We start from the raw sequence: 55238 nt of genomic DNA on the forward strand, positions 1-55238 counted from the left end.
GCTTTCGCCTGGACCCTCCGCGAGACCCCGCTGCGGTACCGCGGGCTGCGCTGGCTCATGGGCGGCGTGCTGGGGATTTCGGTCCTGGTCTTCATGTTCTCGCCCAAGACCATCGGTACGGCGCTGGGCGCGGAGAACCTCGACATCCAGACGCCCGGCCTCTGGATCATGGCCTCCAGCGCCGGCGTATTCTGCGCACTTGCCATTCTGGCCTGCTGGTTCCTGGTGCTCCGGCGCGGCTCGTTGGGCCCGGCGTTCGACGTCGGCCCGGCGGTTACGGCTGCCAAGGGCTAAAGTTCCCGCGGCAGGGCGGGCGCTAGTCTGGTGCCCATGGACGCCACTTCTCACGGAACTCCGCCCGGGCCGCCCGCAGCGCCGCACCGGAAGACGGTCCTCGTGACCGGCGTCGGCCGGCTGGCCGGAATCGGGGCCGGCATCGCGCGCCGGCTGGCGGCCGACGGCTGGGACCTCGTGCTGACGTACTGGCAGGACTATGACGCCCGGATGCCCTGGGGTGTCCAGCCCAACGACGTGGAACTCCTCACCGCGGAACTGCAGGCCACGGGCGCCGCCGTCGTGGCCCGGCCGGCAGACTTCCAGGACCCGCAGGCCGTGGACCGGCTCATGGAGGACATCGCAGGGGAGGCCGGGCCGTTGCAGGGACTCGTGCTGAGCCACGCCGAGTCCGTGGACTCGGGCATCCTGGACACGACGTTGGAGAGCTTCGAGCGGCATTTCGCCGTCAACGCCCGTGCCAGCTGGCAGCTGATTGCGGCGTTCGCGCGGCAGGCCCCGGCCGAGGGCGGCGCTGTAGTGGCACTGACAAGCGACCACACCGCCTTCAACCTGCCTTACGGCGCGTCCAAGGGCGCCCTCGACCGGATCGTGATCGCGGCGGCCCGCGAGCTCGGCCAGCAGGGAATCAGCGCCAACGTCCTCAACCCGGGGCCGGTGGACACCGGCTGGATGGACGGGGAGCTGCGCGGAGCCCTGGCCCGGCGCCAACCCGGCGGGCGGCTCGGAACCCCGGCGGACGTGGCCGGAACGGTCGCGTTCCTGCTTTCGCCCGAAGGCCGCTGGGTGTCGGGCCAGCTGGTCAAGGCCGACGGCGGCTTCTCCGCCTGACGAGCCCACGGACTCCGCCGAGTCGGCATTTCGCGGCAATGTTCGCGCTCAACATTGCCGTTAAATGCCAACTCGTGGCTAGCGGAAAGCGCCGAGCCCGGTGATGTGCTGGCCCAGGACCAGGGTATGGACCTCGTCGGTGCCCTCGTAGGTGCGCACCGACTCAAGGTTGGCGGCGTGCCGGAGCGGTGAATAGTCCAGGGTGATCCCGTTCCCGCCCAGGATGGTCCGGGCCTCGCGGGCGATCGCGATGGCTTCACGCACGTTGTTGAGCTTGCCCAGTGAGATCTGCTCGGGACGGAGCTTTCCGGCATCTTTGAGCCGGCCCAGCTGCAATGCCAGCAGGGTGCCCTTCTGGATCTCAAGCAGCATGTTCACGAGCTTTTCCTGGGTCAGCTGGTACCCGGCCAGCGGCCTGCCGAACTGCAGCCGGTCCTGGGCGTACTTCAGCGCGGCCTCGTAGGAGTCCCGGGCGGCGCCCATGGCACCCCACGCGATCCCGTACCGGGCCTCGTTCAGGCAGCTGAACGGTCCGCGCAGGCCACGGGCGGCCGGCAGCAGGGCCTCGGGACCCAGCCGGACGCCGTCGAACGTGACATCACACTGGATCGAGGCGCGCATGGAGAGCTTCTGTCCGATCGGCGTTGCGGTGACGCCCGGGGTGCCGGCCGGAACCACAAAACCGCGGACACCGTCGTCCGTCATCGCCCACACCACCAGCACGTCGGCCACCGAGGCGAGCCCGATCCAGCGTTTGGCGCCGTCCAGGATCCAGCCGGAGTCGTCGCCGGTGCCGTCGCGGCGGGCGAAGGTCGTCATCGAGGCAGGGTCCGAGCCGGCGGTGGGCTCGGTCAGTGCGAAGCAGCCGATCAGTTCGCCGGCGGCCATCCGGGGGAGCCACTCCTGTTTCTGTTCCTCGGAGCCCCACTTGTGGATGGCCGTCATGGCCAGCGAGCCCTGGACGGAGACGAACGTGCGGATGCCGGAATCGCCGGCTTCCAGCTCCATCGCCGCCAGGCCGTACTCGACCGCGGACCGGCCGGGGCAGCCGTAGCCCTCCAGGTGCATGCCGAGGACTCCGAGTTCGCCCAGCTCCGGGGCCAGCTCGAGCGGGAACACGCCGTCGTCGTACCAGCCCGCGATGCCCGGCCGGATCCGCTGCTGCGTGAAGTCGCGGACCCGCTCACGGACCGCCAGTTCCCCGGCGCTCAGCAGGGAATCGATCGCCAGGATGTCGGACACGTCGGATCCAACAGATCCGTTGGGGAAGCCAGCCTCGTTGCTCATTCCAGCATCCTACGGTCTTGTCCCGGCGTCGGCCCGGCGTTCCTGCCCGGTTACTTCCGGACCGGCTTGCGGATCCCGGCCGACTCGCCGGTGTCGCCGGGCATTTGCGGTGTGAGCGGGAAAGTAACTGGGCAGGAGCGTCGCAGGCCTACACTGAAGCCATGGACACCGCCTCTGTTCTCGCCGTCTGCCGCGTGCACCAGTTGCTGAGCGACCCCGGAAGCGTCGGCGTGACGGCGATCGACAAGCGGTCCGTGGCCGGACCGGTCAAGGTGCACAGGCTCGGACTGCACGGTGACATCCAGGCCAGCCGCGTCCACCACGGCGGCGAGGACCAGGCGCTCTACGCCTACTCCCAAGACGACGCCGACTACTGGGCAGCGGAGCTTGGCCACGAACTGCCGCCAGGGATCTTCGGTGAAAACCTGCGCGTCGCCGGCATCAGCGCCACCAACGCCGTCATCGGCGAACGCTGGAAGATCGGGCTCGACGTCGAAGTCGAAGTGACCTCACCCCGCACCCCCTGCGCCACTTTCCAGCGCCGGATGCACGAGCCGCACTGGGTCAAGCGGTTCAGCGACGCCGGGCGAGTGGGGACCTATCTGCGGGTGGTCCGGGTGGGCAGCATCCAGGCGGGGGACCACATCCACCGGATCTTCGTCCCAACCCACGGCGTCACCATCGGCAAATGGTTCAGTGATCCCACAGTTGAGGACATGGAGGCCCTGCGGGACGCCGACGCCGACGGGCAGGTCCGCCTCCAGCCCGAGTACCATCAGGAGTTCGAGAAGCTGCGGCGCCGCCTCGGCGTGTAGCGGGGCGGACGGCCGTGTGCGCAAGCTCACCGCCGCCAGCGGCCCCTGAGTTACCCATGGGCGGGATCAATGCCCTACACTTGAAATATCCCCCACTCCGGAAATCCCTTATTCCTGCCCAATTCTTGAGGCAGGACTGGTAAGTGTTGGGGCCCGCAGATTGTGATGCGGGCATTTTCATAGGGAGAGCCGGCTAAAGAAAACGCTGTACAGACTGCTGGGATAGCAGCCAAGAGATGCAGCGGGAAGTCCTGCCACGGGATTGCGAAAGCGCCGGACTTCTATGTGACCCGCCGGTCAACCGTACGCCCGGCAATTCGTGTCACGCGTACTGCGGCTCCGCTCACCTCGGGTTGTGCCGCTTGGCCCCTATGGATGAGGATATTTCACCTATGCCCGAAAATCAGAACAACTCCGTCGTTACCGAACTCGCCACCGAGAACAGCCAGGCCGACGTCGAGACTTCTGAAACGGCTGCCCCCGCGGCCGGCTCCGCCCCGGAATTCACCGAGGCTCCTGCGAACGTTGAGGCTTCGGCTGCTGCCGAAGCCGCGCCGCAGGCTGACACCAAGACCGAGGCCAAGGCCGCCCCGGCCAAGGAAGAAGACGCTGAAGAAGAAGGCGTCAAGTTCGCTGACCTCGGCATCGATGGCCGCGTCCTTGCTGCCCTGCAGGATGTCGGCTACGAGAAGCCCTCCCCGATCCAGGCAGCAACCATCCCGTTGCTGCTCGAAGGCCGCGACGTCGTGGGCCTGGCCCAGACCGGTACCGGTAAGACTGCAGCATTCGCAGTACCGGCGCTGTCCCGCCTGGCCGAGCTCCACGACCTCAACGGCCCGTCCCGCAAGACGCAGGCCCTGGTGCTTGCTCCGACCCGCGAGCTCGCCCTCCAGGTCGCCGAGGCGTTCACGTCCTACGCCAAGCACATCGACGATTTCACCGTCCTCCCGGTGTACGGCGGCTCGGCCTACGGCCCCCAGCTCGCCGGTCTGCGCCGCGGCGCCCAGGTTGTTGTCGGTACCCCCGGCCGCGTGATCGACCACATCTCCAAGGGTTCCCTGGACCTTTCCGAACTCCAGTACCTCGTGCTGGACGAGGCCGACGAGATGCTCCGCATGGGCTTCGCCGAAGATGTTGAGCAGATCTTCCAGCAGACCCCCTCGGACCGCCAGGTTGCGCTGTTCTCCGCCACGATGCCGAGCCAGATCCGCCGGATGTCCAAGCAGTACCTGAACAACCCGGCCGAGGTCCAGGTCAAGTCCAAGACCACCACCGGCGCCAACACCCGCCAGCGTTACCTGCAGGTCATGGGCCCGCACAAGCTGGACGCGCTGACCCGCATCCTCGAGGTCGAAGAGTTCGAAGGCGTCATTGCCTTCGTCCGCACTAAGATGGCCACTGAGGACCTCGCGGACAAGCTGCGCTCCCGCGGTTTCCAGGCTGCCGCCATCAACGGCGACATCCCGCAGCAGCAGCGTGAGCGGACGGTCGAGGCCCTGCGCGACGGCAAGATCGACATCCTCGTCGCCACCGACGTCGCCGCCCGCGGCCTGGACGTTGAACGTGTCAGCCACGTGGTCAACTACGACATCCCGCACGACACCGAGTCCTACGTCCACCGCATCGGCCGCACCGGCCGCGCGGGACGTTCCGGCGACGCGATCCTGTTCATGACGCCGCGGGAGAAGTACCTGCTGCGTTCCATCGAGAAGGCAACCCGCCAGCCGGTGGAGCAGATGCACCTGCCCACGGCCGAGACCGTCAACACGCTGCGCCTGGGCAAGTTCGCGGAGAAGATCACCGAGACCCTTGCCTCCGAGGATGTTTCGTCGTTCCGCGACCTCATCGCCTCCTACGAGGAAGAGCACAACGTCCCGGCAGCGGAAATCGCCGCCGCACTGGCCGTCATGGCCCAGGGCGGCCAGCCGCTGCTGGTCAAGGAACTGCCCGCCGCACCGGAATTCCAGAAGCGCGAGCGCTCCAAGGACGGCTTCGGCTCCCGCGGCCCGACCCGCACCCTGACCGAGGGCAACGCCACCTACCGGATCGCCGTCGGACGCCGCCAGCGCGTCATGCCGGGTTCCATCGTTGGCGCCATTGCCAACGAAGGCGGCATCTCCTCGGCCCAGATCGGCGGCATCGACATCCGCGCGGACCACTCCCTCGTGGAGCTCCCGGCGGACCTGAGCGCCGACCAGCTGAAGGCCCTGTCCCGCACCCGGATCGGCGGCGAGCTGATCCACCTCGAGCTGGACAACGGCCGCAAGCCTTCCGGCGACCGTGGCAGCTACCAGGGCAGCCGCGGCGGCGACCGTGGCGGGTACTCCGGCGGCGGCGACCGTGGCGGCAACTTCAAGGGCAACGGCGGCTTCAAGCGCGAGTTCCGCAAGAACGACGGCGAGCGGTCCTCCGCTGACCGCGGCGGCCGCTCCTTCAGCGACCGCAACGAGCGCGGCGTCGGCACCGACGCTGCCCGCAAGCCGCGCACCGAAGGCGGCTTCAAGCCCCGCAACAAGTGGTAACCGTCAGCTGCTAAGCACTGATTCACCGTGAGAACGGGCCGGCTGCAGAGCCGGCCCGTTCTTGTTTAAAGTACCCTTGGTCACATCGGCGAGTCCGGCGGTGCCGCCGGGCAGCACACAGGCCATCAAATGGCGCCAGGCACCCCGGATTTCCGCCGTTTTTGACGCTTTCAGGGACCTCCCGATACCGATTTGTTGGGAGCGGAATCTTCCGGTAGAGTATTTACTCGTTGCCCCCCTAGCTCAGTGGTAGAGCGCGTTCTTGGTAAGAACGAGGTCACCGGATCGATTCCGGTGGGGGGCTCTGAATGAGGGCCTGTGTCAAGGCGGTTTTTGACCGGCTTAGCGCAGGTTTTCCTCATTTATGGCGGCGTAGCTCAGTTGGTTAGAGCGCACGACTCATAATCGTGAGGTCGGGAGATCGAGCCTCCCCGCCGCTACAGAAAGACCCTGCAGGCCCAACCTGTGGGGTCCTTTTGTTTAACCGGGTTGCTCTGTCACATTGAGTGCTTTTGGCAGCCCCAAAGCAACCAGGAGTGACAGCGCAACGGATGCGTCTGCGGGGCGCGTGGGACAGAATGGGTCCATGACGCGAATCGCAATCATTGGCGGCCACGGCAAAGTGGCTCTGGAACTGTCCCGCATCCTGGCCGGCGAGGGCTTGGACGTTACGTCATTCGTCCGCAACCCGGACCACGGGCCGGACGTCGTGGCAACCGGCGCCACACCTGTCGTCCTGGATATTGAACATTCGACGACGGCGGAGATCGCCGAGGCGCTTCGGAACCACGACGCCGTGGTTTGGTCGGCCGGTGCCGGCGGTGGAAGCCCGGACCGCACCTACGCCGTGGACAGGGACGCCGCCATCCGGTCGATGGACGCGGCGGTGGAGGCCGGCGTCGCGCGCTACATCATGGTGTCCTACTTCGGAGCCGGCCCCGATCACGGAGTCCCGGCGGACAACGGCTTCTTCGCGTACGCCGAGGCCAAGGCGGCCGCGGACGCTTATCTGCGCGGCACGGACCTGGCCTGGACCATCCTCGGCCCCGGGGCCCTCACTGACGGTCCCGGCAACGGCCTGATCGACGTCGACCCCGCGGACGACTCGGGAAACAGGGAAACGGCCCGCGCCAACGTTGCCCTCGTTGCGGCGGCGGTGCTGGGCCTGCCCTCGACGGCCGGGCGCACCATCGAGTTCCGGGACGGGGACCTGCCTATCGCTGCTGCCCTGGAACCCGTGAACTAACCCCGCGTGAGCTCCAGCTCCAGCGCGTTCGCCTCGACGTAGTCCAAGGCGTGCCGGATCGCGCCGACCGTGACAATCGAGTCGCCCAGCGGCGAGACGGTCACGCGCGGGGGCGTCGCCGTATAACGGGGGAGCAGGGCAGTGATCCCGGGCAGCAGCGCCCCCGCCGATTCAGCCACGGCGCCCCCGACCACTACCTGCTCGGGGTTGATGAAGCTCGCCACGGTGGCAATGACCCGGGCCATCCGGTCCGAAATCCTGTCCAGGATGGCCAGCGCCGCGGGATCCCCGGCGGCGGCATCCTCAAAGACGCGCCGCGCGCTTGCCACGCCGCCCCCGGCGGGACCACCGCCGGCCGCGGACCACTGCCGGGCCAGGCTGGCGATGCCGTCGCTGGAGCCGACGCCCTCCACGAGGTCCAGGTACCCCATTTCACCGGCAGCGCCGCCGCGGCCGTGCAGCAGCCGCCCGGACTCCAGCACCCCGGCTCCCAGGCGTTCGCCGGCCAGCAGCACCACCAGGTCATCGACGCCGGCGCCGGACCCCCGCCAGCGTTCGCCGAGGGCGGCAAGGTTCGCATCGTTTTCCAGCAGCACATCCCAGCCGTGCAGGTCCTTCAGCGCCGCGCGGAGCCCGACGTCGAACAGACTCCAGAAGTGCTGCGTCCCCAGCACGTTGCCGTCACGGTCCACCGGCGCTGCGATGCCCGCCCCCACGGCCAGGACCGTGCCTGGGCCGGTCCCGGCAGCTGCCAGCGCCTGCCGGCAGGCGCGGTCAACGACGTCGATCCGCTCCGCCGCGGGGATGTCCACGGCCCGGAAGCTTTCGCTGGAGCGCCCGACGACGGTGCCGCGGAGGTCCGCGACTGCCGCGGTCGTGGTGGCGGCGCCGATGTCGATGCCCAGCACGAAGCCGGCCGTCGCATTGAGCTCAAACCGCCGGGCGGGACGCCCCTTGCGCGGTCCCAGGGTCTGTTCCTCGCCGCGGGGGTCCAGTTCACGGATCCAGCCGCGCCGGATCAGGTCCTCACAGACGGCGATCACCGACGCCCGCGTCAGCCCGGTCCGGGTCATCAGCTCGGTCCCGGTGGCCACCTCCGTGGTCCGGATGGCGCCGAGCACCGACTGGGCATTCACCCGGCGCAGCAGCTGGGGTGTGGCGGCGGCTGCCGTCGGCTTCAAATGTTGACCTCTCCCGGATCCGGACCCATAATTGTTCAGGCAATATATTTACCTTGTATCTAAATTACCAGAGCCCCAGTTCCGAGCCCGGAGGATCCCCCTTTGTCCAACACCGCCACGCTGGCCACCCTGTCCGGTTCCGACCTCGCCGCCGACCCCAACTGGTGGCGCCAGGCGTCCGTGTATCAGATCTACCCGCGCAGCTTCTCCGATTCCAACGGTGACGGCCTCGGCGACATCAAGGGCATCACGGCGAAGGTCCCCTACCTGAAGGAACTCGGGATCGACGCCGTCTGGCTCAGCCCGTTCTACCCTTCGGCCCTCGCGGACGGCGGCTACGACGTCGACGACTACCGCGACGTGGACCCGAAGCTCGGCACGTTGGAGGACTTCGATGAGATGTCCGCTGCGCTGCACGAGGCCGGCATCAAGCTGATCGCCGACATCGTTCCGAACCACTCCTCGAACCGCCACGTCTGGTTCAAGGAAGCCCTCGCGTCACCGCGCGGCTCGGACGCGCGTGAGCGCTACATCTTCCGGGACGGCCAGGGCGAGAACGGCGAGATCCCGCCGTCGGACTGGGAATCCGTCTTCGGCGGCCCGGCCTGGGAGCGCATCACCGAACCGGACGGCACCCCCGGCCAGTGGTACATGCATATCTTCGCCAAGGAGCAGCCGGACCTGAACTGGTCCAACCGCGAAATCCGCGACGACTTCCTCAAGACCCTGCGCTTCTGGTCCGACCGCGGCGTGGACGGCTTCCGCGTGGACGTCGCGCACGCCCTCACCAAGGACCTCACCGAACCGCTGCTGTCCAAGGTCGAGCTGAGCGAGGCCAACAGCGGCACCGACGGCTTCGACGACGGCTCGCACCCGTTCTGGGACCGCGACGAGGTCCACGAGATCTACGTCGAATGGCGCGAGGTCTTCAACGAGTACAACCCGCCGCGCACCGCCGTCGCCGAGGCCTGGGTCCACGCCAGCCGCCGCGGCCGCTACGCGAGCCCGGAGGGCCTGGGCCAGGCTTTCAACTTCGACCTCCTGCAGGCCGACTTCGACGCCGCGGAATTCCACGAAATCATCACCCGCAACCTCGCCGAGGCCACCGAGTCCGGCGCCTCCTCCACCTGGGTGTTCTCCAACCACGACGTCGTCCGGCACGCCACGCGCTACGGCCTGCCCAAGGGCGGCGGCAAGCACGCCAAGGGCCAGGACGGCAAGGGCTGGCTGCTGGCCGGCGCCCCGGCTGAGGAGCTCGACGTCGAACTCGGCCTGCGCCGTGCCCGCGCGGCCACCCAGCTGATGCTGGCGCTGCCGGGCTCCGCGTACCTGTACCAGGGCGAGGAGCTCGGACTGCAGGAAGTCGCGGACATCCCGGATGCCGAGCGGCAGGACCCGACCTTCTTCCGCAACAAGGGCGTGGAGATCGGCCGGGACGGCTGCCGGGTTCCGCTGCCCTGGGCCGCCGAGGGCAGCTCTTTCGGATTCGGCGACGGCGGCGCGCACCTGCCGCAGCCGGCCTGGTTCAGCCGCTACGCCGTCGCAGCCGAGGACGGCGTCGACGGTTCCACCCTCGAGTTCTACCGCCACGCCCTGAAGCTGCGCCGCGAGCTGCAGACCTCCGAGGAACTCGAATGGCACACCCCGGCAAGCCCCGACGTGCTGCACTTCAGCCGCCCCGGCGGCTGGCAGACCGTGACCAACTTCGGGGACATGCCCGTCGAGCTGCCCGCCGGGACCGTGCTCCTCAGCAGCGGACCCCTGGACGGGAATCTCCTGCCGGGCAGCACCACCGTCTGGCTGCGGTGAGCGCCACGGACGGCAAGGTCCCGGCGGACCAGCCGGCCCAGGAGCTGATTTACGGCTGCATGGGCCTTGGCGGCAGCTGGTCGGCGGAGCCGTACTCGTCCGCGCACGTGGACGAGGCGGCTGCCGCCGTCGACGCTGCCCTCGATGCGGGCATCACGCTGTTCGACCACGCCGACATCTACCGTGCCGGCAAGTCCGAGGCGGTGTTCGGCGAGGTGCTGGCCGGCACGCCGGGGCTGCGCGAACGCATCCGGCTGCAGACCAAGTGTGGCATTCGGCTCAACGAACAGGGCCTGGAAACGTACTACGACCTGAGCCGTGACGCTATTCTGGCCCGCGTCAACGAGAGCCTCGGCCGGCTCCGCACCGACTATGTGGACGTGCTGATGCTCCACCGTCCCGACCCGCTGATGGATCCCGCGGAGGTTGCCTCCGCCGTCGGGCAGCTGATGGCCGAAGGCAAGGTCCGGGCGCTGGGTGTGTCCAACATGTCCGGGGCGCAAATCGAGGTCCTGCAGGACCGGCTCGAAACCCCGGTGGTCGCCAACCAGCTGGAGATGAGCCTGCTCAAACGCGCCTGGCTGGAGAGCACGGTGCTGGTCAACCACGCCGAGGGCACGGACTACAGCTTCCCGCACGGCACGGTGGAGTACTGCGTCCGGCACAGGATCACCCTGCAGGCCTACGGCGCCCTGGCCCGTGGCCTCTACACCGGGGCGCCTGCCCCGGCGCCGTCGGCAGCCGAGGAGGCGACCACCAGGCTCGTAGCGCAGCTGGCGGCGGAGAAGAAGACCACCGGGGAATCGATCCTGCTCGGCTGGCTGATGAAGCACCCGGCCGGCATTGCCCCCGTGATCGGCACCGCCAACCCGGACCGCATCCGCGCCTGCGCCGACGCGGCAGCGGTGGCAGCATCCATGACCCGGACCGAGTGGTACCGGCTCTGGGTGACGGCGCGGGGCAGCAACATCCCCTAGCGTTTCTGCCGTCCCACCCGGCTGACTGGCAGCAAGGCCGTTTTGGCGCCCAAAACGGCCTTAGCTGCCAGTTACTTGGCCGGGGACGTGATTTTGGTCGTATTGGTCGCCTCCGAGGGCCGGAATACTTCGCGGGAGGCACCCCGGAACGGCTAGCGTAGATACATGACCTCCACCACCACCGCCGGGACCGTCCGGCCTCAACGCAACATTCCGGCCGAAATCGCCCGCTCCTGGCTGCTGGTGAACGCAATGAAGACCGAACTCTTCGACCAGTCGGCCGTGTCCCGCGCGGACGCCATCATCCTGGACATCGAAGACGCGGTGGACCCCTCCCAGAAGGACGCCGCCCGCGCCAACGTCGTGGACTGGCTGACCGCCGGCGGCACCGCCTGGGTCCGGATCAACGACGCCACGAGCCCCTTCTGGGCCGACGACCTTGCCGGGCTCCGCGGCACCCCCGGCCTGCTCGGCGTGATGCTTGCCAAGACCGAATCCGCGGACCAGGTCACCGAAAGCTTCCACCGCATGGACGGCAAGACCCCGGTCATCCCGCTCGTCGAGTCCGCCGTCGGCATCGAGGAAGCCAACAACATCGCCAGGGCCCAGGGCGCATTCCGGCTCGCCTTCGGCTCGGGCGACTTCCGCCGCGACACGGGCATGGCCGCCACCCCCGAGGCCATGGCCTACCCCCGCGCCAAGCTGGTCGTGGCCAGCCGCGTCGGCAACCTGCCCGGCCCCATCGACGGGCCCACGGTCGGCACCAACCACCCGATCCTGCGCGAGCAGACCGGCATCACCGTCATGATGGGCATGACCGGCAAGCTCTGCCTCGCCATCGACCAGACCCACGTCATCAACGAGGTCATCAGCCCGACGCCGTCCGACGTCGCCTGGGCCACTGACTTCATGGCCGACTTCGAGGCCAACGGCCGCGTCATCCGCGACGGCTCGGACCTGCCCCGCCTGGGCCGTGCCGAAAAGATAATGAAGCTCGCGGTAGCCTTTGGGGTGCAGCCGGCCCTCTAGCCTGCCCCGAACCAAGGAGACCCCGTGACCGATACCCGCTATCTGGTCCACGGGGTCTTTTGGGATGCTGAACCGGACAAACCGGGGAAAGCCGGCACCTCCGGCGGCGGGCACCCGGTAATGCGCCTGCAGGATCCCGACGGCGGCTGCACGGACCTGGCGCTCGGCGCCGGCACCCGGCTGGGCTTCCGCCTCGCGGCAGCGGGGAAGCGCTGTCTGGGGCACCACAAGGTGCACGGGCCCGCTGACCGGGACCACGTTCTCTGCCCGGCCAGGGCGCAGGCCGTCAAGGGCAGCCAGTGCGAGCGGTGCTTCGTGGTGGACGATTCCCGGCTCATCCACGATTTCCACCGCGGCGGACGCGTTCCGCCCGGGCTGCGCGCCTACCTGATGCAGCCGCACTGGCTGTACGTCGCCACCTTCGCCAGCGGCGCCAGCAAGGTGGGTACGGCCGCGGACCTGCGGAAATGGAAGAGGCTCGCCGAACAAGGCGCCGTCGTCGCCCGATACGTCGCCCGCGCCGACGACGGCCGGGTGGTCAGGATCCTCGAAGACATCGTCACGCGCGACGCCGGCCTTCCGCAGCAGGTCCGGTCGGCTGCCAAGGCCGCGGCCCTGGCCGGGCCGGCCCCCGCCGTCGAACTTGATGCGGTGAACAGCAGGCTTGCCGGTGGCGTCCGGGAACTGTTGGCGGGCGTCGGGGGCGGCGGTTTCGAGGTCCTCGACGAGCCGTGGCTGCGGCCGGGGCTCTCGGATGCGGCGTGCGCGCCGGCCGACCGGCACGCCTACCCGCACGAGCTCAGTTCGGGAACCCACGGGTTCCGGGTCGACTCGCTGAGCGGTAGCATCGCACTGGCCACGCTCGACGGCGCCGACCTTGAGTTCGTCGTCAACCTCGGGCAGCTGAAGGCCCGGACCATCGAACTCGGCGACCACGGCTCTGAAGTCCCGGCGGTCCAGGAGTCCCTGTTCTGAGCGGCTGGCCGAGACCAGCGGCCCAGTAGACTGGCACGGTGCTGAAAGAATTCTGGGACTCCGCGTCAACCACCTACAAGGTGCTGGTTTTCAGCGCCATGGGCATGCTCGGCGTCGGCATCATCCTGAACCTGATCGGCAACAGCTCCGGCAACCAGGACCTCGCCGTTGCGTCCCTCGCCGTCATCGGCGTCGGCCTGATCCTGCACATTGCCGGGATCGTGGTCCGCGGCCAGACGATCCGCAAAAACCTCAAACGTTAGCGGCGGCGTTCCGGCGCACGTGGCTGCGGGCGTGCTCCACGGCCTCGGGCAGGGACGTGAACAGATGCTTGTGGTGCCGCAGTGAACGGATCACCCCGACGTTGGTCACCAGCTCGAGGTGCTGCGGCTGGACGCCCTTCAACAGGACTGTGACGCCGCGCAGCTCCAGCGCCGCGATGACCTCCACCAGCGTGTGGGCCCCGGTGGCGTCGAGCATCCGCACCTGCGACAGCCGGATGATGGCCACCTGGATGTCCTTGACCTGGCTGATTTCCTGAAGGACGCGTTCCGCTGCGCCGAAGAACATGGCCCCGTCCAGCCGCAAGATCGCGATGTGTTCGTCTCCGGGTTCGCGTGCTCCCGGGATTTCCTCCCGCTTGACCCCGCTAAGCGAGGCGAACTTCCGCAGCGTGAAGAGGGCCGCGGCGACCAGCCCGATCTCGATGGCCACGATCAGGTCAAAGGCCACGGTGATGAGGGCCGTCAGGACGAACACAAAAGCGTCGGCGCGTGTGGAGCGCAGGACGGCGGTCACCGTGTGCATCGAGACCATCCTGGTGGCCGTGACCATCAGGATTCCGGCCAGGACCGCCAGCGGGATCTTCCCGACGAGTCCCGCCGCCAGATAGATGATGGCCAGCAACACCAGGGCGTGCACAATTGCGGACAGCCTGGTCCTGGCGCCGGAGCGGACGTTGACGGCGGTCCGGGCGATGGCGCCCGTGGCCGGCATGCCGCCAAACAACCCGGCGGCAACGGAGGCGAGCCCCTGCCCCGTGAGCTCCCGGTCCGGGCTGTAGGTCCCGGACGGCCTGCCGTCGGGGCCGACCATGCCGGCAGCGACCCGTGCGGAGAGCAGGGATTCAATGGCGGCAAGCATCGCGATGGACACCGCAGGCATCAGCAGCCCGCCCAGCGCCGCCGGATCGAGGGCCGGCACCGACGGTGCGTTCAGAGAATCCGGCAGCGCCCCGATCCGCGGGATGTCCAGTTGCAGCAGCTCCGCGGCCATGGTGGCCAGGAGCACGGCGATCAGGCTCGCGGGAAGGGCCTTGTTCAGCTTCGGAAGCAGGAGCATCACCGCGGCGACGGCCGCGACGACACCGAGCGTCTGAAGCACGGTTGGCAAGGTCGCCCGGGAGGCGGCCTCGACTGCGGCCAGCAGGGTGTTGTGGCCCGGTATCCCCTCGGTGCCGGTGGCCATCGGAACCTGCTGGAGGAAGATGATTGCGGCGATGCCGAGGGTGAAGCCCTCCACCACGGGCCACGGGATGAAGGCCACAGCCCGGCCCAGTCCGCTGATGCCCAGGATGACCACCAGGAGCCCCGCCATCAGCGAGACCAAGGGGATGCTGCCGGCGCCGTGGACGGCGACCACCGGGGCGAGCACCACCACCATGGCGCCGGTGGGACCGGAGACCTGGACGTGCGAGCCGCCCATGGCAGCCGCCACCAGGCCGGCCACCACGGCGGTGATGAGTCCCGCTTCGGCGCCGACGCCGGAACTCACCCCGAATGCCAGCGCCAGCGGCAGCGCCACAATCCCCACGGTGATGCCCGCCAGCAGATCCGTTTTCCAGGAGGAGCGAAGCCCATCGTAGTCACGGCGGGACGGCAGGAACCGGCGGAGGGGTGCCAGGGCGGAACTCATGAATCGGAAGCGCTGAGATGCTCGCTCGGCAGTCCCTGCGCGAGCTTGAGCTGCTCATTGGAATCGGCCAGGCTGTCGAGGAGGAATGTCCGGGCGATGGCCAGCAGTTCGGCGATCTTCGGATGCGCCAGCCGGTACGTCACGGCATTGGCGGACCGGGACGAGCTCACCACCCCGTGGCGCCGCAGCGTGGCGAGGTGCTGGGAAAGGTGTGACGCTTCGAGGCCCGTCTCAGCCAACAGGTAGCTGACGGGCGCCGAGTAGTCCGGCGCCGCGGACAGCAGCTCGAGCACCCGGATCCGCGCCGGATGGGCGAGTGCCTTGAACAGGTTCGCCTTGATCTCGTACAAGGGGGTTTGCGCGGCTGTAATCATCGCTGCCTGTCCTTTCTCATCGCCGTAATTCCAGGGTCGGCCATGAATTGATGAAATGATGTTTTCATCATATCGTAGTTCGTCTTTCTGTTCACCCCCGTCATCGTCGCAGGTGGCCGGGCGGCGTGGCGATAGGCTGGATCCATGACTATCAATCCGGATCTGCAGGGGCGCAGCTACCCTGCCGCAGAGGTGTACGACGTCGGCCGCGAGAAGATCCGCGAGTTCGCCCGCGCGGTCAAGGCCACCCACCCCGCGCACTTCGACGTGGAGGCCGCCGCGGCGCTGGGGCACCGCGACGTCGTGGCACCGCCGACCTTTGCGATCATCGTCGCCCAGCGGGCCGACGCCCAGCTGATCGAGGACCCGGACTCCGGTATCGACTTCTCCCGCGTGGTCCACGCGGACCAGCGCTTTGTCCACCACCGTCCGATCGTGGCGGGGGACCGGCTGGTTGCGGAACTCCACGTCGACGGCGTCCGTGCGATGGGCGGCGGGGCCATGATCACCACCCGCTCGGAAATCTTCGCCCTTACCGCGGGCGCAGCCGCGGCCGGTGACGATTCGCGTGAAGCCGTCGCCACCGCCACCTCATCCATCCTGGTCCGCGGAGAGGGACAGTAGCCATGACACCCACATTCTCAGAACTCACGGTCGGCCAGGACATCGGCAGCCGCAGCATCGACGTCACCCGCACGGACCTCGTCAAGTACGCCGGTGCCTCCGGCGACTTCAACCCGATCCACTGGAACGAGGCCTTCGCCACCAGCGTGGGACTGCCCGGCGTGATAGCCCACGGCATGTTCACCATGGGCTCCGCCGTCCAGCTCGTCACCGACTGGGCCGGCGACCCTGCCGCCGTCGTCGATTTCCAGACCCGATTCACCAAGCCGGTCCCGGTGGCCGACACCACCGGAACGCCGGACGCCGGCGCCATGATCGAGATCAGTGGAGCCATCGGGGCGCTCGACGCCGAGGCAGGCACCGCCCGCGTGGACCTCACGGTCCTCTCGGCCGGCCAGAAGGTGCTGATGAAGGCGCAGGCCGTCGTCAGGCTGGCCTGACCGTATGGCGCTGCAATGAGCGTGAGCACGGACCAGTCCGCCGAGGTCACCCACTGGCGTAACGCCGTAGTGGCCGCCTACGCGGTCAGCGGCATAGCATTCGCCACCTGGGTGTCCCGGTTGCCGGCCATCCGCGACGGGCTGGACCTCACCCCGGGGAACATCGGGCTGCTGCTGCTGTGCATGACGCTGGGGTCTTTCATCTCGGTCTCCGCTTCGGGGCTGATCGTGCTCAAGTTCGGCTCGAAGCAGACCATCCGGATCGGCAGCATCATGGTGGGGGCCGGACTGGTGCTCGCGGGCCTGGGAACCTCCGTCCTGGTCAACCCGCTCGCCGTCGCCGCGGGACTGGCCGTGATCGGACTCGGCACCGCCAGTTGGAACACGGCCTCGAACGTCGAGGGTGCCGCCGTGGAGCGCGCCGTCCACCGGCACATCATGCCGCGGCTGCACGGCGCCTTCAGCCTCGGCACTGTTGCCGGTGCCGGGGCGGGCGCCTGGGCCGCGGGAGCCGGGGTGCCCGTCTTCTGGCACTTCGGCACCGTGGGGCTGCTCGTCGCAGGCTCGGTCGCGACTGCCGCGTCGTGGTTCCGCGCCGACGTCACTCCGGTGGAGGGCGGGCAGACCTTCAAGCCGGCCGAACTCGATACGTTCGAGGACCCCTCCACCGGGCCGATCCCGATCATCCGGCCGGCCACGGACCAGCCCGATCAGCCGCTGGACAACAAACGCCAGATCGCCCAGGCCTGGCGGGACCGCCGGACACTTCTGCTGGGCGTCCTCGTGCTGGGGCTTGCCCTCGCCGAGGGAGCAGCCGGGGACTGGGTGGCGCTCGCACTTGCCGACGGCCACGGCCAGTCCGACGCCGCGGGCGCGGCCGGGTACGGGCTCTTCGTCACGTTCATGACCATAGGCCGGTTCGCGGGCACGGTGGTCCTGGACCGCTTCGGCCGCGTCCCGGTGATGCGCTGGTGTGCTGCCCTGGCCGTCCTGGGCCTGGGCTTGTTCGTCTTCGCGCCGGTGCCCTGGGTGGCCTATGTGGCCCTCGCGGTCTGGGGCCTGGGCGCCTCACTGGGCTTCCCGGTGGGCATGTCCGCCGCCGCTGACGACCCGGTCAAGGCGGCCGCCCGGGTCTCCGTGGTGTCCACGATCGGCTACGGCGCGTTCCTCTGCGGCCCGCCCCTGCTGGGCCTGCTGGCGGAGCACGTCGGCATCCTGCACTCCCTGCTGGCCGTGATGGTGATGCTCGTGGTCAGCTTCCTGCTCTCCCCAGTGGCCCGGAAGCTCACCTGAGTTCGACGGTGCTTAGGGGAGCGCAGCGGAACCCGGCTAGGCTGGTCGGGTGACCCAGACTCTGCTTTCCGCCCTGACCACGGCCGCCGTCGGCGGCCCCGCCGGCCGTTTCATCGAGGCCCGCACCGAGGCCGAGATCATCGAGGCCGTCCGTTCCGCGGATGCGGCCGGCGAACCGCTGCTGATCATCGGCGGCGGCTCCAACCTGCTTGTGTCCGACGACGGGTTCCCCGGCACCGTCCTGAAGATCGCGTCAGAGGGCTTCACGGTCAGCGCGGACGACTCCTGCGGCGGCGTCGCCGTTGTGGTGCAGGCCGGCCACAACTGGGACGCCCTGGTGGAGCACGCGGTGCGGCACGCCTGGTCCGGCATCGAGGCGCTCTCCGGCATCCCCGGCGCCACGGGTGCCACCCCGGTCCAGAACGTCGGCGCGTACGGCTCGGACGTTTCCCAGACCATCGCCGCCGTGCGGACCTGGGACCGGCACCGCAACGCCGTGCAGACCTTCACCAACTCGGAGCTGAAATTCGGCTACCGCGATTCGATCCTCAAACAGACCACCGTGAACGGCTCCCCGCGCTACGTCGTGCTCACGGTCGAGTTCCAGCTGCCCCTGGGGCGGATGAGTGCCCCCATCCGGTACGCCGAGCTGGCCCGGGCGCTTGGCATCGAAGCAGGCCAGCGGGCCTATTCCAACGATGTCCGGCGCGACGTGCTGCGGCTCAGGGCATCCAAAGGCATGGTGTGGGACGCAGCGGACCGGGACACCTACTCCACCGGCTCCTTCTTCACGAACCCGATCGTGCCCGCGGAGGTGGCGGCCGGGCTGCCCGAAGGCGCGCCGCGGTACCCGGGCGGCGCCGACGGGCTGACCAAGCTCTCCGCGGCCTGGCTGATCGACCAGGCCGGCTACGGCAAGGGATTCGGGCTCGAACCGGACAGCGTTTCCGGGGGCCGGGCCTCACTGTCCACCAAACACACCCTTGCCATCACCAACCGGGGATCGGCCAGCGCGGCGGACCTGCTGGCGATCGCGCGTGAGGTGCGCCGCGGCGTCGTCGAACGCTTCGGGATCGAACTTCATCCCGAACCGCTGCTGATCGGCGTGGAGCTCTAGGACACACCGCTACTGCCGGGCCGTCAGTTCCTGCCGCGGTGCGGGGAGACCTTGCTGAAGAGCATAAAAGTGAAGCCGGACGCGGCGGCGCCCAGGAAAAACACCTGGCAGAACGCCACGGACTGGACGCTGGGTCCGCTGCGGAGCAGGAAGCCCGCAAGGGCGAAAACGACAGCCCCGGCCAGCAGGGCCACCGAGCCGAGCAGGAAACTCTGCACGGTGTCCGGCAGGCCCCCCGGTTCCGGGCTCTCCGGTCGTTCGGCTTCGGGCACCCGGGGCCGCGGCTGTAGCGAGGCCGCAGTGACGAAGCTGACCACCGCCACAGCCATGGACACCATTGCCACGAGTTGCATGGTGCTCATCATCGGCGAGAGCCGTGTTCCGCTGGCAATGGCAAGGGCAAGTCCGGCGGTCATGCCGGCTGCGCTGGATACCCAGCCCAGCAGGGCAAGCCTCCTGCTCAGGGGCCGCAGCAGCGGCCACATCTCACTCATGGTCATCCAACAAGGGTAGGCAGTCCGGCTGGAAGGCTGCTGGGAACCAGCCGTCAGGAGTCCTAGCATGGGTGCATGACAGCAACGGCGCGCGTCCGGCTCAGCCGGGGGATCCTGGGACGGCTGCGGCTGGCGTCGCAGGGCCTGGCCGGGTCCGGGTTCCGCAGCGCGGCGGCAGCAGTGCGCTGGATGACAGCGATGCAGGCGCAGGACCTGCAGGCCGCCCTCTGGGCCGTCGGCCAGCGGGTGCCTGGTTCCCGCGTGGCTGATGTCCGCAGCGCCCTGGACCGGGGGGAAATCGTCCGGTCGTGGCCGATGCGCGGGACCCTGCACCTGATGGCTCCCGAAGACCTGAAATGGATGCTGGCCATTACCTCCGATCGGCTGATCCGGGGCATGGCCGGGCGCCACCGGGAGCTCGACATCGATGCCGCGGACGTCGATGCCGCGGCGGAAACCGCGCTGCAGCTGGTCTCCGGCGGGGCGGCCGCCAGCCGGGCGGAGCTGTTCCAGGCCTTCGAACAGGCGGGCCAGTCTACGGCCGGCCAGCGCGGCATCCACCTGCTGGGGATGCTGTGCCAGCGGGGCTGGCTGGTGCAGGGCCCTCTGGCGGGCAACCAGCAACTTGTCGTTGCTTTCGACGACTGGATCACCGATTCGCGCGTCCTGGACCGTGCGGACGGCATCGCCGAGTGGCTGCTGCGTTATCTGCGCAGCCACGGGCCCGCCACGGAACGCGACTTTTCCTGGTGGTCCGGCATCCCACTGACAGAGGTCCGCACGGCACTGGCCCGGGTGTCGGACCAGTTGGTGGAATTGAAGTTCGAGGGGACCAGCTACTGGCTCTCCCCGGAGACGGCTGCACTGCTCGACGACGGCGTCCCCGCGGGCCGCCTGCTGCTGGCACTGCCCGGATTCGACGAATTCCTGCTCGGCTACACGGACCGGTCGCTGGTGTTGCCGCCGGAGCATGCGAACAAGATCGTGCCGGGCGGGAACGGCGTATTCCGGAAGACGATTGTTGCCGGCGGCCAGGTCATCGGCACCTGGGACGCGTCCCGCAACGGCGGGGCGATGGTGGTTGTTCCCGAGCCCTTCGACGACGTTAACGGACTGCGGCCCGCCGCCCAAAGATCCTTTGAGCTGCAGGCCGCAAAGTACCGGAGATTCCTCGGTACCTGACTTGGGTGTTGAACCCCTAGAGCGTGCCGGTCGCGATGTTGAGCATGCGGCGGAGCGGTTCGGCCGCGCCCCACAGGAGCTGGTCGCCCACCGTGAAGGCGCTGATGTACTGCGGTCCCATCTCCAGCTTGCGGATGCGGCCGACCGGGATGTCGAGGGTGCCGGAAGCGGACACCGGGGTGAGGTCCGCCATGGAAGCGTCCTTGGTGTTGGGCACCACCTTGGCCCACTCGTTGTCCTCATCCAGGAGCTTCTCGATCTCGGCGACGGAGAGGTCTTCGCGCAGCTTGAGCGTGAGTGCCTGGGAGTGCGAGCGCATGGCGCCGATGCGGATGCACAGCCCGTCCATGATGATGTGCTCGTCGCCGGAGGTGCCGAGGATCTTGTTGGTCTCCACCCCGGCCTTCCACTCTTCCTTGGACTGGCCGTTGCCGAGGTCCGCGTCGATCCACGGGATCAGCGAGCCGGCCAGCGGGACGCCGAACTGCGAGGCGTCGATGCCGGTGCGCTGGTGGGCCAGGACCTTGCGGTCAATGTCCAGTATGGCCGACGCCGGGTCGTTCAGTTCCGGGCTGACCTGGGCGTTGAGAGTGCCGAACTGGTTCAGGAGTTCGCGCATATGGCGGGCGCCGCCGCCGGAGGCAGCCTGGTAGGTCATGGAGGTGCCCCACTCGACGAGGTTGTTCTTGAACAGCCCGCCGAGGCCCATGAGCATGCAGGAGACGGTGCAGTTGCCGCCGATGAAATCCTTCGTGCCGTTGGCGAGGCCCTTGTCGATGACGTCGCGGTTAATCGGGTCCAGCACGATGATCGAATCGTCGTTCATCCGCAGCGTGGAGGCGGCATCGATCCAGAGACCGTCCCAGCCACGGCTGCGGAGCTCACCGTGGACCTGCTTGGTGTAGTCGCCGCCCTGTGCGGTCACGATGATCGGCAGCTTGGCGAGGGTATCGACGTCGAACGCGTCCTCCAGCTTGCCGGCACCTTCAGCGAAAGCCGGAGCCGCACCCCCTGCATTTGAGGTGGAGAAAAATACCGGGTTGATGCTGGCGAAGTCGCCCTCTTCCTGCATGCGTTGCATCAGGACGGAGCCGACCATGCCACGCCAACCGACAAGTCCAACGGACGGAGCTGCTGCTGTAGTCATTTTGCCAGTTTAGACTTTGCCGGCTCCGGTGCGCAGTCGGTTACGTCACCGCCCGCTTCAACTGGCGCTCAGTTCAACTGGCGCGGACTGGGATCCGGGATGCCCCGCTCCCGACGCAGCCTGCGCGCCCGGAATTCGGACACCGCCAGCCGCAGGGCGTAAACCAGGCCGGCGATTCCGCCGATTGTAAGCACGAGTGCTCCCCATAGCGGGTCCTGGCCGTTGGCCGTGGGCGCGATGACAAGGAAAATTGAGAATGCCGTCATCGCCGCGAAAACGACGCCCAGGACGAGCATCCCCGGGGCGGTGGTGACGATGGGGCCCGATCCGGCCCGGGCGAAGCCGATTTCATCCGCGGCGTAGCTGTGCAGCCTGCCGCCATCCATGGTCCGGGTCAGGAGGCGCTTTTCGCCGGCGGCGACGGCTTGTTCGTGCCGGGCCCTGGTCTGCTCGTCCTCGTGGCGGCGCGTTGCGTCGTTGTCCATCGTCTTCAGTCTTTCCGGATTGAGCGGATGCGGTCGAGGACCTGGTCGTCAGCAAGTCCGGCGATCTCCTCGATCGCCCCGGTGCCCGGGCCGCTGTAGCCGAGGCTCCACGAACCGTGGGCCCGCTTGAGCAGCAGCTGGGGGGCGTCCGGATCTTCTAGGCGCTTGATGGTGGCCCCGCCGTCGGGGTGGTCTTCCAGGTGCTTGCGCATGATGAAGAAGTTGGCCTCGGCGGCCGATATCTCCGGGTCCTGCGCCATGGCGAACCAGCTCAGGAAGGCGCGGGGCTGCAGCAGGATCCGGAAATCCGGTGATTCGACGGTCAGGACGCTGTCTGCGGAGTCAGGCGTCAGCAAAGTGATCTCCATGCGGCGCTCAGCCGACGTCAGGGCGCGGGTCACCGCCGCTACCGGGCCGCTGACCGACAGGGTCCCATCCGGCTCCACGGTGGCAGCACCCCGTGCCACCAATGACGACGCTCCGGCTGACAGGATCATCGGATCTTCGAGCTCGTTGGCGACGCGGAGGGCCTCCGCGCTGGCGGTTGCTGCCGGGCCGTGCTGAAGGTTCAGCAGCGCGATCAGTTCGGCAAAGCCAAAGCCAATGGCGTCCGGGTAGATTTCCTGCCCGGCAGCGGGGGCGGTGGTTGTCTCAGTCACGATGTGAATCTCCTCGTTGTTAGAAGCCAAAGAAATCGCCCACAGCTTCAGCGCTGTCGCTGACGGTGTCGGCCACGGCGCTTGCACCATCGCTGACGGCGTCGGCCACGGCCACGGCACCGTCGGCGATCTGGCCGCCCACATAGTTCACGGAGTCGTGGACGATCGGGACGTTGTCATAAATCGCCAGTCCGGCGCTGGCGACCATGCAGACGGTTCCCGCCGGCGGCGGCAGGAATGAGCCGGCGCCGATCAGGGCCTTGGTCCCGGAGTAGGCGGCTGAGCTGTAATCCCCGTCTTTGGCCGCATTGACGGCGTCCAGGCCGTCCAACCCCACACCCAGGACCCCAAGGCCCTTGCCGAGACCGTCGAAGGCCCGAAATGCCTTGGTGCCTTCCGTGAGGTTGAACGCCTCGTGCCAGCGTCCCTCGAACAACTGGTTCGAGATGTTGAAGAACTTGCTGAATTCGTTTGAATTCTGGAAGGCGCGCCAGGCGCTGGCGTCCAGGAAGTCACCAATTCTGGACTTGTGCAGCATCGCGCCGATGTCGAACAATCCGGAACGGAGGTTGGGAAGTGCCTTGACCAGATTGTAAATGTCCCAGCCGCCGCGGAATGGGGAGTCCGGGCCGGAGAGCCAGTCGGGGCCCCAGGGGTTGTTGTGGGTGCCTTGTCCCTCCCGCGTGCCCGGCGTACCCGGAACCCCGGGAGCACCTGAACCGGAGCCGTTGCTGCTGGCCTTCTCCTGCTGCTCGGCGTGGGTCATCAGCCGCTTGGACTCTGCCTTGAGGGCGAGTGCTGTCTTCTGGATCAGGGCACGGTGGCTGCTGTTCCACTCGGACGTGAAGCGGGCGCCGTCGGCACCCTTCCAGGACGTGTTGCCGTTGATGGCCGACGTCAGGGTGGAGGACTGCTGCAGCAGCGTCTCCGACGTCTTGCCGAACTGTTGCGCCAGTGTGCGCAACTGGGCGACGTCGGCGCCCCACAAGTTTCCTGCCATAGCGGCATCCCCCTTTTCCGTGCATCAGCCTAACCGGCGGCGGCCTGGACCTGGCGCATTCCGGTGTGTATCTACCGGCACAAACCTAGCCGGAACCGCGGCATCCGGCGATGGGGTGATCTCCCCATCCGCCCTCGGCCAAGCCGGGCTTACTCGCCGGTGTGCTCCGCGAGCAACGCGTGCTTGCGCTTCCTGAGCGCGAAGAACGCGCCGAAGGCGAAGGCCTGGGTGACCACCACGAGCACGATGGCCCCGACGATCTTGTTCCCGCCAAGGATCATGGTCAGCCCCACGATCGCGGACAGCAGCGCCAGGAGCGGCAGCAGCATGTAGCCAAGCACAAAGAGGGTTTCGGGTTTCTTCAGCATTCCTTAGCCCTCCGTCCGGCGCCACACGTTGATGCGGTAGCGGGTGCCGTTGCCGGCGGTTTCCCAGCCGTCGGCCGGCAGGCTCGCGCCCATGGTCCAGTCGTACCCGAGATCCGGGGCGAACGTGTCGCCCTCCGTTGCGGCGTCGATCGTGGTGATGACCGCGATGTTGGCGAGGTCCATGGACTGCGCGTAGATGTTGCCGCCGCCGATGATCCAGACCATGCCGTTCCCCGGCGCGAACTGGGATTCCAGGAGCGCGTCGTCCAGGGACTTGACCGCGATGGCGCCTTCGGCCGCCGGCGTCCCGCCCCAGCCTTCCTGGCGGGTGATGACGATGTTCGTCCGCCCGGGCAGGGGGCGGTACTTGTCGGGAAAGGACTCCCAGGTCTTGCGGCCCATGATCACCGGGTGGCCCGTGGTGAGCCGGGTGAAGTGCAGCATGTCCTCGGGAAGGCGCCACGGCATGCCGCCGTCCTTGCCGATCACACCGGTGCTGGTTTGCGCCCAGACGACGCCGAGCCCGGTGAGGCCCGCCAGCTTGTCGGTGAAGTCGGCGGGCTGCCCGCCCTGAATCTTGTCGTTGCTCATACGGCTATCGGGGCCTTAATCGTCGGGTGGTGCTGGTATCCGACCACTTCGAAGTCATCGAGGGTGTAATCGAAAATGGAGTCCGGCTTGCGGGTGATCGTGAGCTGCGGGTACTCGTAGGGGGCGCGCGTGAGCTGCTTGAGGACCTGGTCCATGTGGTTGTCGTAGATGTGGACGTCGCCGCCGGTCCAGACGAACTCGCCCGGTTCCAGGCCGGTCTGCTGGGCGATCATGCAGGTCAGCAGGGCGTAGGAGGCGATGTTGAACGGCACGCCCAGGAAGGTATCCGCGGAGCGCTGGTAGAGCTGGCAGGACAGCTTTCCGTCGGCCACGTAGAACTGGAAGAACGCGTGGCAGGGCGGCAGGGCCATGTCCTTGAGCTCGGCGACATTCCAGGCGGAAACGATGTGCCGGCGGGAATCCGGGTTGGACCTGAGGTTTTCGATCAGCTCGGCGATCTGGTCGATGTGGCCGCCGTCGGGGGTCGGCCAGGAGCGCCACTGGACGCCGTAGACCGGGCCCAGTTCTCCCTCGGCGTCGGCCCATTCGTTCCAGATGGTGACGCCCTGGTCCTGCATCCATTTCACGTTCGTTTCCCCGCGGAGGAACCACAGGAGCTCCACGGCGACGGACTTGAAGTGCACGCGTTTCGTGGTGACCAGGGGGAAGCTCTTGCTGAGGTCAAAGCGCATCTGGCGGCCGAACACACTCAGGGTGCCCGTCCCGGTGCGGTCCGATTTGTGCGTGCCGTTTTCCAGGACATCGCGCAGCAGGTCTTCATAAGGCGTAGGAATGCTCACCGTCCCAGTCTACTGAGAACTGGCTTTTCCCTCCTTATCCGTCTTGCTGGCTGAGCCTTTTCCGCAGAATTGCCAGGAGGGCGGCGTCGTCGAATCCCGCTTTGCGGCCTTCCGCAATGTAACGGTCGACGGCGGTGGTCACGTCTCCGGCGACGGTCTCCGGTGCCGGGGTTTCGGGCAGGGTGCTGGCCGCAGGCGTCCCGGCGACCACAGTGCCGTTGCGGCGCCGGGTTTCGACCAGCCCCGTCTGTTCTAGCTCCCGGTAGGCCCGGGCGACGGTCCCGGCCGCGATGCCGAGGTCCGCGGCGAGGCTCCGGACCGTCGGCAGCCGAGTGCCCGGCGCCAGCGTTCCCAGCGCGATCAGCGAGGAGACCTGGGCCCTGATTTGTTCATACGGTGGTGTGGCCGAGCCCAGGTTCACGGAGATTCCTGCGCTCACGCCGAGACTTCCTTCCTCGGCAGGGGAGGAGCAGGGGCCGGCCGGGCCAGGGCGCGCACCGGGATGACGGCGATGACCGTGGCCGCGACGCCGAGGACGGCACCGGCCGCGATCGCCGGCCACCAGGATGTAGCGGCGGGGTCTGTCTCCCCGAAAGCAGCCCGGCCCAGTATCTCCGCCCAGGCGTTGCTCTGGGTCAGAAGCAGCACGCCGGCCTGGGCGGTGAGGGTGGCCGCGAGGGTTCGCACTACGCGGTGGACCGTGATGGCGCGCAGCGCCGCGTCCAGGCCGGCGGGGGCATCGGGGATGCCTTGGCGGCGCCTGGCCGCGACGAGCGCGGGCAAGGAGGCGGCGAAAACTGCTGCCGTGAGGAGTGCGGACGGAACCCACCCGAGGCCCTCCCCGAGCCGGGCCTGCCCGGCCGCCGTGACAAGGAGGACCATGAGGAAGACGAGCAGCGCCAGGACGGCAGTCGTCAGCAGGGCGGGGCTCACCGGCTGCCGGGGCCAGCTGCGCCGGGCTCCCGGACTGCCGTAATTGTGCTGCAGCAGGAGCTCGCCGGCGGTAATAACGAGCAGCACGGCGGTGGCCATCAAGGCCACAATGCCGGCATAACCGAAACCCGCAAATCCGTAGCTGGCGGCAGCCGCGACGGCCTGGGCGAGGAAGGTTCCGGCAACCAGCGGCACGGCGGCGGCCAGGCCCAGCAGCGCCCCGAGGGAGGAGACGAGCCTGGCCGCCGGGTGCTGCCGGCCGGCGGCGAGCCCTGCCTCAGGGCGGTTCCGGGCGCCCAGCCCGGCGGCCGCGAGTCGCGGCGGCCGCCACCACCACATCACAAACAGCACAACCGTGCCCGCCAGGGCGGCCGGATTCGTCCAGGACGTTGCCCCCTGGGCCGGATCGGGCCGGGCCGCGAAGTTCCCCGCGATTATGCCGAGACCTGCAGCCACGGTGGAGACCGTCCGGAGCAGGCGGTTCATGGCGATGGTCCGCAGCACGGCGTTGTCGGCGGCGTCGAGACTCTCCAGCTGGCGGCGGCTGGCTATCAGCCACAGCACCAGCCACGACCCGCCCGCCAGCACCAGCAGGGCGCCTCCCAGCCATCCGGCGACCTCCGGCCCGGGGATGCGGCCGTCAGCGCCGCCGCTGTAGTAGCTGTAGCTGTTGGGGCCGTCGCGGAGCGTGGTGGGCGCCACTGCCGCGAATCCGGGGAGGGTGGCCGTCTGGGCGATGGCCGCGGCGGCGGTGATGAAGATGGCGGCCGTGGTCAAGGCCAGCCTCCGGGGCAGGAAGTCGCGGATGCGGCGGACTGACAGGACGGCCTGCCGCCGCATGCGGCGTGGACCGGGGTAGGTGATCTGGCCCAGGGCGTGCACGGTCAGGCAGCCCAGGACCGGCCACGCCAGTGCCGGGGCGATGGTCTCCGCGCTGGTCAGCGTGCCGCCGGCGGAAGGAGCCGCCGGAATGATGCCCAGGTTCATCGCCCCCTGGAGGGAGCTCGCCAGCCAGCCGATGACGCCCACCCACAGCGCGTGCTCCGACACAGACGCCGGCGTGGTCCCCGTGTTCGGCGCCCAGATCACCCAGCGCAGCACCAAGTAGACAACGACGGCGGCGAGGAGCGGACCAAGCAACAGCAGCGGCGGCACAATGAACTGGACCGGCATAAAATCCCCCAAAGATTCTGCGGCAATGTATCAAGTATTTGATACAAACTACGGCCAGAACCATGGACGGTCAAGGGACCTCAGTCGTCGAAGGGCCGGAACCGCTCCACCGCGACCACTTTGTCCTTGCTGTGGTGCGCCACGTGGCACACCACAATCTCACCGGGAGCCAGGAACGGATCGGCGTCCGGCAGCAGCGCGCGCAACCGGGAACCCATGTGCTTTCCCAGCTGGGCGAACACCGTGGGAAGGGCGGGGCGGTGTGTGCAGACCGCCACGCCGCGCTGCTTGTCGAAGAGACCCTCGATGGCGGCCGCCGTCTTGTGCGGATGGCGGCCGTGCCGGTGCTCCGTGAGGGCTTCGTTCAGTTTCACCTTCGCGTCGGAGGCCTTGGCATACGGGGCGATCGTGGCCACGCACCGGACCCACGGGCTGGAAACAACGCGCTTCGGTTTCCAGGCCTGCAGGAGCCGCCCCACTGCCTGGGCCTGCCGCATCCCGGTGGCGGCCAGGGGCCGGTCCCCTTCGGCTTTGGACCATGAAGAGCGCGGCTTGGCTTTGGCGTGGCGCACGATCAGGAGCGGCCAGGTTTTCAGTTCGCCGCGGGCGTGGGCGGCCGCCAGATGCTCCAGCGGGCCCACGTCGCTCGGGTTGCTCAGGAGGCGGGCCGCCTTCTCCGGCGAGCACCACATGACGCTGTCCACTTCCTTGCCGTCCGGCAGCAGCGCCGCCCCGTCGACGTCGACGGCCCAGTAATGGACCACCTTCAGGCCGGCGGCGACGTGGTAGTGGATGGAGGGCAGCGGGATGCCCAGCGGCACCCTCAACCCGATTTCCTCTTCGACCTCGCGGGCGGCGCACTCGGGCACCGTCTCGCCGGGGTCGATCTTGCCCTTGGGCCAGGACCAGTCGTCATACCGCGGGCGGTGGATCAGCAGGACCTCGAGGTCACCGTTGTCGCCAGCGGCGACACGCCACGGCAGGGCTCCCGCAGCCACCACCGCAATTTCCTCGCCGGGGTGGTCTGTCTGGTCGGCGACCAGCGAATCGCTACTCAATGCCAGAGCCCCTACCGCAGCCCGGACGAGCGCTGGCGCGAGCGGGAATTAAGCAGCCAGGACTGGATGTCCGCGAGATCCTGCCCGTCCTCGGCGAGGTGGTGGCGGGTCCATTCCCCCTGGTTGTCGAGGTGCCAGCTGGCGGTCTCGGGATCCATGTAGCGGCGCAGCAGGTCCATGACGTAGTTCGTGTCGTCCCCGCTGCTGAGCTGGACAAGGGCCTCCACGCGGCGGTCCAGGTTGCGGTGCATCATGTCCGCCGAACCGATGTAGACCACCGGGTCCCCGCCATTGGCGAAGGCGAAGACGCGGGAATGCTCCAGGAAGCGGCCCAGCACGGAGCGGACCGTGATGTTGTCGCTGAGTCCGGGCACCCCCGGGCGCAGCGAGCAGATGCCGCGGACGATCACGTCCACGGGGACGCCGGCCTGCGACGCCCGGTACAGGGAATCTATGATGGCTTCATCCACCATCGAGTTGACCTTGATCTGGACCCGGGCGGCGAGGCCCGCCCTGGCGTTCCGGATTTCGGTTTCGATCCTGTCGATGAGTCCTGAACGCACCGACCGCGGGGCCACCAGCAGCCGTTTGAAGGTCGACTTCGGTGCGTAGCCGGAGAGCTGGTTGAAGAGCCGGGAGAGGTCCTCACCCACCTGCTCATTGGCCGTGAGGAGTCCGAGGTCCTCGTAGTAGCGGGCCGTGCGGGGGTGGTAGTTGCCGGTGCCGATGTGGCAGTAGCGGCGGAGTCCGTCCACTTCCTGGCGCACCACGAGGGACAGCTTGCAGTGGGTCTTGAGGCCCACGATGCCGTAGACCACGTGGACGCCGGCCTGCTCCAGCTTCCGGGCCCAGGAGATGTTGGCCTGCTCATCGAAGCGGGCCTTGATCTCAACGAGCGCCAGGACCTGCTTGCCGGCCTCGGCGGCGTCGATCAGGGCGTCGACGATCGGCGAGTCACCCGAGGTGCGGTACAGCGTCTGCTTGATGGCCTGGACCTTCGGGTCCGAGGCCGCCTGCTCCAGGAACGCCTGCACCGAGGTGGAGAAGGAGTCGTAGGGGTGGTGCAGCAGGATGTCCCGCCGCCGCATGGCCGCAAAAACGTTTGCCGCCTTCGACGTTTCCGATTCGTTGAGGTGCCGTGAGGTGTGGGGGACATGCTTGGGGTAGTGCAGGTCCGCGCGGTCGATTCCGGCGATGACCGAGAGCCCGCGGAGGTCCAGCGGGCCCGGGACCGAGTAGACCTCGGATTCCTCGACGCCGAGTTCGCGGATCAGCAGCGCCCGGATGTTCGGGTTGATGTCGTTGGTGACTTCGAGCCGGACCGGCGGCCCGAAACGGCGGCGCAGCAGTTCCTTTTCGAGCGCCTGCAGCAGGTTTTCGGCGTCGTCCTCTTCGACCTCGACGTCCTCATTGCGGGTGACGCGGAAGGTGTGGTGCTCCAGCACCTCCATCCCGGCGAAGAGCTGGTCCAGGTGGACGGCGATGACTTCCTCGAGGGGGATGAAGCGCGCCACCCGGCCCGGAATCGAGCCGGCGCGCGGGCCGTCAATCGAGATCAGCCGGGGGAGCTGGTCCGGGACTTTGAGACGGGCGAAGAGTTCCTTGTCGCTGACCGGGTTGCGGACGACGACGGCGAGGTTCAGTGACAGCCCCGAAATGTAGGGGAACGGGTGGGCCGGGTCCACGGCCAGCGGCGTCAGGATCGGGAAGACCTTCTCGGCGAACATGGCGCTGAGCTGGTCCTTGGCCTGGGAATCGAGTTCCTCCCAGCGCATGAGGTGGATGTGCTCATAGGCCAGCGCGGGACGGATCTGCTCGGCGTAGACGCGCGCGTGGCGCTGCTGCAGGCGGTGGGCCTCGTCGCCGATCTGCTCCAGGACCTGCACGGGGCTCAGCCCGGCGGGGGAGGGGACGGCCAGTCCGGTGGCGATCCGGCGCTTAAGCCCGGCGACGCGGACCATAAAGAATTCGTCCAGGTTGGACGCGAAGATGGACAGGAAGCTGACGCGTTCCAGCAGGTGCAGGTTCGGGTCCTCGGCCAGTTCCAGCACACGGGCGTTGAACGAGAGCCAGCTCAGTTCGCGGTCGAGGAAGCGGTCCGGGCTGAAATCGCCCTCCGGCTCAAGGTTCGGCGCGAATTCCGGAATGTCGATCCGGTCCTGGGTCGCGCGTGAGGCAGGCACTTCGGAGGAGCCGAACTGGGCACGCGCCGGTCGGACCTTTTTGTTCGACGTGGCGGCCTCAGACGTGGCTGTCCGGGCAGATTCCCGTTGCATGGTCTCTCCTAATGCTGGCGCGATTTAGCTTCAACCTTACAAGCAATCAGCCTGCGAACAGCTTTCGAAGAGGGCAGATTTCCCGCGCTGGACAACAGATGTCTGCCGATTGGATTAACGCCCTTCCAATGGGGCATACATGACGTCGACATCCCAGCGGGTGAAGCCCAGCCGCCGGTACAGCGACACGGCCGGAATGTTGTCCGCATCGACGTAGAGCATGACGGCGTGCAGGCCCAGGCGCTGCAGGTGCCGGATGCCGGCCACAGTCAGTGCTTTACCCAGGCCCGTGCCTTGGGTCTCGGGAGTTACGCCCACCACGTACACCTCGCCGATAGCCGGGTGGTCGCCGTGCCGGGGGTGAACCTTGGTCCAGTGGAAGCCGAGGATCCGGTCGGAGGCATCGACGGCCAGCAGGAAACCCGCGGGATCAAACCATGGCTCGGCCATCCTGGCGTCCAGGTCGGCGCGGGTCATGTTTCCCTGCTCCTTGTGGTGCGCGAAGGCGGCCTTGTTCGCGGCAAGCCAGGCGTCCTCATCCCGGCCCGGGGTGAAAGCGCGCAGCGCAACCCCGTCGGGCAGCGGGACATCAGGCAGTTCCGCCGCCGCGCTGGTGAGCCGCATCTTCCACAGTTCGCGGACGGGGCCGTAGCCGTAGCGCGCGGCAAGGTCTGCGGCGGCCTCGTGGTTGCCGTGGGACCACGCCTTGAGGCCGGCAAAGCCGCGGGTGTCCCTGAGCTCGCCGACCAGCCGGTCCGCCACGCCCTGGTTGCGGTAACTGGGGTGGACGGCAATTTCCAGCACTCCCGTGCCGTCGGGTTCCTCGATGACGACGGCGACTCCGGCCAGGTCCTGTGCCGTCGCAGGGTCGGATTCCTCGTCGGGGCAGTAAAGGGCGAGCGTCAGCACGGTGGTTGTCCCTGCGGCCGCGCCGGCGTTCGCGGCACGCAGTGTGACCAGCGTCTGTTCGGACAACGGCGGATTGCCGTCGGATTCCTCCGCGGCGGCCGCGAGGGCCTTGACGTCCTTCAGGAGTTGCTCATCGGCAGCTCCTTTGGCGGCGAGCACGGGCCAGTTCTCAGGATGCGCAGGACTCATGCTGCAAGGCTATACGGTGCTGCCGGGGCGGGGCCGATTTTGTTGTTCCGGAACAGTTACGTATAGTCGTTAACTCATCCGGCTGATGGGTGAGGGGCTTCGTTTCCCGGACCGTCAGTTCAGATGCGAGGGGGATCCACCACTGGGGTGGCCTCGATACGTTCGACCCGTATGTCCTCCACTGAATAACTGGAAAAGCCCCGGACCTCGGTCCGGGGCTTTTCCGTGTTCCCGTGGGTTCTGCCCAAAGGCTGTGCTTCCGGACCCGGTCGCCGCTGGTCTCGCCAGGGGCTGCGGTCCGGGGGCACTTTGACACGGACACGCCGCGGACACCGGAGCCAAGAGCCGGAATCGTGTCCAATGTCGCCCCGGACGGCGAAGGTCTGTGGCCGGAAGTGCGGGGATGCCGGACCAGGGTCAGGCCTCGGTGAGTTCTTCTTCCGGATGCCGGACCAGGGTAAGGCGGTAGCCAACGTTGCGGACCGTGCTGATCAGGTTCTCGTGGTCGGCCCCGAGCTTTGCCCGCAGACGCCGGACATGGACGTCCACGGTGCGGGTGCCGCCGTAGTAGTCGTAGCCCCAGACCTCGGTCAGCAGTTGCTGGCGGGTGAAGACCCGGCCGGGGTGCTGCGCCAGGTACTTGAGCAGTTCAAATTCCTTGAAAGTCAGGTTCAACGGTGCCCCGTTGACCCGGGCGGTGTAGCTGGCCTCGTCGATGACGACGCCGGCGGCACGGATCTCGGTCGGCGCATCGTCCTGGTCGGGCACGGCCCGGGCGACGCCCAGCCGGATGCGGGCCTCCACCTCGGCCGGCCCGGCGGACTCAAGCAGGATGTCGTCCACGGCCCACGCCGACGAGACCGCGGCCATGCCGCCCTCGGTCAGGATGAGCATGAGGGGAGCACTCAGGCCCGTGGCCTTGAGCAGTTGGGTCAGGGAGCGTGCGCCGACGAGATCTTTGCGGGCGTCGAGCAGGACGATGTCGCAGGGGTCGGTCTCCAGCAGCGCGGTCGGCTCCGCGGGGAGAATATGGACCCGGTGGTTCAATAGTTCCAGAGCAGGCAGGACGTCCACCGATGAGCCGGTGCTGTTCGTCAGTAGCAGGATGTGCGACATGTTTCCTCCAAGGGGTGTCCGCGCATCTTTGGGCGTCTGTAGCTGAGTCCGAGTATACCTAAACGCCCCTTGCCGGCCATGGTCCCGTCACCCGCGGCCAGTCCTTTTGCGACACAAATCGGTCATATAGGGCAGGATTGATCCGTCGGGGCCTGCAGCCCCCTGACGTTGATCAGGTCGAATTGGGGTCCGCAGTGAGCGAAGGTACGACGATGGCCGGTAAACGGATGACGGATAAACAGATGTCGGGTAAACAGTGAAGTCTTGGACCATCGGCGTTGTTGGCCTGGCCGGACTCGCCGCGATCGTCGGCGCGTCGTACTCCTCGCCGGAGGCCCTCCTTGCAGTGGGGGTCCTCATTGCAGCCGGCGTCGGAATCGGCTGGCCGCACTTCCTGGGCATCCCCGCCAGGAAGACCCTGGCCGTCCTGATCGGCCTGCCCGGCGTGGGCGCCGCCATCGCCGCCACCTACCTTCCAGCCCCGGGCTTCCTGGACTGGACGCCGTCGTTCATGGCCGCAGGGGTGATGGCGGTCTTCGTGATGCAGCTGATCCGCGGCACGGGACAGGCACAACGCCTGGAGTCCACCTTGGGCTCCAGTGCCGGCGTGTTGTTGTCCTGCCTGGGTGCCGGCTGGATCGCGTGCTTCCGCTTCAACGGCGTCCGGGAGATGCTCCTGGTCGCGGCGATCAGCGCTGCGATCGCCCTGATGGCGGGCCTGATCCGCTGGCCGGACCGGGTGGTGGCGCCGCTGGGCGTCGTCGGCGCAGGGCTGGCCGGACCACTCGCGGGCCTTGTCTTCTCCGACATCGCCGTGCTCCCGGCCGCGATCGTCGGTGTCGTGGTGGGGGCCGTGCTGGTGAGTTTCCGCCGGCTGGTGATCCTCCGCGGTCAATCCCTGAGCTTGGCGGCAGCCCTCGGAATGGGGCTGGGCCCGGTCGCCGCGGTCGGCTCGCTGGCTTACTTCATAGACAAACTACTCATCTACTAAAGCGTTAGGATGGCATCATGTCCGTACTTGCATTTGAAATCTTCTTCCTTGTCCTCCTCGGCGTTGCCAGCCTGGCCATGGCCTGGTTTGCCGGCTTTGTTGTGTACCGGCTCTTTAAAGGCCAGAAGTAACAGCCGGACGTAAACGCCCCGCATAGTCCCGTCGTTTCCAGAGGTAGCCGCTGTGCCGATTGAAATTCCTACAGATCTGACACCCGAAATCGTCCCGTTGTCCTGGCTCATTGGTGAGTGGGAGGGCCGCGGCCGGCTGGGGGCCGGGGAAGAGGATTCCGAACACTTCGTGCAGCATGTGTCCTTCACGCACAACGGCCTGCCGTACCTGCAGTACCGTGCCGAGAGCTGGCTGACCGACGACGAGGGCACCAGGCTGCGTCCGCTGACCGTCGAAACCGGTTTCTGGGCCCTCGAACGCAAGCAGCGCGAGGAAGACGGCGGCCCGGGGCTTATTCCGGCCGACATCGTTCCCGTGCTTAAGAGCGCCGACGAAGTTGAAGCCCTGCGCAACGAGGACGGCGGCTTCGACATCTCGGTTTCGATTTCCCACCCCGGCGGGATCTCCGAGCTGTACTACGGGCAGATCAAGGGCCCGCAGATCCAGCTCAGCACAGACATGGTGATGCGCGGCAGCCACTCCAAGGAGTACACGGCCGCCACCAGAATCTTCGGGCTCGTGGAGGGCAACCTGCTCTGGCGCTGGGACGTGGCCGCGGGCAAGGGCACCGCGGGGGGCAGCGGCCTGGAGGCCCACGCGTCCGCGATCCTCCACAAAGCCGTCTGACCGGCGGAGCGCCACGCGCCGCCGGAACGCCGCCGGGTTTGAAGTCTCACTGATTTTCCGTTGTCCGCAGCGACCGCAGGGAGCACCAAAGTGAATGCCACACCCGCCATGCCTGACAAGTCGGCCGATTACAGCGACCTCAAGGCCGTCTATTTCAACGGCACCCTCAAGAAGTCCCCCGAGACCTCCAACACGCAGGGCCTGATCGATGTCAGCCGTCGCATCATGGAGAAACACGGCGTCGCCACGCGGGTTATCCGGACGGTGGACCACGACATCGCCAGCGGCGTCTACCCGGACATGCGCGAACACGGCTGGGGCACCGATGAATGGCCGGAGCTGTATCCGGCCGTCCGCGAAGCGGACATCGTCGTCGTGGCCGGACCCATCTGGCTGGGTGACAACTCCTCGCAGACCAAGAAGCTGATCGAGCGCCTCTACGCGCACTCCGGCGAGCTCAACGACAAGGGCCAGTGGGCGTTTTATCCCAAAGTGGGCGGTTGCCTGATCACCGGCAACGAGGACGGGATCAAGCACTGCGCCATGAACGTCCTTTACAGCCTCCAGCACATCGGCTTCACCATCCCGCCCCAGGCCGACGCCGGCTGGATCGGCGCCGTGGGTCCGGGCCCGAGCTACCTCGATGAGGGCTCGGGCGGACCGGAAAGCGACTTCACCAACCGCAACACCACCTTCATGACGTGGAACCTGCTGCATCTGGCCCGGATGCTTAAGGACGCCGGCGGCATTCCCGCCTACGGCAACCTGCCCGAGGCATGGAAAGCCGGCACCAGGTTTGACTTCGAAAATCCGGAATACCGCTAGCCCCCGAGGACTTCTACTACATATGACTATCAAGAGCCCACTGTTGGCGCGCCCTGGCGCCGTCGAAGCCGGCGGCGCTGACGCCGGTGTCGCTTCCCATTACGGGGAGCCGCTGCGCGAACAGCGGGCGCTGGCCGGCGGCGCCGCCGTCGTGGACCTTTCCCACCGCGGCCTCGTGACCGTGACCGGGCCCGACCGGCTGAGCTGGCTCAACACCCTCTCTTCCCAGCAGCTCACCAACCTGGCGCCCGGACAGTCGAGCGAACTGCTGCTGCTGAGCGTCCAGGGCCGGATCGAATTCGACGCGCGGGTGGTGGACGACGGCGCAACGACCTGGCTGATCGTCGAGGCCGCCGAGGCAGGCCCGCTGGCCGAGTGGCTCAACAAGATGAAGTTCATGCTCCGCGTCGAGATCGCCGACGCGTCGGCGGACTGGGCCGTGCTGGGGTCCACCCGCCGGGTGCCGGAATGGTCGTCCCTGCTGGTCTGGGAAGACCCCTGGCCGCACGTCGGCGCCGGCGGCTACTCGTACGCCGTCGTAGGGGAGGACGCCCACCCCGGGCTGGAAAGGCCCTGGTTCGAGTATCTGGTCCCGGCTGCTGAGCTGGAAGCAACCGTCGGTGAGCGCCCGCTTGCCGGCGTCTGGGCAGCCGAGGCGTTGCGCGTCGCAGCGTGGCGGCCGCGCTGGGGTGCCGAAACCGACGACAAGACCATCCCGCACGAACTCGACCTGCTCCGCACCGCGGTGCACCTGAACAAGGGCTGCTACAAGGGCCAGGAAACCGTGGCCCGGGTCCACAACCTGGGCCACCCGCCGCGCCGGCTGGTTTTCCTGCAGCTCGACGGCTCGCAGCACACCATGCCCGCAGTCGGCAGCGAGGTCCGTTCCGGGGACCGCAAGGTAGGCACCGTGACCTCCGTGGCGCAGCACTACGAAATGGGGCCGGTGGCCCTGGCCGTGGTCAAACGCTCGGTCGCACCGGAGGAGGTACTGACCGTCCTTGACGGCGAGGAGCCGTATGCCGCCGCGCAGGAAGTCATTGTGGCACCGGACGCCGGCCAGGTCGTGGGGCGCCAGACCGGTTTCCTGAGGGGGCCCCGATGACGGCAGACAATCCTGGTGCCCCGGACGCGGAGACCCTGGCGCTGGCCCACGCCCTCTTCGACGCGGCCCGGGAAGGCAACACCGCGCTGCTCGCCGGCTACCTGTCCGCCGGTGCTCCGGCAGCCATGACGAACGCGGCCGGGGATTCCCTGCTGATGCTTGCGGCCTATCAGGGCCACGTCGATACCGTGCGCCTGATCCTGGCACACGGCGGAGACGCGAACACCGCCAACGACCGGGGCCAGACGCCGCTCGCCGGAGCCGTTTTCAAGGGCTACCCGGATGTTGTGCAGGTACTGGTCGACGCCGGCGCGGACCCCGACGCCGGCACCCCCTCTGCCCGGGCCGCCGCGCAGATGTTCGAGCGGCAGGACATCCTGGCCCTGCTGGGCTGATTCGTCTGCCCCGCACACAGCTCCCCTTCAGCATTTAAGGAACCCCATGGAAATCGTCGCCCGGCCGTGGCCGGCACTCTGGTCCCTCGTGATCGGGTTCTTTATGATCCTGATCGACACCACCATCGTCTCGGTGGCCAACCCCAGCATCATGGAGGGCCTCAACGCCGACATCAACTCGGTGATCTGGGTGACCAGCGCCTACCTGCTCGCCTATGCCGTGCCGCTGCTGATCACCGGCCGGCTGGGCGACCGCTTCGGCCCGAAGAAGCTCTACCTGGCGGGGCTCGTCGTGTTCACGCTGGCCTCCCTCTGGTGCGGGCTCTCCGGCGACGTGGAGATGCTGATCGTGGCCCGGGTGTTCCAGGGCTTCGGCGCCGCGCTCATGACGCCGCAGACCATGGCCGTCATCACCCGGATCTTCGCGCCGGACCGGCGCGGAGCGGCGATGGGGATCTGGGGCGCGACCGCCGGCGTCGCCACCTTGGTGGGACCAATACTGGGCGGCGTCCTTGTTGACGGCCTCGGCTGGGAGTGGATCTTCTTCATCAACGTCCCGGTGGGAATCATCGGCTTCTTCCTCGCGCTGCGCTACGTGCCGGCCCTGAGCACCCACCCGCACAAGTTCGACATCCCCGGCGTGCTGCTCAGCGCCGTCGGGCTGTTCCTGCTGGTGTTCGGCATCCAGGAGGGCGAGACCTACGACTGGGGCACCATCGCCGGACCCATCACCGTATGGGGTCTCATCATCTCCGGGATCGCCGTGCTGGTGGTATTTGTTGTGTGGCAGAAGCTGAATAAGGGCGAACCCCTGTTGCCGCTGTCCCTGTTCAAGGACCGCAACTTTTCCCTGGCGAACATCGGCATCACCACCGTCGGGTTCACGGTGACGGCCTTCACCCTGCCGCTGATCTTCTACTTCCAGATGGTCCGGGGGCTGACGCCCACCCAGTCGGCGCTGATGATGGTGCCGATGGCACTCATCTCCGGCGGACTGGCACCGCTCGTGGGCAAGGTCATCGATCGGGTCAACCCCAAGTTCATCACCGCAACAGGCCTGGTCCTGATGTCCGTGGCGCTGTTCTGGAACTCCCTCCTGATGCACCCGGACACGCCGATCTGGCTGTTCCTGCTCCCCAGCGCCGTGCTGGGTTTCGCCAACGCCGGCATCTGGGCGCCGCTGAGCTCCACCGTCACACGCAACCTGCCGCCGCGGCAGGCCGGGGCCGGCTCGGGTGTCTACAACACGACCCGCCAGATCGGCGCCGTCCTGGGCAGCTCCGCCATAGCAGTCCTGATCCAGGCCCGGCTCGCAGCCGAACTCCCCGCACCTCCGGGAGGATCCGGGGAGGCTGTGCCGATGTCGTTCGCCGGAGCCCTCCCGGACGCCCTGCAGGAGGGCTTCTCGACGGCGATGGGCCAGTCCATCCTGCTGCCCGCTGCGGTCATCCTGCTCGGCGCGGCGGCGGCGCTGTTCTTCGCCAAGCCAAAGCCGGTGCAGGGCTGGGGCACACCCGGCTCCCTGCCGGCAGCGTCAGCCAACGCCGAGGTGCGCTCCCGCTGACGTGTGCCCAGGGTGCTGCCGGATCAACCCAGCAGCACACTGGTCTGGATGCCGCCTGCGGTGAATCCAAGGCTCCGGGCGATGGCCAGGGAGCCCTTGTTGCTGACGTCGGAGCGCCACTGCAGCGTCAGGCCCGAGGCGAGTGCCTCATGGGCCGCAATCGAGGCTGCCAGTGAGCCCAGCCCCCGCCGGCGCCACTCCGGAGCGACCAGCACCCCCATCTGGGCCAGGATTCCTTCCCATTCGGTGTAGGCGCCGCAGGCCACGGGGGTCCTGCGGCCCTCCTCCGCATGCATGATGGTGAACCGGTGTTCAAGGTCCGAGAGGCCCACCTCGTTGACGTCATCGGGCGGGCACGCGGCTTCCAGTTCGATCGCTTCCGGGTTGCCGTGCGAGACGGTCAGCTCCTCCGAGGGCTGCTGCAGGGGCAGGTCGTCGGCGAAGAAGAGCGCGGCGGCGCCGAGCCCGTGGCCGCCATGGTCCCGGGTGATGGTCAACAGGGTGACGTGCTGCGCGAGTTCCCCGTCGGGCAGCCCGGCGGCGGCGTCCAGCGCCCATTGCGGGCCCACCAGGACAGAGTTGCCGAACAGCCGGATGAACTGGACGGCCCGGGCTGCTTCATCTGCACGCGTGATGCGGTCGCCCGCGGCGGCCGCGAAAGCGCCGTCGTCGAGCCCCAGACGGCGGGCCCATGCGAGCTGGATGATGTCGACCGAACCGGGCTCAAGTGTCATGGTTCCACCCTACCCACCGGGGGCGTCGGGCCCTGTGCAGAGGCTCAGTCGGGTCAGCCGAAGAGGACCGCAGCCTCGTCGTAGCGGTTCTTCGGGACGGTCTTGAGGTTGCCGAGCGCGGCGTCGAAGCCCACGTGGACGATGTCGGTGCCGTTGAGGGACACCATGGTGCCCCAGCGTCCTTCGACCACCGAGTCGATGGCGGCCATGCCCAGGCGGGTCGCCAGCACGCGGTCGAACGCGGTGGGAACCCCGCCGCGCTGGATGTGGCCCAGGACGGTGGCCCGGGTTTCGATGCCGGTCATGGCTTCCAGATCCGGGGCCAGCCGCTCGGAGATCCCGCCGAGCCGGGGGCGGCCAAAGGTGTCCAGGCCGCGTTCGGAGTGCGGCGTTTCCTGGCCGTCCGGGACGAAGCCCTCGGCGACGACGACCAGCGGCGCGCGTCCGCGGTCGCGGGCCGAGACGACCCACTCGGCGATCTGCTCCATCGAGGCTTTCTGCTCGGGGATCAGGATGGCGTGGGCGCCCGCGGCCATTCCGGCGTGCAGCGCGATCCAGCCCACGTGGCGGCCCATCACCTCGGCGATCATGCAGCGGTGGTGGGACTCACCAGTGGTGCGCAGGCGGTCGATTGCCTCCGTGGCGATCTCGACGGCGGTGTCGAAGCCGAACGTGTAGTCAGTCGCATCGAGGTCGTTGTCGACGGTCTTGGGGACGCCGACGATCTTCAGGCCGGCGTCGGTGAGCCGCTTGGCTGCCGCCAGGGTGCCTTCGCCGCCAATGGCGATGATGGCGTCGATGCCGAGCCGGTCCATGTTGGCCCTGATGACCTCAGGCCCGCCGTTGTTCTCGAACGGGTTGGTACGGGAGGTGCCCAGGATGGTCCCGCCCTGCTTCGCGATGCCGCGGACCATGGCGCGGGGGATATCGATGGTGTCGCCCTCGACGACTCCGCGCCAGCCGTCCAAGAATCCCACGAATTCGTGGCCATGGACGGCGATGCCCTTGAGGACGGCGCCACGGATGACGGCGTTCAGTCCGGGGCAGTCTCCGCCGCTGGTGAGGATTCCAATTTTCATGTCTCGGCTCAAATCCTGGTTCGAAGGTGTACAGGCAGAGCGCCACGCTGAGCTCACCTAGAGTCTAGTGGCGCGTGTGGGGCAGGACACAAAAGGTTACAGGTCAACTGTTTTGCAGAGTGGCAGGTTGCAGAAAGTGACGTGCCCCTGCCGGGCGGCAGGGGCACGTCACTTTCAGGCGGGAGGGGTTCAGTGCCGGGTTGAGCGCTTCGCCAGGAAGGACTCAAGGACGATGGCGTTCCGCTGGTCCGGAAGGAGCAACCAGGCAATGAGGTAGAAGACAAAAGCAGGTCCGGGAAGCAGCGCGAACAGCAGGAAAGCGATCCGGACGAACGCAACATCCACGTTCAGCTTGGCCGCGATCCCGCCGCAGACGCCGCCCAACCAGCGCTGCGGACCGCGTTTCAGGCCAAGGCCCCTGACGGTGCTAAAGAATTTTTCCATGGTTCAAGACTTCCCTGTCGATGCTTCTTTGTCACGTCCCCGGGCCGAGAGCAGCCCGCCGATCACAAGGGCCGCCCCGGCGCCAATCATCAGGCCGATCGCCACGTAGGTCCCGTTGAGGGCCACAATGCCGAGCTGGGAGATGATGATGAGCGCGGCGAGGGCCACCACGATCAGCCCCCAGACGATGGTGCCCACTCGTGCCGGGGAATCGTCCGGGGGCTCAGTTCCTTCGAACGGCGGGGGAGTGGACGGGCCGCTGCCTTCCGGGCTGCCCGCCGATGCGTCGTAGCTGCTCATGTCAGTTCCCTTCCTTGATGGTGACGTTGCTGAACGTGCCGTTGACCGTCACGATCAGCGCCGCTCCAGGCTTGCCGGTGTTGTAGTTGCTTTGCCGGGTGGTCATGCCGCCGTGGCTTTGGCCGCCTTCATTGAGGTTTCCCATGGTCATGTCGGCGCGGACCTCCACCGGAACGGTGTCCGGAATGATCACCGTGACGTTGCTCGCCGTGGCGTCGATGGGGACCACAAGATCGGTTCCCAGCGGCGGGTTGAGCGCAACCCGCGTCAAGTCCACGGTCCCGGTTCCGGCCGTGATGTCGAAACCACCCTGGGCCTGTTCGACGCTCACCGGTGACCAGTCGGCGTTCTGCGGGCGGAAGCGGTCACCGTTGGGGAGCACATTGAAGATGCCGCCGACAATCAGGGCGACCGCGGCGAAGAATCCCAGGATGCCTGAGGAGCGGCCCCGGAGTCCGGCGACCAGGATGCCCAGGCCCAGCACCACCGCGGCACTGGCCCAGACTACGGCGTTGCTGGACGTGCCGAGATCGATGACGTTCGCGACGTCAAGGGCTTTGATGCCGCCGCCCACCAGCAGGGCGAGGCCGGCGGTGACCGCGACGGCGGGGGCGCCGGGGCCGAAGCTCCGGGGCTTGGCCGGCGGGACGGGACTGCTGCCGGGCACTGGCCGGTAGCCGCCCCCCGGGGGAGGAACAGGACCCGACGGCGGCGGGGGTCCCCAGGCGGGCCCGGGGACGGTTGACTCGCCGTAGCGGGGCAGCGCATCCGAGGAGCCATAGCCGGCGGCGGCGAAGGGGGTGTTGGGTGACGTTATCGGGTTCGTCGGGTAGCCGGGGCCCGCCGGGCCGCCGGGCTGGGGACTCGAGGACATGGGAGTGGCTCCGTTCCGGGACTTGTTGCGCTGGGTCAGGTAGTAGATGAGGTAGATGACGCCACCCACCCAGAAGACGGTCCAGATGAAACCGCCGAATCCGTAGCGGTCCCAGCCCCAGACGCCGGCACCCAGGCTCGGGAAGCCGATGACCGCGGTGATCAGGGCCCCGGTCATCCCGGACGACCACCGTCCGGCCGCGGCCTCCTGGACGTGGGTGCGGCCGTCGGGTTCGGGCAGCAGCGCCCAGGCGATGCCGTACAGGAGGACGCCGACGCCCGCGAAGACCGTCAGGACGATCAGGATGCCGCGGACAATCAGCGGATCGACGCCGAAGCGCTCGGCAATGCCGCTGGCGACGCCGCCCACCCAGCGCTCGCGGCCCCGGTGGATGCCCTGGCTGCGGATCCAGTCGAAGAAATTCAGCGGCTGGCTCCCGGCCTGCGGGGGCGCGCCATAGTGGGCCGGGGGCGTCGCGCCGTAGTAGAGCGGGGGCGGCGGAGGCGGCGTTCCGGCGCCAGCACCGGCGCCGCCATCTGCGCCTGCCGAAAAGTCCAGCGGGAGGGTGGCGGACGTATCCACCGGAGCAGTGGGGGAGCTGTCGGCTGCGGGCCGCTGGTCCGGGCCCGAGGTCTCTGCCGCCGACCCGGCCGGTTGTCCGGCGGACTGGCCGCCTGGGCGGCCTGTGCGGCCCGAAGGGTCGTTGCCTTCAGAGTTGTCGCCCTCATCGGGCTGGTCAGTGTGCGGGTTCATACTTCGATCCTTCCGCCTCGAGCCGCTCCGTTCTACTGGGGAACACCCTGAACTGTCCCTGAGACACCCCCGGTTAGGGCCGGAATCGGGTCCGGGGAACCCTGATCCGTGCTTGGATTGAGTCATGACAACCGCCGTTTCCCGCCCGCCGCTGGTCCGCGGCAGCGACCGGATGATTGCCGGCGTCTGCGCCGGCCTCGCCCGTCATCTGGGCTGGCCGCTGCGGATGGTCCGCATCGGCATGGTGGTGGCCGCGCTCGCAGGCGGCGCCGGCGTCGCGTTCTACGCCTGGCTCTGGATCATGGTTCCCACCGCGGACGAAAGCGCCAAGCGCAATGCCCGGCAGCCGGCGTCGCCCATTGCCCCGGCGGTGAGCGCACCCTATGCGGCCCCCTACCCTCAACCGTCGACGGCGGCCGTGTCCCCGGCGGGTGCCGCACCGGCGGCCGCGGGGGCGGCAGCCGCACCGGCGGGCACCGTTCCCGCCGACTCGTTGCGGAGCCGGGTCACCGGGATGCGCTACGGCAAGGAGATTCTGCTCGGGGCGGGTCTGCTGCTGGCCGCCGGGATCCTGATCGCGCGGCTGCTCGGCGTTGATGTTCCCCTCGGGACCCTCATTCCGGTTGCGGCCATCCTGGGCGGCGCAGCCATCGCCTGGATGCAGCTGGATGAGACGCGCCGGGCCGGCCTCGTGGACAAGACCAAGGCGGACCAGGCCGGCGGCTGGGCCCGACTGGCGGCCGGGCTGGCGCTCGTGGTGGCCGGGGTCCTGGTCATGGTGTCCGGCTCCGGGTCCTGGGAACAGACGTGGCTTGCCCTGCTGTCCTCGGTGGCCGTGCTCGGCGGTGTGGCACTGGTCCTCCTGCCGTGGGGGCTGAAGTTCTGGCGCGACCTGGAGGCGGAGCGCGCCGGGCGGGTCCGCGCGACGGAACGGGCCGAGATCGCCGCCCACCTCCACGACTCCGTGCTGCAGACGCTGGCGCTGATCCAGCGGCGCGCCGGCAACGAGACCGACGTCGTCCGCCTGGCCCGTGCCCAGGAGCGCGAACTGAGGGGCTGGCTGTACCGGGACCCCGGCAAGGAAGCCGGGCAGCTCTCCGAGGGCATCAATGCCGCTGCGGCGGAAGTGGAGGACTCCCTGGGCCACGCCGTCGAGGTGGTGACCGTGGGCGACTGCGCCATGTCCGAACGGCACGAGGCACTCGTCCAGGCCGCCCGTGAGGCCATGTTGAACGCGGCCCGGCATGGCGGGGGCGCCGTGTCGGTGTACCTGGAAGTCACAGACGGTGCGGCGGAGGTCTTCGTGAAGGACCGCGGACCGGGCTTCGACCCGGATGCCGTCCCGGCTGACCGGCTGGGGGTACGGGAATCAATTGTCGGCCGGATGAACCGCCACGGGGGCACCGCTGTCATCAACAGCAGCCAGGACGGCACCGAGGTGCGGCTCCGGCTTCCCCTGCCAACGGGAGCATCCGCCGGCGCCGCCACCAACAACAGCAATGGAGAGGTCAGACTGTGAGCGCAGCCGAAGCAGGGAGTCCGGCGCAGGGGATCCGGGTGGTGATCGTGGACGACCATGCCATCTTCCGGTCCGGCCTGAAGGCCGATCTGGACCCAAGCATCGTTGTGGCCGGCGAGGCCGGGACGGTGGAAGAAGCCGTTGCCGTGATCACCGCGGTGCGTCCCGACGTCGTGCTCCTCGATGTCCACCTGCCGGGCGGACTCGGCGGCGGCGGCCGCGAAGTGCTGGCCGGCTCCGCGCCTTTGCTGGGCAGCACCCGGTTCCTGGCCCTGAGCGTCTCGGACGCGGCCGAGGACGTCGTCTCGGTGATCCGGGCGGGGGCGCGCGGTTATGTCACCAAAACCATTTCGGGTGCGGAGATCTCCGACGCCGTCCGCCGGGTCGCGGGCGGGGATGCCGTCTTTTCGCCCCGGCTGGCGGGCTTTGTCCTGGATGCCTTCGGCACCGCCCCGGCGGACATCGCCGACGACGAACTGGACCGGTTGTCCGCCCGCGAGCTCGAGGTGATGCGGCTGATCGCCCGCGGGTACAGCTACAAGGAAGTCGCCAAAGAGCTGTTCATCTCGATCAAGACCGTGGAAACCCACGTCTCGGCGGTGCTGCGCAAGCTCCAGCTCTCCAGCCGGCACGAGCTCACCCGCTGGGCCGCCGAACGCCGGCTCCTCTGACTAGGGATGCGCTATCACTTACAGTCCCTTTGGAGCAGGTTTAGGGACCATAAGTGGTAGCGCATCGGGAGTAGTGGCGTTACTTTGCCTTGCCGAGGAAGTCCTGCAAGCGGGCGACGCCGGTCGCCAGGTCCTCGTCGCCGAGGGCGTAGGAAAGGCGCAGGTAACCGGAGGGGCCGAAAGCCTCACCCGGAACCACCGCCACTTCGACTTCGTCCAGGATCAGGGTGGCCAGTTCCGCCGACGTCGACGGCCGGACGGGCCCGTTGGCGGACGGGAACTCCTTGCCGAGCAGAGCGCGGACGTCCGCGTAGACATAGAAGGCGCCCTTCGGCGTCGGGCATTCAACGCCCTCGATGGCGTTCAGACCGGCAACGATGGCTTTGCGGCGGCGGTCGAAGGCGAGCTTCATCTCGTCGACGGCGGTCAGCGGGCCGGAGACTGCGGCGAGGGCGGCCATCTGCGGGATGTTGGAGACGTTGGACGTCGCGTGCGACTGCAGGTTGGTGGCGGCCTTGATGACGTCGGCCGGGCCGATCATCCAGCCCACGCGCCAGCCGGTCATGGCATAGGTCTTCGCAACGCCATTGAGGATGACCACCTTGTCGCCCAGCTCCGGGACTGCCGTGGCGATCGAGGTGAAGGGAACGCCGTCGTAGGTCAGGTGCTCATAGATCTCATCCGTGACCACCCACAGGCCCTTGGAAGCGGCCCACTGGCCGATCTCCCTGACCTGCTCGGGCGAGTACACGGCGCCGGTGGGGTTGGAGGGGGAGACGAAGAGCAGGATCTTGGTGCGGTCCGTGAGCGCGGCCTCGAGCTGCTCCACCGTGACCAGGTACTCCTGCTCCGGTCCGGCGAAAACCTCGACCGGAACGCCACCCGCGAGCCGGATGGCCTCAGGGTAGGTGGTCCAGAACGGCGTGGGGACAATGACCTCATCGCCCGGATCGAGCAGCGTGGCGAAGGTGTTGTACACGGCCTGCTTGCCGCCGTTGGTGACCAGCACCTGCGATGCCTCGGCCTTGTAGCCGGAATCCCGGAACGTCTTGTCCGCGATGGCCTGCTTCAGCTCCGGCAGGCCACCGGCCGGGGAGTAGCGGTGGTACTTGGGCTGGCCGGCCGCTTCAATGGCTGCCTGCACGATGTAACCGGGGGTCGGGAAGTCCGGCTCGCCGGCACCGAAGCCGATCACGGGGCGGCCGGCAGCCTTCAACGCCTTCGCCTTGGCATCAACAGCCAACGTGGCGGATTCGGCTATGGCGGAAATACGCTGTGAAATGCGGGCGGCAGGCATCGCGGGTCCATTCTTCGCTTACAGCTTCGGTGGCTGTTTGTGGGATTCGACGAAATCTACTCTATGCTGTTCAGCGGACCGTCCGGGGCGCCGGCGTGGAATGTGACTGCAACTGAGTCAGGTGAATTTCGCGTCTGGTTTCCCGCATGTTTTTCTCAGCTGTTCTGGTGGGAGGCAGAGGGTCCGGTGAGGCCGGTTCGACGTAGGCGCAGTTGTTGCGTAGACTGGTTCTCCGGTGTTGAAAACACGATGATGGTCTGCGCCTCAGGAAAGTCTGGGGAAGGGCCCGAAAACGGTTTTCGATCCATAGGGTAGTGGCGCAATTGGTAGCGCAGCGGTCTCCAAAACCGCAGGTTGCAGGTTCGAGTCCTGTCTGCCCTGCGCAAGCTGTTCCGGTTTCTCCGGAGCAAGCGCAGCAACCATGGTTCAGTTCAGAGCCGGGTATCCGACATTGCGAGGATGAGTGAGGACCAGGTGACCGAAACGGCTGCAAGCAGCTCCAGTGGCCGCCCCGCCAAGAATGCCCCCAAGGCAGGTTTCTTCGCTCGAATTGCGCTCTTCATCCGCCAGGTAATCGGCGAACTGAAGAAGGTCGTTGCACCGACCCGCAAGGAACTGATCAACTACACGCTCGTGGTGCTGGTGTTCGTGGTCATCATGATGCTCATCGTCACCCTGCTGGATCTGGCCTTCGGGACCGGAGTGGCCTGGCTCTTCGGCGGCGTTGCGCCCATGGACCGCTAAGTCGACCGGTCCGCAGACTGCGTGGATTGCCACCGGGATTCCGGAGGCTCCTCGGAGTGTGCGGAATTGAGTCATTTAAATAGGCATGTTAGGCAATGAGGAAGCAGGAGACCAAGTGTCTGAGCAGGAGCTCGAGGTAACTGAGACTGAGCTGGATAAGAGCCAGGACGCCGCGGTGGAAGCCGGGGAAGAGTCCGAGGCTACGTCTGCTGCGCCCGAATCCGACGTCGCTGACGAGGCTGCCGACACGGCAGAAGCTCCGGAAGCCCCCGTTGAAGAGTCTGCTGACGCAGACGCTGACGTAACCGCCGACGCCGGCGAAGAAGCAGACGACGAATCAGGCGACGCGCTGGCCGCTGCCGCTGCCGCCGCGGAGGTTGATCCGGCCGACGAGTTCAAGGCCAAGCTGCGCCGCCAGGAGGGTGACTGGTACGTCATCCACTCCTACGCCGGCTACGAAAACCGCGTCAAGGCCAACCTTGAAACCCGCATCCAGACCCTGGACATGGAAGACTACATCTTCGAAATCCAGGTTCCGATGGAGGAAGTCGTTGAGATCAAGAATGCTCAGCGCAAGGTCATCAACCGTGTCCGCATCCCCGGTTACGTCCTGGTCCGCATGGACCTGACGGACGCCTCCTGGGGCGCCGTCCGCCACACCCCCGGCGTCACCGGCTTCGTGGGCAACGCCCACAACCCGGTCCCGCTGCGCCTCGACGAGGTCTTCTCCATGCTCGCCCCGGTCTTCGAAGAAGAGCAGGCCGAGAAGGGCAAGCCGGTCAAGCACGCTGCCGCGCAGATCGACGTCGACTTCGAGGTCGGCGAGTCGGTCATCGTCAAGGAGGGCCCCTTCGAGACCCTTCCGGCCACGATCTCCGAAATCAAGGTGGACTCCCAGACCCTCGTGGTCCTGGTCTCCATCTTTGAGCGCGAGACCCCGGTCACGCTGTCGTTCAACCAGGTCAGCAAGATCTAGTTATCCCCACAGAATTCGCCCCGGACTGCCCGCTTTAGCAGCCAGGGGCGGCCGGCCGCCTCGCCATGGCGGCCACCAACCTGAGGCACGCTCCTGTGTCCCAGGAAGTAATTGAGAGAAGGACCCTACATTGGCTCCCAAGAAGAAGGTCACCGGCCTCATCAAGCTGCAGATCCAGGCAGGTGCCGCTAACCCGGCCCCGCCGATCGGTCCTGCGCTTGGCCAGCACGGTGTCAACATCATGGAATTCTGCAAGGCGTACAACGCTGCGACGGAAGCCCAGCGCGGCAACGTTATTCCGGTTGAAATCACGGTCTACGAGGACCGTTCATTCACGTTCATCACCAAGACCCCGCCGGCTGCAGAGCTCATCAAAAAGGCTGCAGGCGTCGCCAAGGGTTCGGCTACCCCGCACACCGTCAAGGTTGCCAAGCTGACCCAGGCCCAGGTCAACGAGATCGCCACCACCAAGATGGAAGACCTCAACGCCACTAGCCTGGAAGGCGCCGCGAAGATCATCGCCGGCACCGCCCGTTCCATGGGTATCACCGTCGAGGGTTAATCCCCTTCCGCTGATGCGGCGTCGGGTCCGGGCAACCGACCACGACGCCGGGCAGCACCGCCGGGCGACCGGCACCACCTAAACATTGAAATGTCGGAAATCCGGAAATACCATCCGGAGCCCCGACTGTGGCAGGGCCCAGCGCGGTCCGCAGACCACAACTGCACAAGGAGAAATAAGCAGCATGGCAAAGCGCAGCAAAGCATATGAGGCAGCCGCAGCCAAGATCGACGCGGAGAAGTTCTACGCGCCGTTCGAGGCAGTGACGCTGGCCAAGGACACCAACCCGTCCAAGTTCGACGCCACCGTTGAGGTCGCTTTCCGCCTGGGTGTAGACCCGCGTAAGGCTGACCAGATGGTCCGCGGCACCGTTAACCTGCCGCACGGCACCGGTAAGGTTGCCCGCGTCCTCGTGTTCGCAACGGGCGACAAGGCCGAGGCAGCAATCGCTGCCGGCGCCGACTTCGTTGGTTCCGATGACCTGATCGAAAAGATCGCAGCCGGCTGGACCGACTTCGACGCCGCAGTTGCCACCCCTGACCTCATGGGCAAGGTTGGCCGCCTCGGTAAGGTCCTGGGTCCGCGTAACCTGATGCCGAACCCGAAGACCGGCACCGTGACCGCTGACGTCGCCAAGGCCGTCAACGACATCAAGGGTGGCAAGATCGACTTCCGCGTCGACAAGCACTCGAACCTGCACTTCATCATCGGCAAGGTTTCCTTCGACGCCATGAAGCTGGCCGAGAACTACGCAGCCGCACTGGAAGAGGTCCTCCGCCTCAAGCCGTCCGCTTCCAAGGGCCGCTACATCCAGAAGGCCACCGTCGCCACCACGTTTGGCCCGGGCATCTCGGTTGACCCCAACGTCACCAAGGTCCTGACCGAGGTCTAATCCTCACCAGGCTCCACGGAAAGACCGTCCCGCATCCGCGGGGCGGTCTTTTCCGCGTTCCGGGCGCCGGTTAGGCTGGCCCGGTGACTGCAGAGACGTACCGCATTGAACGCCTTGTGCTCCCTGCCGCCCTCGACTCGCCGGACGCGGGGGACTTCCTCGACGTCGGCGCCTTGTGTGACGCCCTGACGCTCCAGACCTGGGGAAACCTCGACCGCTCAACCCCGCCCGAGGCCCGGCTGCAGTTCTGGCGGGACAACGACTACCGGAAGATCCAGCTCTTCTTCGTGCGCCAGGACGGCCGGATGGCTGCCCGGTCGTGGGTCCGCTGCGAGCTCCAGGAGAACCTCCGCAGCGCGTTGGTCCACGTCGATGTGCTGGAGGAGTTCAGCGGCCAGGGGATCGGCCGGGCCCTGCTGCGCCATGCGGAAGGGCTGGCAGCCGCGGCGGGCCGCACCATCCTGCAGAGCTACACGGAGCATCCCGCTGGCTTTGACCCGGAGGACAGGGACGCAACCGTCAGCCCGGCCACCGGAACGGGCGCGGTTCCGGCCGACGCGCGGGGCGTACGCTTCGCCCTGAAGGCCGGGTACCTCCTGGAACAAGTTTCGCGCTTCAGCGCCCTGGCTGTTCCCGCGCGGGCAGCATCGTGGGACTCCCTGGAGCGGGAGGCCCTGGCCACGGCCGGCGGCGAGTACGAGATTGTGTCGTGGACTGGGCAGTGCCCGGACGAGTATGCCGTGCAGCTCGCCGTGCTGATGTCCCGGATGAGCACTGACGCGCCGAGCGGGGACTTGAGCTACGACCCGGAGGAGTGGGATGTGGCACGGCTCCGCAATGTGGAGGACACCTGGCGGCGGGCCGGCCTGGAGTTCCTCGTGGCAGCCGCCCGGCACCGGGGCAGCGGCGAACTGGCCGCCTATACGGTGCTGCAACTCACGGCGTCGAAACCGTGGCTGGCCGACCAGGACGACACGCTGGTCGCCGCCAGCCACCGCGGTCACCGCCTGGGCATGCTCGTCAAGATCCGCAACCTCCGCCGCCTGCTGGCAGACTACCCGGCCGTGGAACGCGTGATCACGTTCAATGCCGCGGAAAACGACCACATGCTCGCCATCAACGTCGCCCTCGGATTCCGGCCCGCCGGCTGGGACGGCGAATGGCAGCGCGTGGTCACCCCGTAACCCTTGGAACGGCAGCCGAAACCGGCATATGCTGACGGTGAAAGCCCGGCTGCTGCCGGGTTTCCGGCACCCGTGGTGGACGGCAGAATGGCTGGGATGATGCCCTCTATGGCAAGCGACGTACGCATTGAACAGCTCTGGATCCCCGATTCGCTGGACGGGCAGGACGCCGCAGACTTCATTGCCGCCGTCGAAGTCGGGCGCAAGGTGCGGATGCAGACCTGGGGGAGCGATGACCTCGCCTACGCGCCCCAGGAAAAACTTTTGGAGATGGCAGACCCCTACGAGCGCCAGGTCATCCTCGTGGCCAAGGTCGAAGGCGAGATCGTCGGGACTGTTGACATCGCGCTGCCCCTCGCGGACAACCTCGACCTGGCTGAGTTCGCCCTCGACATCCTGCCCGAGTTCCAAGGCCAGGGCGTGGGCCGGCAACTGCTCGAAGCCGCGGAGCACTTCGCCCGTGACGAGGGCCGCCACACAATCCTGATCGACACGAACCATCCAAGTGCCTCACTCGGTGACAACTCGGCGGATCAGCTGGTGCCCGGCACGGGCCTTGGCTTCGTCCCGATGAACAGCCGGGAGGTGGAGTTCGCCCGCCACAGCGGCTATACCCTGCAGCACATCGAACAATTCAGCGCCTGCACGCTTCCCCTCGACAGCGAACTGGTCGAGGAGCTGGAAACCGAGGCCGAGGAGGCCAACGGCGGCCGTTACCGCCTGCACCACTGGACCGACCGGTGCCCGGACCAGTGGCTTGAAGCTGTCGCCGCGCTGGAAAACAGCGCCGGCGAAGACGGCGTGCCCGGCGTCGACGACACGGTCATGGTGTTCGACGGCGGCATCCTCCGTGCGGCGGAAGAAGTCGCCATCGCGCAGGGCCGCCGGACGGTGGTCACCGCCGTCGAACACATCGCCAGCGGCGGGCTCGTTGGACTGACCACCATCAGCGTCCTGGCGCTGCGCCCCGACGTCGTGTTCCAGGACGACACAATGGTCCTTCGGGAGCACCGCGGCAACAAGCTTGGCCTGCTGATCAAGGTCGCGAACATGGAGCGGCTCGCCGAGCAATTCCCGGATGCCCGCGTCCTGTACACGTGGAACGCCCCGGAGAACCGCTACCTGCTCAAGGTCAACCAGCAACTGGGGTTCACCACCGCGGGCGTGACGGGAATCTGGCAAAAGGAGCTCCCGGACTTCAGCCCGAGCGTCAGCTGACCTGCTTGCCGGTCCGCCGATTTGGAGCACACGCCCCGTCTCGCGTAAGCTAGGGGGACCAAAGACCGTCGGTTGTTGGAAATCCACTCTCCCAAGCAAGACTCACTTCTGCAGTCGCGCCGGGAGAGCCAGTGGATCTCCAGACGAAGGACCCTGAACATAGGGCGGCCGGCGCAGGTGAACGAAGCAAAGCTCCGCAGTCATGGACCGCGTCGAGACAAGCCCCGTGCATCTGCGCGGGGCGTTTTTAGTTTTTAGCTCTTTTGAGCGGGGACCGGGAAACGCCGGCACTATCCCCGGAAGGAGGGTTATGGCAACGCCTAGCAAGGTTTCAGCAGTAGCTGAGATCACTAACGATTTCAAGGAATCGAACGCCGCTGTCCTGACCGAATACCGTGGGCTCACCGTTGCACAGCTCAAGCAGCTGCGTGTCTCTCTCGGCCAGGACACCAAGTTCTCGGTCGTCAAGAACACCCTGACCGCCATTGCAGCCAAGGAAGCTGGTGTCGAAGCATTCGACGGTCAGCTCGCCGGCCCCACTGCAATCGCGTTCATCAAGGGTGACGCAGTTGCCGCTGCCAAGAGCCTGACGGATTTTGCCAAGACCAACAAGCAGCTGGTTATCAAGACCGGTTACTTCGAGGGCAAGGCACTGAACGCCAGCGAAGTTGCTGCCCTGGCAGCACTCGAGTCCCGCGAGCTGCAGCTCGCCAAGGTTGCAGGCATCCTCAAGGCTCCTGCTGCCGCCGCTGCACGCATCATCGACGCACTGCGCCTCAAGCTTGAAGAAGAGAACGGTGCACCGGCAGAAGCCGAAGCGCCCGCCGCTGAAGAAGCTCCCGCTGAAGCTCCGGCTGACGCCGCCGCTGAGGCTCCGGCCGACGCTGCAGCCCCCGAAGAGAACTAACTCTCTAAAACCAGACTCCGGTGTGAAGGCGAGCCCCCGGGCCGCCGAACACCACTATAGGAAGGACGCCACACCATGGCGAAGCTCACCAACGAAGAGCTCATTGAAGCTTTCAAGGAACTGACCATCATCGAGCTCTCTGAGTTCGTCAAGCTCTTCGAAGAGACCTTCGAAGTTACCGCTGCCGCTGTTGCTGTTGCTGGCCCCGCTGCCGGCGCTGCTGCAGAAGAAGAAGAGAAGACCGCATTCGACGTCGTCCTGGAGCACCCGGGCGACAAGAAGATTGCAGTCATCAAGGAAGTTCGCGCGATCACTTCCCTGGGTCTCAAGGAAGCCAAGGACCTGGTTGACAGCGCTCCGAAGGCTGTTCTCGAAGGTGTCACCAAGGAAGCTGCCGAGAAGGCTGTTGCACAGCTCGAAGAAGCCGGCGCACGCGTTACCCTCAAGTAACTCGCTGCTTCTAGAACCGGCCGGGAACCTCGCGTTTCCGTTCTGCTCCGGGAAACCCCGTCCACTCCGGTGGGCGGGGTTTCCTGCGTTAAGGGCCTCGGCGGCCCCGGCCGGACGGCGTCAGGAAACAGCAACGCGGGGTCACTTCCGGTCCGTCCCAGTGGGTGGGACGGGCCGGAAGTGACCCCGCGTTGTTTGTTAACCCGGCACGGTTAACCCGGACGGGTCACAAAACCTCGGGCCCCATGGCCTGGTGCCTTAAAGCCTGGGTCAGCTCGGTTCGGAGATGTCCGCGACCACGGCACCGAGGGCGGCGGTCAATTCGTCGGCGTCCACGAACGCGCTGTAGCCGTGTTCGCCGGCGCCCATGGAAATCCGCCGGCCCGTGATGCTCCGGTCCGCGTAAACGGGCCAGGCCACGGTACTGCCGAGCGGGGTGATGGTGCCGCGCTCGTAGCCCGTGGCTTCCAGTGCGACATCCGCCGCCGGGAGCGAGAGCTTGTTGACGCCGAGCAGCGCCCGGAGCTTAGGCCAGGAGATCTGCCGGTCGCCCGGGATGAGGGCGAACAGGAAACTCCCGTCCTTGTGCTTGACCACGAGCGACTTCACGATGTCCCCGGGCTGGATCCCCAGGATGTGTGCCGCCTCCTCGAGGCTGTTGGCGGCCAGCCGCTCGACGAGCCGGACGCGCAGGCCCCGCGCGGCGGCGTCGGCCAGGAACCGCTCCCGGCCGGCGCCGTTGCCGCCGCCTTCGCCACCGCCGCCAGCGCTGGCCGCGCCGCTGTCAGGGACTGCAGGCTCCTTCACGGTGCTCAGTCGCGGAACAGCAGGAGCGCTTCGCCCTGGCCGCCGCCACCGCACAGGGAAACGGCAGCCTTGCCGGTGCCGCGCCGCTTCAGCTCGTGCGCCGCATGCAGGGCCAGCCGGGCGCCGGAAGCCCCGATCGGATGGCCCAGGGCGATCGCGCCGCCATGGATGTTGCACTTCTCCAACGGGTAGTCGAGGTCCTTGAGCGACTGGACTGCAACGGAGCCGAAGGCCTCGTTGATCTCGATGAAGTCCAGGTCAGCGGCGGACCAGCCGGCCTTGTGCAATGCGTTCTGGATCGCGTTGGAGGGCTGGGAGTGCAGGGAGTTGTCCGGCCCGGCCACCTGCCCGGGCTTACCGACGACGGCGAGGTACTCGAGGCCGTTGTCCTCGGCGAACTTCCGCGAGCTGAGCACGAGCGCAGAGGCGCCGTCGGACAGGGGAGAGGAGTTGCCGGCGGTGATGGTGCCGTCCGTGACGAACGCCGCCCGCAGGCCGGCGAGCGAGCCCACGGTGGTGTCCGGCCGGATTCCTTCGTCCGCGGCCAGGGTGATCGGGTCGCCCTTGCGCTGCTTGACGCTGATCGGGGCGATTTCGCCGTCGAACACCCCGTCTTTGGCGGCGCGGGCAGCGCGCTGGTGGGACGCTGCCGCCACCTCGTCCTGGGATGTGCGGTCAATGCCCAGCGTGAGGTTCTTGCTCTCGGTGGACAGTCCCATGGACTGCCCGTCGAAGGCGTCGGTCAGCCCGTCATGGGCTGCGACATCGAGCGCCTGGATGGAGCCGTAGGTCCAGCCCTGCCGGGAGCCGGGGAGGATATGCGGTGCGCGGGTCATGGACTCCTGGCCCCCGGCGACGACCACCGTGGCGTCGCCGCTGCGGATCATCCGGGCGGCGTCGATCACCGCGGTCAGCCCGGACAGGCAGACCTTGTTGATGGTGACGGTGGGGACGTTCCAGCCGATGCCGGCGCCGATGGCGCTCTGGCGGGCGGGGTTCTGGCCAGCCCCGGCCTGCAGCACCTGGCCCATGATCACCGAG

57 protein-coding genes and 3 tRNA genes (2 of these 60 cut by a window edge) are annotated in these 55238 nt (G+C 67.6%); 34 read left to right on the forward strand and 26 right to left on the reverse strand.

Annotated features, from left to right (window positions below; all coding sequences use genetic code 11):
* Window positions 1–294 carry the 3' portion of a glycosyltransferase 87 family protein gene (locus tag AC1DF4_RS01355; RefSeq protein WP_476911219.1) on the forward strand. Its footprint begins 1068 nt before the window's first position, so the window shows 294 of its 1362 coding nt (coding positions 1069–1362); the start codon falls outside the window, past its left edge; the stop codon is at window positions 292–294.
* A gap of 36 nt (window positions 295–330) precedes the next feature.
* Window positions 331–1125 (forward strand): SDR family oxidoreductase, encoded by a 795-nt coding sequence (locus AC1DF4_RS01360; protein ID WP_476911220.1) that lies wholly within the window; start codon window positions 331–333, stop codon window positions 1123–1125.
* A 78-nt stretch (window positions 1126–1203) separates the two neighbouring features.
* On the opposite strand, the gene AC1DF4_RS01365 is transcribed toward AC1DF4_RS01360, so the two are convergent.
* The gene (locus AC1DF4_RS01365; protein ID WP_476911221.1) at window positions 1204–2412 is read right to left on the reverse strand and encodes an acyl-CoA dehydrogenase family protein; all 1209 of its coding nucleotides are present in this window, start codon (window positions 2410–2412) and stop codon (window positions 1204–1206) included.
* 161 nt (window positions 2413–2573) lie between these two features.
* On the opposite strand from AC1DF4_RS01365, the gene AC1DF4_RS01370 reads away from it, so the two are divergent.
* The 5 genes from AC1DF4_RS01370 to AC1DF4_RS01390 all read left to right on the forward strand — a co-directional run bounded on the left by AC1DF4_RS01370 (window position 2574) and on the right by AC1DF4_RS01390 (window position 6995).
* Window positions 2574–3227 (forward strand): MOSC domain-containing protein, encoded by a 654-nt coding sequence (locus AC1DF4_RS01370; RefSeq protein ID WP_476911222.1) that lies wholly within the window; start codon window positions 2574–2576, stop codon window positions 3225–3227.
* Between the two features lie 392 nt (window positions 3228–3619).
* Window positions 3620–5749 (forward strand): DEAD/DEAH box helicase, encoded by a 2130-nt coding sequence (locus AC1DF4_RS01375; RefSeq protein ID WP_476911223.1) that lies wholly within the window; start codon window positions 3620–3622, stop codon window positions 5747–5749.
* Window positions 5750–5981: 232 nt separating this feature from the next.
* Window positions 5982–6053: transfer RNA gene (locus tag AC1DF4_RS01380), tRNA-Thr, on the forward strand.
* Between the two features lie 62 nt (window positions 6054–6115).
* Window positions 6116–6189 (forward strand) — tRNA-Met (locus AC1DF4_RS01385).
* 146 nt (window positions 6190–6335) lie between these two features.
* On the forward strand, window positions 6336–6995 hold the full coding sequence (locus AC1DF4_RS01390; RefSeq protein WP_476911224.1) for an NAD(P)-dependent oxidoreductase: 660 nt from the start codon (window positions 6336–6338) through the stop codon (window positions 6993–6995).
* Here the strand turns inward: AC1DF4_RS01390 and AC1DF4_RS01395 are convergent.
* Window positions 6992–8176: an ROK family protein gene (locus AC1DF4_RS01395; RefSeq protein WP_476911225.1), complete on the reverse strand. Its 1185-nt coding sequence runs from the start codon at window positions 8174–8176 to the stop codon at window positions 6992–6994. The two genes, AC1DF4_RS01390 and AC1DF4_RS01395, sit on opposite strands and share 4 nt — an antisense overlap.
* Window positions 8177–8278: 102 nt before the next feature.
* On the opposite strand from AC1DF4_RS01395, the gene AC1DF4_RS01400 reads away from it, so the two are divergent.
* The 5 genes from AC1DF4_RS01400 to AC1DF4_RS01420 all read left to right on the forward strand — a co-directional run bounded on the left by AC1DF4_RS01400 (window position 8279) and on the right by AC1DF4_RS01420 (window position 13229).
* The gene (locus tag AC1DF4_RS01400) at window positions 8279–9985 is read left to right on the forward strand and encodes a glycoside hydrolase family 13 protein (protein ID WP_476911226.1); all 1707 of its coding nucleotides are present in this window, start codon (window positions 8279–8281) and stop codon (window positions 9983–9985) included.
* Window positions 9982–10962, forward strand: a complete 981-nt coding sequence (locus tag AC1DF4_RS01405) for an aldo/keto reductase (RefSeq protein ID WP_476911227.1) — start codon at window positions 9982–9984, stop codon at window positions 10960–10962. Before AC1DF4_RS01400 ends, AC1DF4_RS01405 begins: the two co-directional genes overlap by 4 nt.
* A 165-nt stretch (window positions 10963–11127) precedes the next feature.
* Window positions 11128–11991 (forward strand): HpcH/HpaI aldolase/citrate lyase family protein, encoded by an 864-nt coding sequence (locus AC1DF4_RS01410; protein ID WP_441406812.1) that lies wholly within the window; start codon window positions 11128–11130, stop codon window positions 11989–11991.
* A 24-nt stretch (window positions 11992–12015) separates the two neighbouring features.
* Window positions 12016–12966: a DUF2797 domain-containing protein gene (locus tag AC1DF4_RS01415; protein WP_476911228.1), complete on the forward strand. Its 951-nt coding sequence runs from the start codon at window positions 12016–12018 to the stop codon at window positions 12964–12966.
* A 38-nt stretch (window positions 12967–13004) separates the two neighbouring features.
* The gene (locus AC1DF4_RS01420) at window positions 13005–13229 is read left to right on the forward strand and encodes a DUF3188 domain-containing protein (protein WP_476911229.1); all 225 of its coding nucleotides are present in this window, start codon (window positions 13005–13007) and stop codon (window positions 13227–13229) included.
* Here AC1DF4_RS01420 and AC1DF4_RS01425 read toward each other — a convergent pair.
* Both AC1DF4_RS01425 and AC1DF4_RS01430 read right to left on the reverse strand, forming a co-directional pair.
* Window positions 13219–14880: a SulP family inorganic anion transporter gene (locus AC1DF4_RS01425; protein ID WP_476911230.1), complete on the reverse strand. Its 1662-nt coding sequence runs from the start codon at window positions 14878–14880 to the stop codon at window positions 13219–13221. The genes AC1DF4_RS01420 and AC1DF4_RS01425 overlap by 11 nt on opposite strands.
* The gene (locus tag AC1DF4_RS01430) at window positions 14877–15254 is read right to left on the reverse strand and encodes an ArsR/SmtB family transcription factor (RefSeq protein WP_441406816.1); all 378 of its coding nucleotides are present in this window, start codon (window positions 15252–15254) and stop codon (window positions 14877–14879) included. The genes AC1DF4_RS01425 and AC1DF4_RS01430 overlap by 4 nt, the downstream gene beginning before the upstream one ends.
* A 144-nt stretch (window positions 15255–15398) precedes the next feature.
* Here AC1DF4_RS01430 and AC1DF4_RS01435 point away from each other — a divergent pair, with 144 nt between their 5' ends.
* The 4 genes from AC1DF4_RS01435 to AC1DF4_RS01450 are packed head-to-tail and all read left to right on the forward strand — an operon-like array spanning window position 15399 to window position 18728.
* Complete coding sequence (locus AC1DF4_RS01435) at window positions 15399–15878, forward strand: FAS1-like dehydratase domain-containing protein (protein ID WP_441406817.1); 480 nt, start codon at window positions 15399–15401, stop codon at window positions 15876–15878.
* Between the two features lie 2 nt (window positions 15879–15880).
* A complete protein-coding gene (locus AC1DF4_RS01440; protein WP_476911231.1) occupies window positions 15881–16318 on the forward strand; it encodes a MaoC family dehydratase in 438 nt (145 codons plus the stop codon).
* Between the two features lie 15 nt (window positions 16319–16333).
* Window positions 16334–17611 carry an MFS transporter gene (locus AC1DF4_RS01445; RefSeq protein ID WP_476911232.1) on the forward strand — a complete coding sequence of 426 codons (1278 nt, stop codon included), beginning with the start codon at window positions 16334–16336 and terminating at the stop codon, window positions 17609–17611.
* A gap of 49 nt (window positions 17612–17660) precedes the next feature.
* Window positions 17661–18728 (forward strand): UDP-N-acetylmuramate dehydrogenase, encoded by a 1068-nt coding sequence (locus tag AC1DF4_RS01450; RefSeq protein ID WP_476911233.1) that lies wholly within the window; start codon window positions 17661–17663, stop codon window positions 18726–18728.
* 23 nt (window positions 18729–18751) lie between these two features.
* Here AC1DF4_RS01450 and AC1DF4_RS01455 read toward each other — a convergent pair whose 3' ends face one another.
* Window positions 18752–19228: a hypothetical protein gene (locus tag AC1DF4_RS01455; protein ID WP_476911234.1), complete on the reverse strand. Its 477-nt coding sequence runs from the start codon at window positions 19226–19228 to the stop codon at window positions 18752–18754.
* Window positions 19229–19297: 69 nt separating this feature from the next.
* Here AC1DF4_RS01455 and AC1DF4_RS01460 point away from each other — a divergent pair, with 69 nt between their 5' ends.
* On the forward strand, window positions 19298–20404 hold the full coding sequence (locus AC1DF4_RS01460; RefSeq protein ID WP_476911235.1) for a winged helix DNA-binding domain-containing protein: 1107 nt from the start codon (window positions 19298–19300) through the stop codon (window positions 20402–20404).
* A gap of 16 nt (window positions 20405–20420) precedes the next feature.
* Here AC1DF4_RS01460 and asd read toward each other — a convergent pair whose 3' ends face one another.
* The 13 genes from asd to AC1DF4_RS01525 all read right to left on the reverse strand — a co-directional run bounded on the left by asd (window position 20421) and on the right by AC1DF4_RS01525 (window position 33108).
* Window positions 20421–21551 (reverse strand): aspartate-semialdehyde dehydrogenase, encoded by a 1131-nt coding sequence (asd, locus tag AC1DF4_RS01465; RefSeq protein ID WP_476911236.1) that lies wholly within the window; start codon window positions 21549–21551, stop codon window positions 20421–20423.
* A 68-nt stretch (window positions 21552–21619) separates the two neighbouring features.
* The gene (locus AC1DF4_RS01470) at window positions 21620–22036 is read right to left on the reverse strand and encodes a hypothetical protein (RefSeq protein WP_476911237.1); all 417 of its coding nucleotides are present in this window, start codon (window positions 22034–22036) and stop codon (window positions 21620–21622) included.
* A 5-nt stretch (window positions 22037–22041) separates the two neighbouring features.
* Window positions 22042–22695 (reverse strand): hypothetical protein, encoded by a 654-nt coding sequence (locus AC1DF4_RS01475; RefSeq protein ID WP_476911238.1) that lies wholly within the window; start codon window positions 22693–22695, stop codon window positions 22042–22044.
* Window positions 22696–22714: 19 nt separating this feature from the next.
* Window positions 22715–23695: a WXG100 family type VII secretion target gene (locus AC1DF4_RS01480; protein ID WP_476911239.1), complete on the reverse strand. Its 981-nt coding sequence runs from the start codon at window positions 23693–23695 to the stop codon at window positions 22715–22717.
* Between the two features lie 149 nt (window positions 23696–23844).
* Window positions 23845–24063, reverse strand: coding sequence for an NF038396 family protein (locus tag AC1DF4_RS01485; protein WP_476911240.1), 219 nt, complete (start codon window positions 24061–24063; stop codon window positions 23845–23847).
* A 3-nt stretch (window positions 24064–24066) separates the two neighbouring features.
* Window positions 24067–24654 carry a dihydrofolate reductase gene (locus AC1DF4_RS01490; protein WP_476911241.1) on the reverse strand — a complete coding sequence of 196 codons (588 nt, stop codon included), beginning with the start codon at window positions 24652–24654 and terminating at the stop codon, window positions 24067–24069.
* Entirely contained in the window at window positions 24651–25454 is an 804-nt protein-coding gene (locus tag AC1DF4_RS01495; RefSeq protein WP_476911242.1) for a thymidylate synthase, read from the reverse strand. Before AC1DF4_RS01495 ends, AC1DF4_RS01490 begins: the two co-directional genes overlap by 4 nt.
* A 34-nt stretch (window positions 25455–25488) precedes the next feature.
* Window positions 25489–25893 (reverse strand): GntR family transcriptional regulator, encoded by a 405-nt coding sequence (locus AC1DF4_RS01500; RefSeq protein ID WP_476911243.1) that lies wholly within the window; start codon window positions 25891–25893, stop codon window positions 25489–25491.
* A complete protein-coding gene (locus AC1DF4_RS01505; protein WP_476911244.1) occupies window positions 25890–27560 on the reverse strand; it encodes a hypothetical protein in 1671 nt (556 codons plus the stop codon). Before AC1DF4_RS01505 ends, AC1DF4_RS01500 begins: the two co-directional genes overlap by 4 nt.
* 80 nt (window positions 27561–27640) lie before the next feature.
* Complete coding sequence (locus AC1DF4_RS01510) at window positions 27641–28618, reverse strand: NUDIX hydrolase (protein WP_476911245.1); 978 nt, start codon at window positions 28616–28618, stop codon at window positions 27641–27643.
* Window positions 28619–28629: 11 nt separating this feature from the next.
* Window positions 28630–30894, reverse strand: coding sequence for an RNA degradosome polyphosphate kinase (locus AC1DF4_RS01515; protein WP_476911246.1), 2265 nt, complete (start codon window positions 30892–30894; stop codon window positions 28630–28632).
* 114 nt (window positions 30895–31008) lie between these two features.
* Window positions 31009–31992, reverse strand: a complete 984-nt coding sequence (mshD, locus tag AC1DF4_RS01520; protein ID WP_476911247.1) for a mycothiol synthase — start codon at window positions 31990–31992, stop codon at window positions 31009–31011.
* Window positions 31993–32409: 417 nt separating this feature from the next.
* Entirely contained in the window at window positions 32410–33108 is a 699-nt protein-coding gene (locus tag AC1DF4_RS01525; RefSeq protein WP_307465631.1) for a winged helix-turn-helix transcriptional regulator, read from the reverse strand.
* 256 nt (window positions 33109–33364) lie between these two features.
* On the opposite strand from AC1DF4_RS01525, the gene AC1DF4_RS01530 reads away from it, so the two are divergent.
* The 6 genes from AC1DF4_RS01530 (at window position 33365) to AC1DF4_RS01555 (ending at window position 38786) form a co-directional block, all read left to right on the forward strand.
* On the forward strand, window positions 33365–34099 hold the full coding sequence (locus tag AC1DF4_RS01530) for a permease (protein ID WP_476911248.1): 735 nt from the start codon (window positions 33365–33367) through the stop codon (window positions 34097–34099).
* 183 nt (window positions 34100–34282) lie between these two features.
* Window positions 34283–34897 carry a nitrobindin family protein gene (locus AC1DF4_RS01535; RefSeq protein WP_476911249.1) on the forward strand — a complete coding sequence of 205 codons (615 nt, stop codon included), beginning with the start codon at window positions 34283–34285 and terminating at the stop codon, window positions 34895–34897.
* A gap of 108 nt (window positions 34898–35005) precedes the next feature.
* Window positions 35006–35722 (forward strand): flavodoxin family protein, encoded by a 717-nt coding sequence (locus tag AC1DF4_RS01540; RefSeq protein WP_476911614.1) that lies wholly within the window; start codon window positions 35006–35008, stop codon window positions 35720–35722.
* A 22-nt stretch (window positions 35723–35744) separates the two neighbouring features.
* Window positions 35745–36827, forward strand: a complete 1083-nt coding sequence (gene ygfZ, locus AC1DF4_RS01545) for a CAF17-like 4Fe-4S cluster assembly/insertion protein YgfZ (RefSeq protein WP_476911250.1) — start codon at window positions 35745–35747, stop codon at window positions 36825–36827.
* Window positions 36824–37222, forward strand: a complete 399-nt coding sequence (locus tag AC1DF4_RS01550) for an ankyrin repeat domain-containing protein (protein WP_476911251.1) — start codon at window positions 36824–36826, stop codon at window positions 37220–37222. Before ygfZ ends, AC1DF4_RS01550 begins: the two co-directional genes overlap by 4 nt.
* 46 nt (window positions 37223–37268) lie before the next feature.
* Window positions 37269–38786, forward strand: coding sequence for a DHA2 family efflux MFS transporter permease subunit (locus AC1DF4_RS01555; RefSeq protein ID WP_476911252.1), 1518 nt, complete (start codon window positions 37269–37271; stop codon window positions 38784–38786).
* Window positions 38787–38809: 23 nt separating this feature from the next.
* Here the strand turns inward: AC1DF4_RS01555 and AC1DF4_RS01560 are convergent, their stop codons facing one another.
* The 5 genes from AC1DF4_RS01560 to AC1DF4_RS01580 all read right to left on the reverse strand — a co-directional run bounded on the left by AC1DF4_RS01560 (window position 38810) and on the right by AC1DF4_RS01580 (window position 42970).
* A complete protein-coding gene (locus tag AC1DF4_RS01560) occupies window positions 38810–39520 on the reverse strand; it encodes a GNAT family N-acetyltransferase (protein ID WP_476911253.1) in 711 nt (236 codons plus the stop codon).
* Between the two features lie 53 nt (window positions 39521–39573).
* On the reverse strand, window positions 39574–40599 hold the full coding sequence (locus AC1DF4_RS01565) for an ATP-dependent 6-phosphofructokinase (RefSeq protein ID WP_476911254.1): 1026 nt from the start codon (window positions 40597–40599) through the stop codon (window positions 39574–39576).
* A 189-nt stretch (window positions 40600–40788) separates the two neighbouring features.
* Window positions 40789–41043 (reverse strand): PspC domain-containing protein, encoded by a 255-nt coding sequence (locus tag AC1DF4_RS01570; RefSeq protein WP_476911255.1) that lies wholly within the window; start codon window positions 41041–41043, stop codon window positions 40789–40791.
* A 3-nt stretch (window positions 41044–41046) separates the two neighbouring features.
* Window positions 41047–41343, reverse strand: coding sequence for a hypothetical protein (locus AC1DF4_RS01575; RefSeq protein WP_476911256.1), 297 nt, complete (start codon window positions 41341–41343; stop codon window positions 41047–41049).
* Window position 41344: 1 nt separating this feature from the next.
* The gene (locus AC1DF4_RS01580) at window positions 41345–42970 is read right to left on the reverse strand and encodes a PspC domain-containing protein (RefSeq protein ID WP_476911257.1); all 1626 of its coding nucleotides are present in this window, start codon (window positions 42968–42970) and stop codon (window positions 41345–41347) included.
* A 124-nt stretch (window positions 42971–43094) separates the two neighbouring features.
* Here AC1DF4_RS01580 and AC1DF4_RS01585 point away from each other — a divergent pair, with 124 nt between their 5' ends.
* The gene (locus AC1DF4_RS01585) at window positions 43095–44489 is read left to right on the forward strand and encodes an ATP-binding protein (RefSeq protein WP_476911258.1); all 1395 of its coding nucleotides are present in this window, start codon (window positions 43095–43097) and stop codon (window positions 44487–44489) included.
* Window positions 44486–45160: a LuxR C-terminal-related transcriptional regulator gene (locus AC1DF4_RS01590; RefSeq protein ID WP_476911259.1), complete on the forward strand. Its 675-nt coding sequence runs from the start codon at window positions 44486–44488 to the stop codon at window positions 45158–45160. The genes AC1DF4_RS01585 and AC1DF4_RS01590 overlap by 4 nt, the downstream gene beginning before the upstream one ends.
* Window positions 45161–45239: 79 nt before the next feature.
* Here AC1DF4_RS01590 and AC1DF4_RS01595 read toward each other — a convergent pair whose 3' ends face one another.
* Window positions 45240–46457, reverse strand: coding sequence for a pyridoxal phosphate-dependent aminotransferase (locus AC1DF4_RS01595; RefSeq protein WP_476911260.1), 1218 nt, complete (start codon window positions 46455–46457; stop codon window positions 45240–45242).
* Between the two features lie 308 nt (window positions 46458–46765).
* Here AC1DF4_RS01595 and AC1DF4_RS01600 point away from each other — a divergent pair.
* The 9 genes from AC1DF4_RS01600 to rplL all read left to right on the forward strand — a co-directional run bounded on the left by AC1DF4_RS01600 (window position 46766) and on the right by rplL (window position 53390).
* Window positions 46766–46838: transfer RNA gene (locus AC1DF4_RS01600), tRNA-Trp, on the forward strand.
* A gap of 78 nt (window positions 46839–46916) precedes the next feature.
* Window positions 46917–47201 carry a preprotein translocase subunit SecE gene (gene secE, locus AC1DF4_RS01605; protein WP_476911261.1) on the forward strand — a complete coding sequence of 95 codons (285 nt, stop codon included), beginning with the start codon at window positions 46917–46919 and terminating at the stop codon, window positions 47199–47201.
* 115 nt (window positions 47202–47316) lie between these two features.
* A complete protein-coding gene (nusG, locus tag AC1DF4_RS01610; protein WP_476911262.1) occupies window positions 47317–48177 on the forward strand; it encodes a transcription termination/antitermination protein NusG in 861 nt (286 codons plus the stop codon).
* Window positions 48178–48307: 130 nt separating this feature from the next.
* On the forward strand, window positions 48308–48739 hold the full coding sequence (gene rplK, locus AC1DF4_RS01615; protein ID WP_018773647.1) for a 50S ribosomal protein L11: 432 nt from the start codon (window positions 48308–48310) through the stop codon (window positions 48737–48739).
* A 184-nt stretch (window positions 48740–48923) separates the two neighbouring features.
* Window positions 48924–49631 carry a 50S ribosomal protein L1 gene (gene rplA, locus AC1DF4_RS01620; RefSeq protein ID WP_056425191.1) on the forward strand — a complete coding sequence of 236 codons (708 nt, stop codon included), beginning with the start codon at window positions 48924–48926 and terminating at the stop codon, window positions 49629–49631.
* 83 nt (window positions 49632–49714) lie between these two features.
* Window positions 49715–50815 carry a GNAT family N-acetyltransferase gene (locus AC1DF4_RS01625; protein ID WP_476911263.1) on the forward strand — a complete coding sequence of 367 codons (1101 nt, stop codon included), beginning with the start codon at window positions 49715–49717 and terminating at the stop codon, window positions 50813–50815.
* A 108-nt stretch (window positions 50816–50923) separates the two neighbouring features.
* A complete protein-coding gene (locus tag AC1DF4_RS01630; RefSeq protein WP_476911264.1) occupies window positions 50924–52033 on the forward strand; it encodes a GNAT family N-acetyltransferase in 1110 nt (369 codons plus the stop codon).
* Between the two features lie 310 nt (window positions 52034–52343).
* Complete coding sequence (rplJ, locus tag AC1DF4_RS01635) at window positions 52344–52940, forward strand: 50S ribosomal protein L10 (protein ID WP_441406853.1); 597 nt, start codon at window positions 52344–52346, stop codon at window positions 52938–52940.
* Between the two features lie 75 nt (window positions 52941–53015).
* Entirely contained in the window at window positions 53016–53390 is a 375-nt protein-coding gene (rplL, locus tag AC1DF4_RS01640; RefSeq protein ID WP_224047278.1) for a 50S ribosomal protein L7/L12, read from the forward strand.
* A gap of 270 nt (window positions 53391–53660) precedes the next feature.
* Here the strand turns inward: rplL and AC1DF4_RS01645 are convergent, their stop codons facing one another.
* The gene (locus AC1DF4_RS01645) at window positions 53661–54107 is read right to left on the reverse strand and encodes an aminoacyl-tRNA deacylase (RefSeq protein WP_476911615.1); all 447 of its coding nucleotides are present in this window, start codon (window positions 54105–54107) and stop codon (window positions 53661–53663) included.
* Window positions 54108–54202: 95 nt separating this feature from the next.
* On the reverse strand, window positions 54203–55238 hold the 3' portion of the coding sequence (locus tag AC1DF4_RS01650; RefSeq protein WP_476911265.1) for an acetyl-CoA C-acetyltransferase. The gene runs 164 nt beyond the window's last position; 1036 of the gene's 1200 nt are visible here — the last part of the coding sequence; its start codon lies off the right edge, out of view — the gene reads right to left on this strand; its stop codon occupies window positions 54203–54205.

It is taken from the genome of Arthrobacter sp. 05N429 (assembly GCF_056397045.1).

What these genes read in the sequence shown, in the direction of transcription:
- AC1DF4_RS01560 (WP_476911253.1), bottom strand. Translation starts at nt 39,520, where the DNA reads ATGACACTTGAGCCCGGTTCGGTCGACATCATCCAGCTCGCATGGGCC.
- AC1DF4_RS01565 (WP_476911254.1), bottom strand. Translation starts at nt 40,599, where the DNA reads ATGAAAATTGGAATCCTCACCAGCGGCGGAGACTGCCCCGGACTGAAC.
- AC1DF4_RS01595 (WP_476911260.1), bottom strand. Translation starts at nt 46,457, where the DNA reads ATGCCTGCCGCCCGCATTTCACAGCGTATTTCCGCCATAGCCGAATCC.
- AC1DF4_RS01410 (WP_441406812.1), top strand. Translation starts at nt 11,128, where the DNA reads ATGACCTCCACCACCACCGCCGGGACCGTCCGGCCTCAACGCAACATT.
- AC1DF4_RS01490 (WP_476911241.1), bottom strand. Translation starts at nt 24,654, where the DNA reads ATGAGCAACGACAAGATTCAGGGCGGGCAGCCCGCCGACTTCACCGAC.
- AC1DF4_RS01585 (WP_476911258.1), top strand. Translation starts at nt 43,095, where the DNA reads ATGACAACCGCCGTTTCCCGCCCGCCGCTGGTCCGCGGCAGCGACCGG.
- AC1DF4_RS01430 (WP_441406816.1), bottom strand. Translation starts at nt 15,254, where the DNA reads ATGATTACAGCCGCGCAAACCCCCTTGTACGAGATCAAGGCGAACCTG.
- AC1DF4_RS01470 (WP_476911237.1), bottom strand. Translation starts at nt 22,036, where the DNA reads ATGGACAACGACGCAACGCGCCGCCACGAGGACGAGCAGACCAGGGCC.
- AC1DF4_RS01580 (WP_476911257.1), bottom strand. Translation starts at nt 42,970, where the DNA reads ATGAACCCGCACACTGACCAGCCCGATGAGGGCGACAACTCTGAAGGC.
- AC1DF4_RS01540 (WP_476911614.1), top strand. Translation starts at nt 35,006, where the DNA reads ATGCCTGACAAGTCGGCCGATTACAGCGACCTCAAGGCCGTCTATTTC.
- AC1DF4_RS01515 (WP_476911246.1), bottom strand. Translation starts at nt 30,894, where the DNA reads ATGCAACGGGAATCTGCCCGGACAGCCACGTCTGAGGCCGCCACGTCG.
- rplJ (WP_441406853.1), top strand. Translation starts at nt 52,344, where the DNA reads ATGGCAACGCCTAGCAAGGTTTCAGCAGTAGCTGAGATCACTAACGAT.
- asd (WP_476911236.1), bottom strand. Translation starts at nt 21,551, where the DNA reads ATGACTACAGCAGCAGCTCCGTCCGTTGGACTTGTCGGTTGGCGTGGC.
- AC1DF4_RS01360 (WP_476911220.1), top strand. Translation starts at nt 331, where the DNA reads ATGGACGCCACTTCTCACGGAACTCCGCCCGGGCCGCCCGCAGCGCCG.
- rplA (WP_056425191.1), top strand. Translation starts at nt 48,924, where the DNA reads ATGGCAAAGCGCAGCAAAGCATATGAGGCAGCCGCAGCCAAGATCGAC.
- AC1DF4_RS01555 (WP_476911252.1), top strand. Translation starts at nt 37,269, where the DNA reads ATGGAAATCGTCGCCCGGCCGTGGCCGGCACTCTGGTCCCTCGTGATC.
- ygfZ (WP_476911250.1), top strand. Translation starts at nt 35,745, where the DNA reads ATGACTATCAAGAGCCCACTGTTGGCGCGCCCTGGCGCCGTCGAAGCC.
- secE (WP_476911261.1), top strand. Translation starts at nt 46,917, where the DNA reads ATGAGTGAGGACCAGGTGACCGAAACGGCTGCAAGCAGCTCCAGTGGC.
- AC1DF4_RS01630 (WP_476911264.1), top strand. Translation starts at nt 50,924, where the DNA reads ATGGCAAGCGACGTACGCATTGAACAGCTCTGGATCCCCGATTCGCTG.
- AC1DF4_RS01525 (WP_307465631.1), bottom strand. Translation starts at nt 33,108, where the DNA reads ATGTCGCACATCCTGCTACTGACGAACAGCACCGGCTCATCGGTGGAC.
- AC1DF4_RS01425 (WP_476911230.1), bottom strand. Translation starts at nt 14,880, where the DNA reads ATGAGTTCCGCCCTGGCACCCCTCCGCCGGTTCCTGCCGTCCCGCCGT.
- AC1DF4_RS01460 (WP_476911235.1), top strand. Translation starts at nt 19,298, where the DNA reads ATGACAGCAACGGCGCGCGTCCGGCTCAGCCGGGGGATCCTGGGACGG.
- AC1DF4_RS01440 (WP_476911231.1), top strand. Translation starts at nt 15,881, where the DNA reads ATGACACCCACATTCTCAGAACTCACGGTCGGCCAGGACATCGGCAGC.
- rplL (WP_224047278.1), top strand. Translation starts at nt 53,016, where the DNA reads ATGGCGAAGCTCACCAACGAAGAGCTCATTGAAGCTTTCAAGGAACTG.
- AC1DF4_RS01455 (WP_476911234.1), bottom strand. Translation starts at nt 19,228, where the DNA reads ATGACCATGAGTGAGATGTGGCCGCTGCTGCGGCCCCTGAGCAGGAGG.
- AC1DF4_RS01370 (WP_476911222.1), top strand. Translation starts at nt 2,574, where the DNA reads ATGGACACCGCCTCTGTTCTCGCCGTCTGCCGCGTGCACCAGTTGCTG.
- AC1DF4_RS01390 (WP_476911224.1), top strand. Translation starts at nt 6,336, where the DNA reads ATGACGCGAATCGCAATCATTGGCGGCCACGGCAAAGTGGCTCTGGAA.
- AC1DF4_RS01575 (WP_476911256.1), bottom strand. Translation starts at nt 41,343, where the DNA reads ATGAGCAGCTACGACGCATCGGCGGGCAGCCCGGAAGGCAGCGGCCCG.
- AC1DF4_RS01485 (WP_476911240.1), bottom strand. Translation starts at nt 24,063, where the DNA reads ATGCTGAAGAAACCCGAAACCCTCTTTGTGCTTGGCTACATGCTGCTG.
- AC1DF4_RS01435 (WP_441406817.1), top strand. Translation starts at nt 15,399, where the DNA reads ATGACTATCAATCCGGATCTGCAGGGGCGCAGCTACCCTGCCGCAGAG.
- AC1DF4_RS01365 (WP_476911221.1), bottom strand. Translation starts at nt 2,412, where the DNA reads ATGAGCAACGAGGCTGGCTTCCCCAACGGATCTGTTGGATCCGACGTG.
- mshD (WP_476911247.1), bottom strand. Translation starts at nt 31,992, where the DNA reads ATGAGTCCTGCGCATCCTGAGAACTGGCCCGTGCTCGCCGCCAAAGGA.
- AC1DF4_RS01480 (WP_476911239.1), bottom strand. Translation starts at nt 23,695, where the DNA reads ATGGCAGGAAACTTGTGGGGCGCCGACGTCGCCCAGTTGCGCACACTG.
- AC1DF4_RS01570 (WP_476911255.1), bottom strand. Translation starts at nt 41,043, where the DNA reads ATGGAAAAATTCTTTAGCACCGTCAGGGGCCTTGGCCTGAAACGCGGT.
- AC1DF4_RS01550 (WP_476911251.1), top strand. Translation starts at nt 36,824, where the DNA reads ATGACGGCAGACAATCCTGGTGCCCCGGACGCGGAGACCCTGGCGCTG.
- AC1DF4_RS01375 (WP_476911223.1), top strand. Translation starts at nt 3,620, where the DNA reads ATGCCCGAAAATCAGAACAACTCCGTCGTTACCGAACTCGCCACCGAG.
- AC1DF4_RS01445 (WP_476911232.1), top strand. Translation starts at nt 16,334, where the DNA reads ATGAGCGTGAGCACGGACCAGTCCGCCGAGGTCACCCACTGGCGTAAC.
- AC1DF4_RS01505 (WP_476911244.1), bottom strand. Translation starts at nt 27,560, where the DNA reads ATGCCGGTCCAGTTCATTGTGCCGCCGCTGCTGTTGCTTGGTCCGCTC.